51 protein-coding genes (1 of these 51 running past the window's edge) are annotated in these 57671 nt (G+C 61.8%); 37 read left to right on the top strand and 14 right to left on the bottom strand.

Features of this window, described 5'->3' with window-relative positions; genetic code table 11:
* The 3 genes in view from F4Y38_01290 to F4Y38_01280 are tightly spaced (at most 2 nt apart) and all read right to left on the bottom strand, a layout consistent with a single transcriptional unit that may run on beyond the window.
* Nucleotides 1–1136, bottom strand: the 5' portion of a protein-coding gene (locus F4Y38_01290; protein ID MXY47911.1) for a DUF4340 domain-containing protein. The gene continues 316 nt to the left of window position 1, outside the view; only the first 1136 of its 1452 coding nucleotides appear in the window; it begins with the start codon at nucleotides 1134–1136; its stop codon lies beyond the left edge, outside the window.
* 2 nt (nucleotides 1137–1138) lie between these two features.
* Nucleotides 1139–3898, bottom strand: a complete 2760-nt coding sequence (locus tag F4Y38_01285; protein ID MXY47910.1) for an ABC transporter — start codon at nucleotides 3896–3898, stop codon at nucleotides 1139–1141.
* Nucleotides 3895–4704: an ABC transporter ATP-binding protein gene (locus F4Y38_01280; protein MXY47909.1), complete on the bottom strand. Its 810-nt coding sequence runs from the start codon at nucleotides 4702–4704 to the stop codon at nucleotides 3895–3897. The genes F4Y38_01285 and F4Y38_01280 overlap by 4 nt, the downstream gene beginning before the upstream one ends.
* A 242-nt stretch (nucleotides 4705–4946) precedes the next feature.
* Here F4Y38_01280 and F4Y38_01275 point away from each other — a divergent pair, with 242 nt between their 5' ends.
* The 15 genes from F4Y38_01275 (at nucleotide 4947) to F4Y38_01205 (ending at nucleotide 19617) form a co-directional block, all read left to right on the top strand.
* Nucleotides 4947–5216: a hypothetical protein gene (locus F4Y38_01275; protein MXY47908.1), complete on the top strand. Its 270-nt coding sequence runs from the start codon at nucleotides 4947–4949 to the stop codon at nucleotides 5214–5216.
* Nucleotides 5217–5534: 318 nt separating this feature from the next.
* Nucleotides 5535–6188, top strand: a complete 654-nt coding sequence (locus F4Y38_01270) for a type 1 periplasmic binding fold superfamily protein (GenBank protein MXY47907.1) — start codon at nucleotides 5535–5537, stop codon at nucleotides 6186–6188.
* A 97-nt stretch (nucleotides 6189–6285) separates the two neighbouring features.
* Nucleotides 6286–8634, top strand: a complete 2349-nt coding sequence (locus F4Y38_01265; protein ID MXY47906.1) for a TonB-dependent receptor — start codon at nucleotides 6286–6288, stop codon at nucleotides 8632–8634.
* Between the two features lie 107 nt (nucleotides 8635–8741).
* On the top strand, nucleotides 8742–9011 hold the full coding sequence (locus tag F4Y38_01260; protein MXY47905.1) for a hypothetical protein: 270 nt from the start codon (nucleotides 8742–8744) through the stop codon (nucleotides 9009–9011).
* A 480-nt stretch (nucleotides 9012–9491) separates the two neighbouring features.
* Nucleotides 9492–10118, top strand: a complete 627-nt coding sequence (locus F4Y38_01255) for a type 1 periplasmic binding fold superfamily protein (GenBank protein ID MXY47904.1) — start codon at nucleotides 9492–9494, stop codon at nucleotides 10116–10118.
* Nucleotides 10119–10131: 13 nt separating this feature from the next.
* On the top strand, nucleotides 10132–12549 hold the full coding sequence (locus tag F4Y38_01250; protein ID MXY47903.1) for a TonB-dependent receptor: 2418 nt from the start codon (nucleotides 10132–10134) through the stop codon (nucleotides 12547–12549).
* Nucleotides 12550–12553: 4 nt separating this feature from the next.
* The gene (locus F4Y38_01245; GenBank protein ID MXY47902.1) at nucleotides 12554–14833 is read left to right on the top strand and encodes a carbohydrate binding family 9 domain-containing protein; all 2280 of its coding nucleotides are present in this window, start codon (nucleotides 12554–12556) and stop codon (nucleotides 14831–14833) included.
* A gap of 35 nt (nucleotides 14834–14868) precedes the next feature.
* Nucleotides 14869–15228, top strand: coding sequence for a DUF2237 domain-containing protein (locus tag F4Y38_01240; protein ID MXY47901.1), 360 nt, complete (start codon nucleotides 14869–14871; stop codon nucleotides 15226–15228).
* A gap of 165 nt (nucleotides 15229–15393) precedes the next feature.
* Complete coding sequence (rpmG, locus tag F4Y38_01235; protein ID MXY47900.1) at nucleotides 15394–15555, top strand: 50S ribosomal protein L33; 162 nt, start codon at nucleotides 15394–15396, stop codon at nucleotides 15553–15555.
* A 23-nt stretch (nucleotides 15556–15578) separates the two neighbouring features.
* The gene (gene rpmB / locus F4Y38_01230; GenBank protein MXY47899.1) at nucleotides 15579–15818 is read left to right on the top strand and encodes a 50S ribosomal protein L28; all 240 of its coding nucleotides are present in this window, start codon (nucleotides 15579–15581) and stop codon (nucleotides 15816–15818) included.
* Nucleotides 15819–15829: 11 nt separating this feature from the next.
* Nucleotides 15830–16345, top strand: coding sequence for a MogA/MoaB family molybdenum cofactor biosynthesis protein (locus tag F4Y38_01225; GenBank protein ID MXY47898.1), 516 nt, complete (start codon nucleotides 15830–15832; stop codon nucleotides 16343–16345).
* Nucleotides 16346–16537: 192 nt separating this feature from the next.
* Nucleotides 16538–17944, top strand: a complete 1407-nt coding sequence (locus F4Y38_01220; protein ID MXY47897.1) for a M28 family peptidase — start codon at nucleotides 16538–16540, stop codon at nucleotides 17942–17944.
* A gap of 145 nt (nucleotides 17945–18089) precedes the next feature.
* Nucleotides 18090–18530, top strand: a complete 441-nt coding sequence (locus tag F4Y38_01215) for a hypothetical protein (GenBank protein MXY47896.1) — start codon at nucleotides 18090–18092, stop codon at nucleotides 18528–18530.
* A gap of 67 nt (nucleotides 18531–18597) precedes the next feature.
* Complete coding sequence (locus F4Y38_01210) at nucleotides 18598–19170, top strand: HupE/UreJ family protein (protein MXY47895.1); 573 nt, start codon at nucleotides 18598–18600, stop codon at nucleotides 19168–19170.
* A gap of 24 nt (nucleotides 19171–19194) precedes the next feature.
* On the top strand, nucleotides 19195–19617 hold the full coding sequence (locus F4Y38_01205) for a SufE family protein (protein MXY47894.1): 423 nt from the start codon (nucleotides 19195–19197) through the stop codon (nucleotides 19615–19617).
* A 29-nt stretch (nucleotides 19618–19646) separates the two neighbouring features.
* Here the strand turns inward: F4Y38_01205 and F4Y38_01200 are convergent, their stop codons facing one another.
* Nucleotides 19647–20810: an aldo/keto reductase gene (locus tag F4Y38_01200; protein MXY47893.1), complete on the bottom strand. Its 1164-nt coding sequence runs from the start codon at nucleotides 20808–20810 to the stop codon at nucleotides 19647–19649.
* Nucleotides 20811–20831: 21 nt separating this feature from the next.
* On the opposite strand from F4Y38_01200, the gene F4Y38_01195 reads away from it, so the two are divergent.
* From F4Y38_01195 to F4Y38_01170, 6 genes are all read left to right on the top strand, one after another.
* The gene (locus F4Y38_01195) at nucleotides 20832–21479 is read left to right on the top strand and encodes a DUF1326 domain-containing protein (protein MXY47892.1); all 648 of its coding nucleotides are present in this window, start codon (nucleotides 20832–20834) and stop codon (nucleotides 21477–21479) included.
* A 74-nt stretch (nucleotides 21480–21553) separates the two neighbouring features.
* Entirely contained in the window at nucleotides 21554–22435 is an 882-nt protein-coding gene (locus F4Y38_01190) for a DMT family transporter (GenBank protein MXY47891.1), read from the top strand.
* 30 nt (nucleotides 22436–22465) lie between these two features.
* Nucleotides 22466–22993 carry a dCTP deaminase gene (locus tag F4Y38_01185; GenBank protein MXY47890.1) on the top strand — a complete coding sequence of 176 codons (528 nt, stop codon included), beginning with the start codon at nucleotides 22466–22468 and terminating at the stop codon, nucleotides 22991–22993.
* Between the two features lie 200 nt (nucleotides 22994–23193).
* Nucleotides 23194–24951, top strand: coding sequence for an SIS domain-containing protein (locus F4Y38_01180; protein ID MXY47889.1), 1758 nt, complete (start codon nucleotides 23194–23196; stop codon nucleotides 24949–24951).
* Nucleotides 24948–25856, top strand: a complete 909-nt coding sequence (locus F4Y38_01175; GenBank protein ID MXY47888.1) for an HAD hydrolase family protein — start codon at nucleotides 24948–24950, stop codon at nucleotides 25854–25856. The genes F4Y38_01180 and F4Y38_01175 overlap by 4 nt, the downstream gene beginning before the upstream one ends.
* Before the next feature lie 61 nt (nucleotides 25857–25917).
* Nucleotides 25918–27804: a bifunctional homocysteine S-methyltransferase/methylenetetrahydrofolate reductase gene (locus F4Y38_01170; protein MXY47887.1), complete on the top strand. Its 1887-nt coding sequence runs from the start codon at nucleotides 25918–25920 to the stop codon at nucleotides 27802–27804.
* Between the two features lie 82 nt (nucleotides 27805–27886).
* On the opposite strand, the gene F4Y38_01165 is transcribed toward F4Y38_01170, so the two are convergent.
* Entirely contained in the window at nucleotides 27887–28330 is a 444-nt protein-coding gene (locus tag F4Y38_01165; GenBank protein ID MXY47886.1) for a hypothetical protein, read from the bottom strand.
* Nucleotides 28331–28502: 172 nt separating this feature from the next.
* Nucleotides 28503–30518, bottom strand: a complete 2016-nt coding sequence (locus F4Y38_01160; GenBank protein MXY47885.1) for a DUF2339 domain-containing protein — start codon at nucleotides 30516–30518, stop codon at nucleotides 28503–28505.
* 382 nt (nucleotides 30519–30900) lie between these two features.
* Here F4Y38_01160 and F4Y38_01155 point away from each other — a divergent pair, with 382 nt between their 5' ends.
* The 8 genes from F4Y38_01155 (at nucleotide 30901) to F4Y38_01120 (ending at nucleotide 38170) form a co-directional block, all read left to right on the top strand.
* Nucleotides 30901–32001 carry a Gfo/Idh/MocA family oxidoreductase gene (locus F4Y38_01155; GenBank protein MXY47884.1) on the top strand — a complete coding sequence of 367 codons (1101 nt, stop codon included), beginning with the start codon at nucleotides 30901–30903 and terminating at the stop codon, nucleotides 31999–32001.
* The gene (locus F4Y38_01150) at nucleotides 31988–33082 is read left to right on the top strand and encodes an aldo/keto reductase (GenBank protein MXY47883.1); all 1095 of its coding nucleotides are present in this window, start codon (nucleotides 31988–31990) and stop codon (nucleotides 33080–33082) included. Before F4Y38_01155 ends, F4Y38_01150 begins: the two co-directional genes overlap by 14 nt.
* A 223-nt stretch (nucleotides 33083–33305) precedes the next feature.
* Complete coding sequence (locus F4Y38_01145) at nucleotides 33306–33629, top strand: L-rhamnose mutarotase (GenBank protein ID MXY47882.1); 324 nt, start codon at nucleotides 33306–33308, stop codon at nucleotides 33627–33629.
* Between the two features lie 63 nt (nucleotides 33630–33692).
* Nucleotides 33693–34586 (top strand): phytanoyl-CoA dioxygenase family protein, encoded by an 894-nt coding sequence (locus tag F4Y38_01140; protein ID MXY47881.1) that lies wholly within the window; start codon nucleotides 33693–33695, stop codon nucleotides 34584–34586.
* Nucleotides 34587–34800: 214 nt separating this feature from the next.
* Nucleotides 34801–35673: a 6-bladed beta-propeller gene (locus tag F4Y38_01135; GenBank protein ID MXY47880.1), complete on the top strand. Its 873-nt coding sequence runs from the start codon at nucleotides 34801–34803 to the stop codon at nucleotides 35671–35673.
* Nucleotides 35674–35689: 16 nt separating this feature from the next.
* A complete protein-coding gene (locus F4Y38_01130) occupies nucleotides 35690–36511 on the top strand; it encodes an amidohydrolase (GenBank protein ID MXY47879.1) in 822 nt (273 codons plus the stop codon).
* 55 nt (nucleotides 36512–36566) lie between these two features.
* Nucleotides 36567–37337, top strand: a complete 771-nt coding sequence (locus tag F4Y38_01125) for an NAD(P)-dependent oxidoreductase (protein ID MXY47878.1) — start codon at nucleotides 36567–36569, stop codon at nucleotides 37335–37337.
* A 113-nt stretch (nucleotides 37338–37450) separates the two neighbouring features.
* Complete coding sequence (locus F4Y38_01120) at nucleotides 37451–38170, top strand: NAD(P)-dependent oxidoreductase (GenBank protein MXY47877.1); 720 nt, start codon at nucleotides 37451–37453, stop codon at nucleotides 38168–38170.
* A gap of 7 nt (nucleotides 38171–38177) precedes the next feature.
* Here F4Y38_01120 and F4Y38_01115 read toward each other — a convergent pair whose 3' ends face one another.
* Nucleotides 38178–38381: a hypothetical protein gene (locus tag F4Y38_01115; GenBank protein MXY47876.1), complete on the bottom strand. Its 204-nt coding sequence runs from the start codon at nucleotides 38379–38381 to the stop codon at nucleotides 38178–38180.
* Nucleotides 38382–38397: 16 nt separating this feature from the next.
* Nucleotides 38398–38652 carry a hypothetical protein gene (locus F4Y38_01110; GenBank protein ID MXY47875.1) on the bottom strand — a complete coding sequence of 85 codons (255 nt, stop codon included), beginning with the start codon at nucleotides 38650–38652 and terminating at the stop codon, nucleotides 38398–38400.
* Between the two features lie 214 nt (nucleotides 38653–38866).
* Between F4Y38_01110 and F4Y38_01105 the strand changes: the two genes are divergently transcribed.
* The 3 genes from F4Y38_01105 to F4Y38_01095 all read left to right on the top strand — a co-directional run bounded on the left by F4Y38_01105 (nucleotide 38867) and on the right by F4Y38_01095 (nucleotide 43833).
* Nucleotides 38867–39937 (top strand): lactonase family protein, encoded by a 1071-nt coding sequence (locus F4Y38_01105; protein MXY47874.1) that lies wholly within the window; start codon nucleotides 38867–38869, stop codon nucleotides 39935–39937.
* Between the two features lie 9 nt (nucleotides 39938–39946).
* The gene (locus F4Y38_01100) at nucleotides 39947–42319 is read left to right on the top strand and encodes an AMP-binding protein (protein ID MXY47873.1); all 2373 of its coding nucleotides are present in this window, start codon (nucleotides 39947–39949) and stop codon (nucleotides 42317–42319) included.
* Nucleotides 42320–42579: 260 nt separating this feature from the next.
* The gene (locus tag F4Y38_01095; protein ID MXY47872.1) at nucleotides 42580–43833 is read left to right on the top strand and encodes a hypothetical protein; all 1254 of its coding nucleotides are present in this window, start codon (nucleotides 42580–42582) and stop codon (nucleotides 43831–43833) included.
* Between the two features lie 162 nt (nucleotides 43834–43995).
* On the opposite strand, the gene F4Y38_01090 is transcribed toward F4Y38_01095, so the two are convergent.
* The 3 genes from F4Y38_01090 to F4Y38_01080 all read right to left on the bottom strand — a co-directional run bounded on the left by F4Y38_01090 (nucleotide 43996) and on the right by F4Y38_01080 (nucleotide 47299).
* Nucleotides 43996–44646, bottom strand: coding sequence for a hypothetical protein (locus F4Y38_01090; protein MXY47871.1), 651 nt, complete (start codon nucleotides 44644–44646; stop codon nucleotides 43996–43998).
* 363 nt (nucleotides 44647–45009) lie between these two features.
* Nucleotides 45010–46401, bottom strand: coding sequence for an FAD-dependent oxidoreductase (locus tag F4Y38_01085; GenBank protein MXY47870.1), 1392 nt, complete (start codon nucleotides 46399–46401; stop codon nucleotides 45010–45012).
* A gap of 178 nt (nucleotides 46402–46579) precedes the next feature.
* Entirely contained in the window at nucleotides 46580–47299 is a 720-nt protein-coding gene (locus F4Y38_01080; GenBank protein ID MXY47869.1) for a collagen-like protein, read from the bottom strand.
* A 214-nt stretch (nucleotides 47300–47513) separates the two neighbouring features.
* On the opposite strand from F4Y38_01080, the gene F4Y38_01075 reads away from it, so the two are divergent.
* The gene (locus tag F4Y38_01075; GenBank protein MXY47868.1) at nucleotides 47514–49994 is read left to right on the top strand and encodes a response regulator; all 2481 of its coding nucleotides are present in this window, start codon (nucleotides 47514–47516) and stop codon (nucleotides 49992–49994) included.
* A 78-nt stretch (nucleotides 49995–50072) separates the two neighbouring features.
* On the opposite strand, the gene F4Y38_01070 is transcribed toward F4Y38_01075, so the two are convergent.
* A complete protein-coding gene (locus F4Y38_01070; protein ID MXY47867.1) occupies nucleotides 50073–50474 on the bottom strand; it encodes an OmpH family outer membrane protein in 402 nt (133 codons plus the stop codon).
* 350 nt (nucleotides 50475–50824) lie between these two features.
* Between F4Y38_01070 and F4Y38_01065 the strand changes: the two genes are divergently transcribed.
* Complete coding sequence (locus F4Y38_01065; GenBank protein MXY47866.1) at nucleotides 50825–51946, top strand: thiolase family protein; 1122 nt, start codon at nucleotides 50825–50827, stop codon at nucleotides 51944–51946.
* A gap of 128 nt (nucleotides 51947–52074) precedes the next feature.
* On the opposite strand, the gene F4Y38_01060 is transcribed toward F4Y38_01065, so the two are convergent.
* On the bottom strand, nucleotides 52075–52269 hold the full coding sequence (locus tag F4Y38_01060; GenBank protein MXY47865.1) for an integrase: 195 nt from the start codon (nucleotides 52267–52269) through the stop codon (nucleotides 52075–52077).
* Nucleotides 52270–52587: 318 nt separating this feature from the next.
* Between F4Y38_01060 and F4Y38_01055 the strand changes: the two genes are divergently transcribed.
* Entirely contained in the window at nucleotides 52588–53226 is a 639-nt protein-coding gene (locus F4Y38_01055) for an NYN domain-containing protein (protein ID MXY47864.1), read from the top strand.
* A 77-nt stretch (nucleotides 53227–53303) separates the two neighbouring features.
* Here F4Y38_01055 and F4Y38_01050 read toward each other — a convergent pair whose 3' ends face one another.
* Nucleotides 53304–55937, bottom strand: coding sequence for an LPS-assembly protein LptD (locus F4Y38_01050; protein ID MXY47863.1), 2634 nt, complete (start codon nucleotides 55935–55937; stop codon nucleotides 53304–53306).
* A 674-nt stretch (nucleotides 55938–56611) separates the two neighbouring features.
* Here F4Y38_01050 and F4Y38_01045 point away from each other — a divergent pair.
* Together F4Y38_01045 and F4Y38_01040 are read left to right on the top strand one after the other, a co-directional pair.
* Nucleotides 56612–57091: a hypothetical protein gene (locus F4Y38_01045; GenBank protein ID MXY47862.1), complete on the top strand. Its 480-nt coding sequence runs from the start codon at nucleotides 56612–56614 to the stop codon at nucleotides 57089–57091.
* 105 nt (nucleotides 57092–57196) lie between these two features.
* The coding region (locus F4Y38_01040) for a collagen-like protein (GenBank protein ID MXY47861.1) at nucleotides 57197–57671 on the top strand (475 nt) is incomplete at its 3' end.

The following is a 57671-nucleotide window of genomic DNA, read 5'->3' as shown; positions in this document are numbered from 1 at the left end:
CCAAAGCCGCCAGGACCGACCGAACCGCCCAGGCTTCCGGCGCCCGTGCCGCCCAGGTCGTCGGGGCTGCCCGAGCCGCCGGACCCACCCGCGCCGCCCAGGCCGGCCGTGACCTCATCTCCGGCGCCGTATACGATCTCCCCGAACCGCAGTGTGTAGAGGACGCCGTCCTCCGTGCGGACCTGGGTCTCGCCTTCGTTGGAGACCAGCTGGCCGTCCCCCGTGAAGTAGTAGCCCTTCTGCTGCAGCGAGGCCAGATCGCTGCGGGTGATGCTGATGCCTTCGTCGTTGTCGTCCAGGCTCCGGGATAGACCGGCGGGCTTGGGCCGGACGCCCACGATGGTCAACTCGTCCAGTGCCTTGAGCAGGTCTTCCATCTTCACCGCGTCGACCTTCTGCCCGGTCCGCATGCGGTTGACCGTCCAGTCGGGGTCCCCTTTCGAAAGCACGATCGTGTCGCGCTGGTCCAGCATGCGGGTTCCTTCGTCTATGGAGTAGTCTTTAAGAATCACCTGTTCGATCCGTGCCTGGTCCACTTCCAGCAGGTCTTTTTCGATCCAGTCGCCGAATCGGGAGGATACGTCCACGTCGAACCGCGCCGCGTAGGTCCGCTTCTGGCCGGGCACCCGGAGGTACCGGTACTGGCCTTCCCGGCCCGGGACGTTCCTGCCGACGATGAGGTCGGCGAGCAGGTTGTCGTTTCCATCCTTGATCGTAACCCGCTTGCCGCGTCCGGACAGGGAGGCGATCGACTCGTCCAGCGGGTCCACCACCCCCAGGGCTTCGTGGTCCGCGGCGATCTCGGCGACCACGTCGTCCTTGCGGACCTCGATGAGCCCGGCGGCCGTGCGGGCCAGGCGGTCCTTGTCGTCGGCGGGGTAGTTGTGATGGGAGGGAATGCGCCAGCGCGTGCCTTTGAACACCACGCTGAAGGCGTCGATGCCTCCGGTCGCTTCGTCGAAGTCGATGACTTCGAGGGAGACCGCGTCGTTCGGATCGACGAAGTCAGGAAAGAAAGCCTCGCCGCGGTCAGAGAACGCTTCCGGCGTCGGGTCGGCCGGAGCCGCGAGGAAAGCGGCGGCGGTTACCACGGCCGCCGCGGCGACGAAGGCCAGGGTCTTGCGTGTTTCGTCCATGGTCAACTCCTCAGCCGCCGCGCGGCGGCGGCCGCTTCGTTCTCGCGACGCCTGCGCCGGAGGAAGATGAATACGCCCAGCAGAAAGACCGGCACGGGCGGAAGCAGGGCGGCCAGGTTCTTGATGGTGTTCTGGATCAGACGGATCTGGCTTTCCATCATCTCCTTGCTTTCCTGAATTCGGGCTTCCTTATCAGCCTCGATATTGGTCTGCAGCGTCTCGAACCGCCGGTTCTCCACTTCCTCCAGGTTGCGTACCATGATCCGCCGGGTCTGTTCGTCCAGGTCGGTCCGCTGGCGGACCTCGTCCACGCGGGCCGTGAGCCGGCGGCGGGCCTGGTCCAACGCCGCCTGCGCCTCCTCCTCGGCGGCGTCCTCGTCCCTGACCCGCTGCTCCGTGTAGGCCATGGTCTGCCTTTCGACGGTCTCGAGCGTGCGGTATCGCACCCGCTTGCTGCGCAGGGCGATGAAGGACTCGTCACCGACCAGAACGTCCATGAGGTTGAGGAAGAAGGTGACGTTGTCGAAGCTCAGCCCGGCGGCGCCCATGCGGCGGATATCGAAGAACTGCTGCGAAGCGAAATCCACGTCGGCCACGACGGCCAGGTTGACCGGCGTATGTACTCCGGTTCCGGTCGCGTCGTCCCCGGCCACGCCTTCCCCGGCCGTGCCTTCTCCGGCCGCGCGCTCATCACCGCGCTCACCTGCCGTGCCGTCCGCGTTGCCCGTGACGTGGGCCGCCACCGTGTAGGCGTTCTGGGTTGCGCGCCGCGGGATATTGGTGAGCACCAGTTGCGAACCGCCGAAGAAGTTGCGCTGAACGAGCTGGGAATAGGCGGTCAGCCCCGACATGATACCGCTTTGCACCAGGGGCGTAAACGTAAAGTCCGCCGAACCGGTATGCTGCAGCCGGCCCGGGAAGATGAAGACGAGTTCCTGCAGCGAAGCGGTGCTGACGGCTTCCTGGTTGAAGGTGTCCGGATTCTCATTGCCCGGGGACGCGAAGACCACTTCCGGCGGGAGGTGGGCCATGCCGGGATGGGGGTTATACTGGTCCCATACGATCAGGCCGGGGGTCCATTCCACGCCGAACCCGCGCAGCAGGCCCTGGATATCGCCCTTCGGCACGGGAGCGGGCTGCTGGTTGCCGGCGAAGGGATTGGCGCTTGCGCCCTTCTGCTCGGAAGGGGAAAGGGCCAGGTTGAAGGAGGGCAGCGGGTCCGTCAGGAGCAACGTGGGGTTCCCCGATGCGATGTATTCCGTCAGCCGGTCCATTTCAGGCTGGGTCAGGGTGTTGGGCAGGGCGGCCAGAAGCACGTCCAGGTCGTCGGGATAGTCCTCCTGGGGCTGGACCTGCACCACGTCGTACTGCTTGCGCAGCTCTTCGGTCATGGCCCAGGGCTGTCGGCTTTGCATGGTGTTGAAATCGAATCCCCCGAAGAGCCGCACTTCCGTGGCGAGGATGCCGAGTTTCGCACGGTCCGCCCGGGCGGCCACGCGCAGGCTGCGCACCAGTTCGTACTCGACGGGGAGTCCGGTGTCCAGGAACCCGATCACCTGTTCCTCCGGGCCGCAGGTGACGGCGATCCCGGCGAAGACGTTCGTGAACCCCGACCGGGCGCTGCGCAGGTCCGGCAGCTCGCGGGGGGTGATTCCGAACCGGTCACGGGCCTCCCGGGCCTCGGGAGAGTACATCTCCGTGGCCTGGATCCGTACCTGGACCCGGCTGCCGCCCACGGCGTCCAGCTCCTTGAGCACGTCGATCAGGCTCGATCGGGTCTGTATGTAGGACTCCGGCACCTCCGGACTTACGAAGGCCTGGATGAACACGGGACGCTCCGGATCCAGCTCAGACAGCATCTGCACGGTCTCGTCGGAAAGCGAATGGAGTCCTTCGGCGGTTACGTCCAGGCGGACACCCGCCCGGCCCAGGATGACGTTCAGTCCGATTACCACCGCCACGAGGGCCGCCGCCCTCGCGCCGTGGTGGATCCCCATCCGGTATCCGCCGGCCTGCACGGGCCAGTGGCGCCGACCGATCAGCACCACGTTGAGATACAGCATCAGACCGGCGACGGAGACGAAGTGGACCAGTCCGGAGAAACTGACGACGCCGCGCGCGAAGTCGTCGAAGGCGGTAAATAACCCCAGGGGCGACAGCAGGCTCCGCAGTCCGTCGCTGATTCCGCCGGCGATGGGTCCGATGAGTACGAAGGCGGCGCAGAACAGCGCGCCGAGGATGAAGGCGATGGTGACGTGCGAGGTCAGCAGGGACGCCAGCATGCCGACGGAGATGAGGGCGGCGCCGGCGAGCCAGTATCCGAGGTAATTTCCGGCCATGAGCCCGAGGTCGGGACTGCCGAGAAACATCAGGACCAGCACGTGGGTCAGGGACAGCACGAGCGAGGCCGTATAGACGCCCACCACCGAGAGGTATTTGCCCAGGACGATTTCCAGGTCCGTCGCCGGGAGCGTAAGCAGCAGTTCATCCGTTCCCTGCCGGGTTTCCTCGGCCCAGACGCCCATGGTCAGCGCCGGGATGAAGAAGAGCAGCAGGTAGGGGAACACGGCGTTCAGCTGGTCGAGGTTCGCCAGGTTGTTCAGGAAGAACGGGACCTGCCAGAACGCGGCGGCCGCGCTGAGGAAGATGAACAGCGTTACGAAGACGTATCCCGTGGGATTGCTGAAGGCCAGGCGCAGGTCCCTGCGGACGATGGCCGCCACCAGCTGGACGTTGAGCCGGCTTGCCGGGCCGAGGTTCATTCGTCCTCCTCCCCGGTCGCGTCAGTCTCGTTTTGCGCGCCGGTCTCGTCATTGGCGTCCGCCTGGCCTCTGGCGTCCGCCTCCCCGTCGTGTCCGGTAAGGGCGTGGAAAGACGCTTCGAGCGATCCGCCACGACGCAGATCGTCAGGCGGGCCATCGAAGACTATCCTGCCCTCGTTGATCAGGAGAACGCGGTCGGCGATGAGGTCCACTTCCTGCAGGATGTGGGTGGAAAGCAGGATGGTCCTGGTCTGCCCGAGCAACCGGATATCCTGGCGGAAGTCCCGGATCTGGTTTGGATCGAGCCCGGCGGTCGGTTCGTCCATGATGAGCACATCGGGGTCGTGGAGCAAGGCCTGCGCCAGACCGACCCGCTGCTTGTTGCCCCGGGAAAGCTTGTCGATGGGCTTTTCGAGCGCTTCGTGGAGGCTGCACCGGTCGATGACGTAATCCAGGCGCTCGGACAGCCGGAGTCGATCGAGACCACGGGCTTCGCCGAAGAACCGCAGGAGTTCCAGCGGTGTCATGTTCTGGTACAGCGGACCGTTCTCCGGGAGGTATCCAAGACGCCTCGACATGGAGAGGCGGTCCCGTCTCACGTCGAGTCCGGCGATGGCCGCGGTGCCCGCGCTGGCGCCCAGGTAGCCGCTGAGGATCTTCATCGTCGTGGACTTGCCCGCGCCGTTCGGTCCGAGGAAGGCCACGATCTGGCCCTCGGGTATGGTAAAGGAGATGTCTTGCACGGCGACGAAGGAACCGTAGTACTTGCATAGGCCCTTCGCTTCAATCATGGTTTTCCCGGACACCCCTGTTCTCGCTCCTTTTCTTGCGCTTAAAAGCAGATGTCCGCGCATTTTTCGCGTTGCTTTTTTCGCGGCGTCGGATAATAACAAGGGGCCCTGTCCGTGTCAAGTCCGTATTGTGCGAAGGCGCGAAATCACTTGACAAATCGGCTGAATTGGCGCAATATTACGTGACTGAAACAAGCTAAAAATCCCGAAAGTTGCACCATATTGGATGGGTCCGTTTTCCGCGTGACGAGTCCGGCATGAAACTGCTTACGCTCTCCTTCGTCCTGGTATTCGCCTTTCTTTTCACCAGTCCGCCGCATCACTGTCATGGACTGGAATCGGACGCCGCGAATGCCGACCACTGCCAGGGGTGTCTTTTAGGTGCCGCATCCTCCGCGGTGCTAGAAGATTCGCCTGATTCGCCCCCGGACCACGCGATGGTCGGCTTCGTGGCCGGCGCGCCTGAAACCGGGTACCCCCAGACACGAAACGCGCAGCACCTCAACCGCGCACCGCCCCTTCCCTGACCTGACACTCCGCAGGCTCCGGCCGATCGCCAAATCCACTCGGCACGGTCCGCGACCATAACAAACTTTACCGATTCATTTCGTCCAGGCCGTTCACCGGCTCGGCATAGGATTTGAAGACGGTCCCGACGCTGGCCGCGCTGATCCCGGTCGAGGTAGCACTGATCATGGTCGAGGTAGCACCGATCATGGTCGCACCGGTCCTGACGCCGGCCCGGATCGAGACCGTTGGCAAGTGCATAATCGCAATAGCCGTTTGATTCAGACAGCAGCATCCATTCAACCCACGCTACGCAACACATTGAGGAGAAGCTCGATATGTTCAGGCATCACTGGAACGTACTATCCATACTGACCGCCGCGGTATTCGTCTCCGCAGCGTTGACCTTCGGCTGCGCCGATGATGACGACGCCAGTCCGACCGGTCCCGCCGATCCGGAAGAACATGAGGAAGACGACCATGACGACGACCACGACCACGGACCGGGCGAAGAAGAACTCATCACGACGCTCGCGCTCACCATTACGCCCAGTGGCGGAGGATCGCCGATCATCGTGCGGTTCCGTGACCTCGACGGCGAAGGCGGCAACGCGCCGGTCGTGGACGTGCTGGCCGTAACCGCCGGAACGGATTACAACGGTATGGTCCAGGTATTGAACGAGACCGAAACTCCGCCGGAGAACATCACCGAGGAGGTGGAGGAGGAAGCAGAGGCCCACCAGTTCTTCTTTAAAACCCTCGGGGGATTCTCAGCGGCCACCGTGGAATATGCGGACAAGGAATCCGACTACGTGTCGAATTCGGGAGCGGATCATCCCGTTGGACTCGCGTTCACCCTTTCTGTGCCGGACAATGCGCAGAACGGCCAGTTCCAAATCATTCTGAGTCACTACGATGAATCACCCAAGGACGGCGTAAACCGGAGCGACGAGACCGACATCGACGTGACCTTCGAAGTCCTCGTGCGTTAATACGTCTGGTAGCATTTAACACGTTAAGTAGTCTTAATGCAGTGTGAGTTGCTTGCAGAGTGATCTGTTCGCGGAATCGCGCGCCTGAGGGTTTCCCATGAATGTAATGAAAACCCTGAGCGTCATCCTGGCGATAGCCGTGTCCTGCCTGGTCCTTCCGGTCGAAGCGCATGCCGCCACGGTGAGCGGCAAGGTGCTGAACGAGACTGGAGAGCCACTGCCGGCGGTGACCGTAATCCTGCCCGATCTCGAGATCGGAGCGTTCTCCGACCAGGAAGGCCGGTTTCGCTTGGAGAACGTGCCGGAGGGCAGGCACACGATCGAGTTCCGGTTCGTCGGTTACCGAACGATCCGAAGCGAGGTGGTCGTCTCCGAAACCGAGCCGAAGGTGCTTGAAGTCAGCATGCAGCCTGAGGCGCTGCTCGGCGGGGAGGTCACCGTCACCGGCGACCGGGACCTGGCGGGCGAACTCACCGGGTCCAGCCAGTCCGTCCTCGTCCTCCCCCTCTCCGACCTGGAAGAGCGGCGGGGACAGACGGTGGGCGAGACACTGGAATCCCTGCCAGGCGTAACCTCCCTGACTACGGGGCCGGCCGTATCGAAACCTGTGCTGCGAGGCGTCCACAGTGCCCGCGTGCTGGTGCTCAACGCCGGCATCACCCAGGAAGGACAGCAGTGGGGCGGAGACCACGCCCCGGAGATCGATCCCTTTTCCCCGGCCCGCATCGAGGTGCTCAAGGGCGCCGCCGGCGTGCAATACGGCGCCGGCGCCATCGGCGGCGTCATCCGCATCGAACCGCCGGAACTGCCCACGAGGCCGGGCATGGGCGGCCGGATCAACACGAATCTTTTCTCCAACAACCGGCAAGGCGCGGGTTCATTGCTCCTTCAGGGCGCCCTGCGGCAGCTGGGGGGACTCAAGTGGCGGGTCCAGGGCAGCCTGCGCCGGGCGGGCGACGCCCACGCGCCGGTCCACGTCATACGGAATTCCGGGTTCGACGAGCGGGACTATTCGATGGCGCTGGGCTATACATCGGACCGCGTGGACACCGAAGCCTACTTCAGCCATTTCGGTACCTGGATCGGGATCTTCAAAGGGGCCCACATCGGCAACACCACGGACCTGCGAAGGTCCATCGAGCGCGGCGAGCCGACCATCGTGGGCACCTTCACCTACGAAATCGATAATCCGCGCCAGCGGGTGGACCACGATCTCCTTTCCGTTCGATCCCTTGTACGTTTTGAAGGGAAGGGCAATCTCGAACTCCGGTACGGACAACAATACAACCGGCGGGAGGAATGGGACTCCCACGCCAGGAGCGGCGGGGTGGCCAGACCCGGCTTCTCCCAGGGGCTGCAGACCCACAGCGGCGACGCGATCTTCCAGCACCGCAACTTCGGAAACTGGTACGGAAAAGTCGGCGTCAGCGGCATGCGCCAGGAGAACAAGCGCTTCAGTACCGGTTTCCTGATTCCCGACTTTCTGGCCTACAGTGCCGGCGTGTTCGCCCTGGAGTCCTGGACGAAGGGAAAAACGACGGTGGAGACCGGACTGCGTTACGACTACCGGTGGATGGAGATCTACTCGAACACGGGTCGCCGCGCCACCGAGATCGTGGATGGCGGCGTTTTCACCTACAGCAACATGACCGGTGTGCTCGGCCTGATCTACGAGTTGACACCGGATGTGGCCATCGCCGCCAACGTCGGCCGGGCCTGGCGGCCTCCAGGGGTGAACGAACTGTACAGCCACGGCGTCCACCACGGCACGGCGCAGTTCGAGATCGGGGACAAGGAACTGGGCACGGAATCGAGCCTGAACACGGACCTGACCTTGCGGTACCAGGGGGACCGGGGCCGTGGCGAGCTGGGGCTTTTCCGTTCCCAATACAGCAACTACATCTCGCTGTTGCCGGCGGACGATCTCGTCTTAACCATAAGGGGCGCATTTCCCAAATTCACCTACGTCCAGTCCGACGCGGTGATCCAGGGATTCGACGGGTACCTGGAGTACGAACTGACACCGCACATCGACACCCATCTGTCCGCCTCGTTCGTTCGTGGGCGGAACACGGCGGAACGCCAGCCCCTGTACCAGATGCCGGCCACCCGGTTCATCGCCGGCTTGAGTTTCCACCTGCCCACCGGCGGGCGGCTCCTCGACGCCGGCATTGGTTTCGAAGGCCGTTTCGTCTTGAGGCAGGACAACTTTCCCGAAGGCATCGACTATGCGGACCCGCCGGCCGGCTACGAGCTCTTCGACCTGGACCTGCACGCTGAAATAGCCGTGGCCGACCAGCCCGTGCGCGTGCAATTCGGCGTTCGCAACCTGTTCAACCAGCGGTACCGGGACTACCTGAGCCGTTTCAGGTACTACATCGACAATCCGGGCCGCAACGTCACTTTCGGCATGTCCATACCCTTCGGACAGGCCATGTCAGAATAGAAACCGATTGACAAGCCAGCGCTCACCGTTTTAATTCGCGCGACTGCTATTTCGTTGAAACAGTTCCATTTCTTTGATAGATCAAGCCACCTGGTGACGGGTCTCCCATGAAACTCCTCACGCTATCCTTCGCCGTCGCGTTTGCCGTGTATTTCGCGCATCCCCCGCACGACTGCGATGAGCCGGAGACCGAAGCCGGGCATGTGGAACACTGCCAGTTCTGCCTTGGCGCCGCCGCGTTCACCGCGGTGCTTGAGCATGCATCTCCTACCCTCCCGGACTACGATATCGTCGGCTTTGCGGCCGGTGTATCGCAGCCCGGACACCCTCGAATTCAGGTTAAGCAGCACAGAAACCGCGCACCGCCCCTTCCCTGACCTGCCAGCCCGGATGCTCCGGACGAACGCCTGAATCCATCAGGCGTGGACCGTGAACTGTGCCGGACATCCCTGGCTTGTAAATCCAGACCTCCAGGTCTTCCAGATCGTTCAGACCAGTCGGTCCGTTCAGACCGTTCGGGCCGTTCGGGCCGTTCACCCGCATCGGTCAGCACCGATATCCGTAACGGAACCTGCAGTCTCGGTGCGGGTAATTCGGACCGGCGCAGATCCGCCGATCGCGGAACCCGCTCACGCGCTTCGCCGTGCGGGCAGCTCCGGGATCAGCCGGGTCGATGCACGCGCACGATGGCCGTAGGGGTCTTTTATCAAAGTCGAGAGATTGGGACATCGAGATGCCGAGTTCCAGGCATTGAAGGTTCAGTTTACGATCGAAGAAGCAGCTCACGTACTTGACGCAACTCAGCAAAGGAAGAGAAGCCGAAAATGTTGAAATTCCGATGGAACTTACTGTCCGTCATGACCGCCGCGATGTTGGCTGCCGCGCTGACGTTTTCCTGCGCAGACGACAATGACTCCAATCCAATGGGTCCGGACGAGCCGGACGCACATGACGACGACCACGACGATCACGACGACGATCACGGCCACGGACCGGGTGAAGTAGAGCTCATCACGACGCTCAAGATCACGCTTACGCCCCAGGGCGGCGGATCTCCGCTTACCGTGCAGTTCCAGGACCTCGACGGTGAAGGCGGCAACGCACCGGTCGTGGACAGAATCGTCGTGGACGCGGGTACAGTTTACGACGGCATGATACAGGAGTTGAACGAGCTGGAAAGCCCGCCGGAGGATATCACCGAAGAGATCAGGGAGGAAGCCGAAGTCCACCAGCTGTTCTTTGAAACCCTCGGGGGATTTGCACCGGCCACCATCGCCTACGCGGACAAGGAATCCGACTACGTGACGAACACGGGTGCTGATCATCCCGTCGGACTCAAGTTTACGCTTACGGTCCCGTCTAACGCGCGGAACGGTCAGTTCCGGGTCTCTCAGAGTCATTACGATGCCAGTCCCAAGGACGGCGTGACGCCGAGTGACGAGACGGATATCGAAGTGACCTTTGAAGTGGAAGTGCGGTCATAGGACGGATACGGCCGTGTCCAAATCGCAGCCCGGACACGGCCGCGGTCCGTTCCCCGTCAATGCGAGCCTGGAGTATTTCCTGATGAAAGCAACGAATATACTGTGTGTCATCCTGGCGATCGCCGTGTCCTGCCACGTGCTTCCGGCAGCGGCACGGACCGCCACGGTGAGCGGCAAGGTGCTCAGCGAGCGCGGCGAACCGTTGCCGGCGGTGACCGTAGTTTTGCCCGCGCTCGAAATCGGTACATTTACGGACGAAGAAGGCGTATTCCGTCTCCAAAACGTACCACAGGGCCGCCACACGATCGAATTCCGGATTATCGGCTACCGGACGGTCCAAAGCGAGATACACGTTACCGAAAACAGGTCTCCCGTGCTCGAAGTCAGCATGGAGCCGGAGATCCTGATGGGTGATGAGGTCACCGTCACGGGCGACCGGGACCTGGCGGGTGAACTCTCCGGCTCCAGCCAGTCCGTCCTCGTCCTGCCCCCGTCCGCCCTGGAGGAACGCCGGGGCCAGACCCTGGGCGAGACACTGGAGTCTCTGCCGGGCGTATCCACGCTGACCACGGGCCCGGCCATTTCAAAACCCGTGGTGCGCGGAGTGCACAGCGCCCGGGTGCTGGTACTCAACGCCGGTGTTACCCAGGAGGGGCAGCAGTGGGGCGGGGACCACGCACCGGAGATTGATCCCTTTGCTCCTGCCCGCATCGAGGTACTCAAGGGTGCCGCCGGCGTGCAGTACGGCGCTGGTGCCATCGGGGGCGTAATCCGTATCGAACCGCCGGAGCTGCCCGTAGATCCTGGGGTGGGCGGCCGGTTCAACACCAATCTCTTTTCCAACAACAAGCAGGGGGCGGCTTCCCTCCTCCTGCAGGGAGCGCTCCACCGCCTGCCAGGACTCAAGTGGCGGGTGCAGGGGAGTCTTCGCCGGGCGGGCGACGCCCGGGCGCCGAAGCACGTCATACGGAATTCCGGATTCGACGAACGAAACTACTCCGTGGCACTCGGTTATACGACGGACCGCGTGGACACGGAGGCTTATTTCAGTCATTTCGGAACCTGGCTGGGGATTTACAAGGGCGCGCACATCGGCAACACCACGGACCTGAAACGGGCCATCGAGCGGGGCGACCCATTGTTCACGGGCGAATTCACCTACGAAATCGGCAATCCGCGACAGCGGGTGGACCACGATCTTCTGTCCGTTCGGTCGCTGGTACGATTCGAGGGGGTGGGCAATCTCGAACTGCGGTACGGACAGCAGTACAACCGGCGCGAGGAGTGGGACGCCACCCGGAGCGGCGCCGCGCCGACCAGGCCCGGGTTCGACTTGGGATTGCAGACCCACAGCGGCGAAGTGATCTTCCACCACCGGAACTTCGGTAACTGGTACGGAAAGATCGGCGTCAGCGGCATGCGCCAGCGAAACGAGCGGTTCAGCACGGGGTTCCTCATTCCCGACTTCCAGGCCTACAGTTCCGGCGTGTTCGCCCTGGAATCCTGGACGAAAGGCAAGACCACGGTAGAAACAGGCCTGCGGTACGACTACCGCTGGGCGGAGGTCTACTCGAACGAAGGCCGGCGCGCCACCGAGATTGTCGAGGGAGGGATCTTCACCTACCGCAACGTGACCGGAGTTGTCGGCCTGATCCGCGAGTTGACCCCGGCCCTGGCCGTCGCCGCCAACGTCGGGAGGGCCTGGCGTCCACCCGGGGTGAACGAGTTGTACAGCTATGGCGTTCATCATGGCACGGCACAGTTCGAGATCGGAGACAGGGAACTGGACACGGAATCGAGTCTGAACACGGATCTCACACTGCGGTACCGGGGGGACCGGGGCCGCGGCGAACTGGGGTTCTTCAGATCGAGTTACCGCAACTTCATCTCGCTGCTGCCGGGGGGCGAACTTGTGTTGACAATTCGGGGCGCGTTCCCCAAATTTACCTATGTCCAGTCTGACGCGGTGATCCAGGGATTGGACGGGTACCTGGAGTACGACGTGACTCGATACATGGGCACGTATCTTTCCGCTTCGCTCGTTCGTGGACGAGACACATCGGAGAACCAACCCCTGTACCAGATGCCACCCACCCGGTTGATCGCCGGCCTGGAATTCCGCCTGCCTACCGCGGGGCGTATGCTGGATGCCGGAATAGGTTTCGAAGGCCGCTTCGTCCTGCGGCAGGAGGATTTTCCCGAAGGCATCGACTTTGCGGACCCGCCAGCCGGCTACAACCTCTTCGACGTGATGCTGCACGCGGAGCTGGCCGTGGCCGACCAACCGGTCCGCATGCAGTTCGGCGTGCACAATCTGTTCAACAAGCGTTACCGTGACTACCTGAGCCGGTTCCGCTATTTTACCGACGATCCAGGTCGGAACATTACAGTCAGCCTGTCCGTGCCGTTCGGGCAACCCATGGAGGAATAGCAAGATGTACCGTATTTGTACATCCCCGCACACATTGGCCCACTTCTGCTTCGCGGTCTTGCTGACCGCCCTTCTGGCTATGCAGACCATGCTGACCGCCGGCCCCGCGTCGGCGCAGGAGCGGGAGATCGTCCCGCTGCGCATCCTGGAAGCGTTGCACATGGACGGCGTCCTGGACGAAGGCGTATGGCAGAACGCCCTGGCCGCCAGCGGCTTCACCCAGCAACGCCCAGACGAGGGCCAGCCGGCGTCCGAGCGGACCGAGGTGCGGGTCCTCTACGACGAGCAGACGATGTACATCGGCGTCTGGGCCTACGACTCGGACCCCTCTCAGATCATCGCCACCCAGATGGCGCGGGACGGCGACCTGGCGGATGACGACTACTTCCAGATCATCCTGGACACGTTCATGGACCGGCAGAACGGCATTCTATTCGCCACCAATCCCGACGGTGCCCGCTATGACGCCCAGGTGCGCAACGAGGGCCGGTCCGAGGGCCGCTTCAACACCAACGTCCTGACGGATTGGAACGGCGTGTGGGACGTGTATACCTCCCGGAACGAAGAGGGGTGGTACGCCGAGATGGCCATTCCCTGGAGCACGCTGCGCTTCGAGACCGGGGACGACGTAGATTTCGGGATCAACCTGGAGCGCCAGATCCGCCGCCGCAACGAGCAGTCTTTCTGGGCGCCCGTCATCCGCCCCTTCAACATCGCCCAGGTGTCGGTGGCCGGCACACTGTCGGGCATGAACCTCACGCGGCACGACCACCGTTACCTGCAGATTACGCCGTACTCCCTGGGCGGGGCCACGTGGACCTACGATCCCGGTCCATCGACGCGGGACGAGGACTTCGACGGCGGGGTGGACGTGAAGTACGGCCTGACCAACAACCTGTCCCTCGACCTGACCTACAACACGGACTTCTCCCAGGTGGAGGTGGACGACGCGCAGGTCAACCTTACACAGTTCAACCTGTTCTTCCCCGAAAAACGCGCCTTCTTCCTGGAGAACGGCGGACTGTTCCGCTTCGGCGTGGCCCGGGAGACGGAACTGTTCTACAGCCGCAACGTCGGCCTGGCGCGCGATAATACCGGCGCGCTGCGACAGGTGCCGATCACCGGCGGCGGCCGCCTGACGGGCAAGGCCGGACGCACGAACCTGGGCCTGCTGCTCATGCGCACGGGCGACGAGCGGTTCGGCGAGACCAAGCTCGAGGACAACATCTACGCCGTGGCGCGGATCAGCCAGGACGTGGGCGAGAAATCCAACGTGGGATTCATCGTCACCAACCAGCGGGTCGGCGGCGGCGACTACAACCGGGCGGCCGGCGGCGACTTCAACCTGGCCATCGGTCCCAAGCTTGCCGTCAGCGGGTTCCTGGCCGGAACCACCTACCAGGCAGGCGAGGAAAGCGAATCGGGCTTCGCGGGACGGCTGTGGTCGCGCTGGAACGGTCCGCTCTGGCAATTCGAAGGCCTGTACATGGGCGTGTCCGAGTTCTTCAATCCCGGCATGGGCTTCTTCAGCCGCCGGAGCCTGGCCCGGAATTTTGGCGGATTCCACGAGGTCTCGGCCCGTGCGTTCTTCACGCCCGAACCCACGAACAGCATCGTCCGACGGTACTTTCCCCATATCGTACTCTCGGCGACCTTCGGCGACGACGGCACGCAGCTGACCCGGCGGGAGCACTACCACTGGGAGCTGTTCTTCACTGGCGGCGAACAGGCGGGCATCACTTTGGACCGCGCTTTCCGCCGGATCAGCGAAAACACGCGCCCGATTCTGGGCGTCAAGCTCCCCGTGGGGAACTACACGGACGCGTCTACGCGCATGCACTACACGACGAACCTGAGCAAGCCCGTATTCGGCGATTTCCAGCTCATCCTCGGCCAGTACATCAACGGGAACCGGCGTTCGCTGAATCTCGAAGGCGGACTGCGCGCCGGTTCGAAATTCACCATCGGACCCCGGTACGAGCTCAACGACGTGACGCTCACTGACGCCGTTAGCGCGGAGCGGGATATCACGGCCCATCTGTTCGGCGTCCGGACCAGCTATTCGTTCTCGCCCGACGTATCCCTCAACGCGCTGGTCCAATGGGATACGAACCAGGACCGGTTCGTGTCGAATTTCCGGTTCAACTACATCATCAGCCCGGGCAGCAACGTCTACGTGGTGTACAACGAGCGGCGCGACAACGGGGACGCTACAGAAGCCCTGCTCGGCGACCCGCTGGATCGTACGCTGATCGTCAAGCTGGCCTACCTGTTCGACCTTTGATCAATCCTTCCGGCGGGAGGACTCGCGACCATCTCATGAACGTACTCGGCGGACCACTCACGGGCTGTTCGATGGATCCCCTGACCGGGTTCTATCGCGACGGCGCGTGCAACACCGGATCCGGCGACGCCGGCGTCCACACCGTGTGCGCGGTGATGACCGAGGAGTTCCTGGTCTTTTCGAAGGCGGCGGGAAACGACCTCAGCACGCCCGTACCCGCCTTCGGCTTCCAGGGCTTGAAACCCGGCGACCGCTGGTGCGTCTGCGTGAACCGGTGGAAAGAAGCCTACGACGCGGGCGTGGCCCCGCCGGTGGTGCTGAGTGCCACCCACGCCATGTCCCTGGAATTCGTGTCGCTGGAAGAGCTGCAAGCCTGTGCCATGGACGAGGCGTAGACAGGCAACCAGCCATCACGGACGAACCGCGCCAGCCATCACGAACGACCAAAGCATGGCCGGTTTTGTTTTATTTCCTTGATTTCGGCGGACGCGCCCCTTAAATTTGAACGCCTGATTGGTAGAACCGGCATTTGAAAGATGGGCTCGCCTTAGGAGTACAGCATGGCCAAGAGCAAGAACCGTGAACTGGTGAAACTCAAGAGCACGGAAAGCGCGCACTGCTACTATACGAAGAAGAACCGGCGTAATACGACCGCCCGCGTCGAACTCAAGAAGTACGATCCCACGCTGCGGCGGCACGTCATGTACCGGGAAACGCGGTAAAGTCGTTCCTGGAGGCTGACCTCATGTCCAGAAAATGCAAGTTGACCGGAAAAGGGCCCCTGGTCGGCTTCAACATATCTCACGCTCATAACAAGACCAAGCGGCGTCAATATCCCAATCTCCAGTTGAAGCGTATCTACGTGCCCGAACTCGGCCGCACGGTGCGCATCAAGATGTCCGTCAGCGCCTTGCGGACGGTCACGAAGATTGGACTGATGCCGTTCCTGAAGAAGCAGGGACTGCGGCTGCAGGACGTGCTGTAGCATCCGGCCTCATGTCGTCCAAGAGCACTTCATCCCACAAGTCCCAGGCGGCCGAGCTCGGACCCCTGGCCGTTGCCGTGGTAACCGTCAGCGATTCCCGCACGCCGGAAACGGACGTCAACGGGAATTACCTCCGGACACGCATCGAGGAAGCGGGCCACCGGGTCGCCGGCTATCACCTGATCCAGGATGAACCGGACCAGGTCGAAGCCGCTCTGGAGGCGAGTACCGGCGATGACGTCCAGATTGTCATATTCAACGGGGGCACCGGCATCTCGAAGAGAGACCGGACCTTCGACGTGCTGAACCGCAAATTGGAAAAGCCACTGACCGGTTTCGGCGAGCTATTCCGCATGCTCAGTTACGAGCAGGTCGGTTCCGCGGCCATGTTGTCCCGCGCCACCGCTGGCGTGTACCGCAACACGGTGGTCATCTCCACGCCCGGCTCCCCGGCCGCGGTGGAACTGGCCTGGGAGAAACTGATCGCGCCGGAGATTGCCCACCTCGGCTGGGAATTGACGCGGTAGTCGTCTGCACTGAACGCTTCGAATCAATCAGTTCGTATCAATCAATTTAAATCAAGCAAGGCCGCCCGGCCATGGGTGGGGGCGGTTCCTTTCCATATCAACACGGAGGTCTTCATGCTGTCCGCTTTTGCCGGATCACTGCCGGGTCCCGCGCGCTGCGTCAGCCCGCGTGGCTTCAGGACCCGCATCCCAATGCTCACTTTGTCCTTTTCACTGGCCCTTACGCTGGCGCTTTCGACGGCCTTTCCCCGCGAGGCACGCGGGCAGACCGATGACGAGAAAACGGTCACCGCGATCTTCAGCGAACGGCTGACTACGGGAGAGATGTACCACCTCCTGGAAGACCTGAGCAAGAACATCGGACCGCGCCTCAGCGGTTCGGAAGGCGCGGAACGCGCCGTGGCATGGGCAAAAGAGGTGATGGAAGGCTACGGCTTCGACCGGGTCTACCTGCAGGAAGTCATGGTGCCCCACTGGGAACGGGGCGAACCGGAGCAGGTGCGGATCGTCAACGTCAACGAAGGCATGATCGAGCTGAACGCCCTGGCCATCGGGGGATCGGTGCCGACCGCTCCTGTGGGACTCACGGCGCCCGTCGTGGTGGTCCACTCCCTGGAAGAAGTGGAAGAAATCGGCCGCGAGGCCGTTGAAGGGAAGATCGTCTTCTACAACCGGCGCTTCGACCAGACGGTGATCTCCACGGGTCCCGGCTACGGCGGAGCGGTGGACCAGCGAACCGCCGGTCCGTCCCAGGCGGCCAGGTTCGGCGCCGTGGGCGTGGTGATCCGGTCGGCCGGTTCGGACTTCGGCGACGCGCCTCACACCGGCGGGTTGCGCTACCTCGAAGATGTGGAGCGCATCCCCGCGGCGGCCCTGGGCTACCAGTCCGCCGACCGCCTGGAACGGGCGCTCGAGGAGCAGCCCGAAGCCATGCTCTACATGCGCCTGGACAGCAGGTGGCACCCCGACGCCCTTTCGCACAACGTGATCGGCGAGATCCGGGGCAGCGAACGGCCGGACGAGATCATCCTGGTGGGCGGTCATCTAGACTCGTGGGACGTGTCTGAGGGCGCCCACGACGACGGCGCGGGCGTGGTCCACTCCATCGGCGTGCTGCGGACCTTCCAGAAGCTGGGCATCCGGCCGCGCCACACCATCCGGGCCGTCCTGTTCATGAACGAAGAAAACGGTCTTCGCGGCGGTCTCAAGTACGCCGAGGTGGCGAAGGAAACGGGCGAGAATCACCTGATCGCCCTCGAAAGCGACGCGGGCGGTTTCAGTCCGCGGGGATTCGGCGTGTCCGCGGACGATGACGTCATCGAACGCTTCCGGTCGTGGCTGCCCCTGTTTCCCCAGAACACGATCTCCTACATCAACATGGGCGGCGGCGGCGCCGATATCGGTCCGCTCCGCAGGGAGACGGGTACCCCGACCATCGGGTTCAACCCCGACTCGCAAAGGGCGTTCGACTACCATCACGCGCCCACCGACGTTTTCGAAGCCGTGAACCGCCGGGAGCTGGAACTGGGCGGCGCGTCCATCGCCACGTTGATCTACCTGATCGACAAGTACGGCCTGAGGGACGATATGGCCCAGTAGGATGGTGGCGATGAAGACGCTCGGGGTCCTTCTCTGCCTGTTATTCCTTTCAGCGGCCGTTCCGGTTCCGGCCGAGGTTCCGCCGGGTCCGGCCGTTGTCCCGGGTCCGGCCGCTGTCCCGGGTCCGGCCGCGGCACCAGCCCACGTGTTCTACGTGAGCATAGCGCGGGTCAAGTGGAACGCCGACGATGCGCGCCTCGACATATCCGTGCGGATCTTCACGGACGACCTGGAAGAGGCCATCGTGGCGAAAGGCGGCCCCCGGCTCAGGCTCTGGACCGGCCAGGCCCACGCCGACCGCGACCGGCACGTGTCGGAGTATCTGGCCTCCCGGCTGGCCTTTCGAGTCAACGGCGTAGACCGGCAGCTGACCTACGCCGGCATGGAGGACGCCCTTGACGCCACGGCCTGCCTGGTGCAGATTACGAGTGTGGACCGCGTGGAGACGATCGAGGTCGAGAACAGGATCCTGATCGAAATGTTCGATACGCAGGCCAACGTGATGCGGTTCGAAATCGGCGGCGAGAAGAAATACGTCAACCTGAGCAAGAAAACCGTCACGGGGACGGTTCGTTTCGGGGCATGACGATGAGGATCGGCCGCGTTGAGGTCGGGGTTTTCGTCTTCGGCGCCGGCTGAATATCAGGCGGAAGATGTCCGAATTCCAGGTATATCTGCAACTCGGTTTCGACCATATTTCGGACCTGAACGCCTACGACCACATCGTCTTCATCATCGCGCTCTGCGCCGCCTATCCACTGAACCGGTGGCGTTCGGTGCTCTTGCTGGTCACGGCCTTCACGGTCGGGCACTCGATCACCCTGGCGCTGGCTACGCTCCGCCTCATCCTGGTCCCGACGGACCTGGTCGAGACGCTCATCCCCGTGACGATCCTGGCGACCTGCCTGTTGAACGTATACAGGCCGTTCGAGGGGAAAATCGGCAGGAAGACGAGCTACGGACTGGCCCTCTTCTTCGGCCTGATCCACGGCCTGGGGTTCTCGAACTACCTGAGGGCGCTGCTCGGCATGGAAGAATCGATCGTCGTACCGCTCCTGTCCTTCAACATAGGACTGGAACTGGGCCAGTTGATGATCGTGGCGATATTCGTGGCCGTGGCCTTCGTGATCCTGCGGATCCTGGGAACGCCGCACCGGCATTGGAACCTCTTCGTATCGGGTGCGGCCGCAGGCGTTTCGGCCATGCTGTTGATCGGGGCGAATTGAAGTGGAGGACGCACGATCGTGACGATGGACACGACCATAGAAGATGTGCTGGAAGACTTCGAATACCTGGATGACTGGGAAGAGCGGTACCAGGAGATCATCGACCTGGGAAAGAAGCTTCCTCCTCTGGACGATGCCTACAAGACCGATGCGTACAAGGTCAAGGGTTGCGTGAGCCAGGTCTGGCTCGTACCCCACGTGGCCGAGACCCTGCCGCCGACCATCACCTTCGACGCCGACAGTGACGCCCACATCGTCCGCGGCCTTGTGGCCATCCTGCTCATGGTCTATTCAGGGAAGACGCCCCGCCAGATCCTGGATGCCGACATCGAAGGCATCTTCAGCCGGCTGGACCTGGCGTCCCACCTCAGTCCGAGCCGGAGCAACGGCTTCCGGTCCATGGTCAAGAAGATCCGCTCGATCGCAGGCGGCGCGCTGGCCAACTAGGGACGCCCGCGCGCCCGCCCGATCCGGACCTAATCACCCATGCCGGCAACGATCTCGTCGACCTGCGCGCGGTGATCTTCGGACAGCTCCCAACCCACCGCTTCGATGTTCTGTTCAACTTGGTCCGGCCGTGTCGCGCCGCACAGGACCGACGTGATGCCCGGCTGCCGGGCTGTCCAGTGGATCACGAGCTGGGCGATGGACTTGCCGTATTCGTCCGCGATCGGCTTCAGCCGGTCGAGCACGTCGAGGGTGCGTTCGAGCTCCTCCCCCCGGAACCGGACGTCCTCGTTGCGGTTGTCGCCTTCGGGAAATTGGTGGCCCCGTCCGTATTTCCCGGTCAGCAGCCCCTTGTACAGCGGCCAGTAGGAGATCACGGCGATGTTGTTGTCGCGGCAGTAGGGCAGGATCTCCGCCTCGATGTCCCGCTTGAGCAGGTTGTACGGCGGCTGGTCCGAGTGGAGCGGCGCGTGGCGGGCGAATTCCCTCATCTGCGTCACGTCGTAATTGCTCACGCCGATGGCGCGGATCTTGCCCTGATCCTTCAGTTCGGCGAGCGTGGCGGCCGTCTCCTCGAAGGGCGTGTTCTCGTCCGGCGCGTGCACCTGGTACAGGTCGATGTAGTCGGTATTCAGCCTGCGGAGGCTCTCCTCGACCTGTTCGAGTATACGCTTCCTCGAGCTGTCGCGGAGCAGCGTCGTGCCGTCCCAGTACAGGCCGCATTTCGTCGCCAGGACGATCTGGTCGCGCCTGCCCGCGATGGCCCGTCCCACCAGCCGTTCCGATTCGCCGCTTCGTCCGTACATGTACGCGGTGTCGATGAGGGTGATGCCGCCGTCCATGGCCGCATCAAGGGCCGCCAGGGACGCGTTGTCGTCTATACCGGTCCACCCGACACCGGCCATGGGCCAGCAGCCCATGCCGATGGCCGATACCGTCAGGCCCGATTCACCGAGCGCTCTGTATTCCATGTTCGATTCCTCGATCGATTTGCGATTGACTTGATGGGCGGGAAGGACATATATTGAATATACAGCGATGTTTCCGGTACGGTAGAATATACCGCGTTGTTTTTTCGCGCCCAAACATAATTGACCCGAATTCGGGGCGGCGATCCGATTTGAACCTGCGACGCCTGAGTCTTCCTCACGAATAGCGTGGCCGGATGCGCTGACCCCCAACCAAAGGCCCATAACGCAAAACAGGGAGGCAATATGTTGAAGACCGGTTTCGCACTCATGGCCGCGATCGTCCTGGCGGCATCTCCGGCCCTGGCCGGCTCTCCGTCCATTGCCGGCGATTACGTGGAAGTTCGCTCCAACCACATCCTGGGCGGAGGCTGTACCTACTCGGCGGAAGCGGGAGGCGATGCCAACCAGGCCGTGGTGGCCTGGCACATCCGTGAAGGCGCGCTGGCCGATCTTTCCGTCGTCGCCGTCATACTCGGAAAGGGCAACCTGCAACTCGGTCATCACGCCCGCGAGACCGTGCTGTTGATCGACAGCCGGGCCACGCCGAGCCAGCGCCAGGACCTGAAGAGCGCATTCACCGCCCGTTACGGTGAGTTGTTCGGCACGGTTAAGACGGTAAAGCCCACGGACATCTCCTTCCGCCACGACGGCGGGGACGCCTTCGCCGTTACGGTGGACGGCCAGGTGCGCGTGGCCACCCGGACCATGCTGGCGACCGACCACGAGCCCAACTGTGACCGCATGGTGTGGTACGATCCCTTCACGAAGGACGCGTCGGCCGCGCTGGTCCAGACCGCCGCCCACGCGTACAGCGGTTCGGATCTGATCGCGACGTGGAGCATTCCGAACAAGCGCAGCGCCTACGTGGGCACTTTCGCCTTCACGCCGTAAGCGGCACCAAAGAGCGGCACCCGCGGCGATCATGAATCCAGAAGCCGGCGAGGCGGTATCCGTTCGCCGGCTTCTTGCTATCTACGGACGGAGAACAGACTACGGCGCTCGGACTCCTTCTGCTGATCACGGCGACCGTCGTGACGTCGTGCTTCGGCCTGATCCTGAAGTCCGCCCATCACAACGGACACAATGCCCTGGCGGTGGGCAGCCTCAACTATGGCGCGGGCGCCGTGATCTCCGGCCTGCTGATGCTCGCGGACCCGGGCTGGGTCTGGCATTGGACCACCGTGTGGATCGGCGCGGCCAGCGGATTCTTCTATTTCGTCGCCTTCCGCTTTCTGATCCAGGCGCTCCTGCAGGGCGGGGTCGCCGTGACCCTGGCCATCGTCCGCCTGTCCGTCCTCATCCCCATCCTCTGTTCCATCGTCATCTGGTACGAGATCCCCAGCCTTATGCAGACCGCGGGCATCGTTACAGTCTGCATCGCCCTGCCGCTCCTGACGCTCGGCGTGGGCAGACAGGCCGCGTTGTCCCTGCGCGGCGTCGCCTGGCTGGTCGGCGCCCTATTCATCACGACGGGATTCTGCCACCTTTCCCCCAAAGTCTTCAGCGAACTCGCGCCCCAGAGCCAGATGCCACTCTACCTCTTCACCCTCTTCGCCGTATCCGGAATCATGGGGCTTTTCTACCTCTGGAACAAACCGATCCGGGCGCGCATGCCCGAGGTGCGGTGGAGCGTCCTCCTGGGCGCGGTCAACGTCGGGGGAACCTGGCTTTTGGTCCTCTCCCTCAAGTACCTCCCCGGCACCATCGTCTTTCCTTTCGTCAGCGCGGTCGGCCTTGTCATCACCACGCTCGTCGCTATATTGTACTGGAAAGAGCAGGTGCGCGGACTGGCTTACGTCGGCATCGGCCTGACCCTGGTCGCCGTCGTCCTGGTAAACAGCGGCTGAGTCACCTAACACCCAAGAGGGAATATCGTAGTGATCCTGTCGGGAAAAATGATTCATGAGCGCATTGGTAAAGACATTTTCATTGAGCCATTCGATCCCTCCAGGCTCAATCCAAACAGTTACAATCTTTCACTTGCCGATGAACTCATGATTTACGAAGATGACGTGCTTGATATGAAGAAGAAACACCGCACGGGATCCATTCAGATTCCGGACGAAGGGTACGAGCTGCGCCCCCATACGCTGTATCTTGGCCGGACAGTGGAATTCACCAGGACGGACAAGTACGTTCCCATGCTCGAGGGGCGGTCATCGGTGGGTAGATTGGGGCTTTTCGTGCACGTAACCGCTGGTTTCGGCGACGTGGGATTTGCCGGCTACTGGACTTTAGAGATGTTCTGTGTCCGGCCCATCAGGATCTATCCGAACGTGGAAATTTGCCAGGTTTACTATCACACGCTGGATGGCGATTTCGAGACCTATGAAAGCGGGAAGTACCAGAATAACGAGGGCATTCAACCCAGTCGTTTGTATCTCGATTTTCTAGACAGCAAGTAACCAAAGCATGCACATAACAAAAGCTTGCCCATAGCGCAGGCATGTCCATCACAAAAACATATGTTGATTCTTATTTTAATCAATGTTGACAATGTTATTTTTCGCGTTTTAAGAGGTACCGGCCGCTGAGGCACCGGTCGCCAAGGTACCGGCCGCCAAGGTACCGCCCGCACGAGTGATTCCTCCAAAGGTGAAAATCCGTGATCCAGGACATCGACCGCACACGCACGGTAGTGGGGATCGGAAGCAACGTCATGGACGTGATCTACCGGGTGAACCGGATCGCGGGACCTGAGGAGAAAACCTATATCCTGCCGGATGGAACGGGCTCGGTCGTCACCGAGATCACGGGCGGGGTGACGCTGAACCACCTGGCATGGACGGCCCAGATGGGGGTCCCCGCCGGGCTCTTCGGATTCCAGGGAGACGACCGGTACGGCGCGATGATCCGGGAGGAGATGGATCGCCATGGTATCGACCGGTCGGCCATTCGGGTCATCGAGGGCCGCGCATCGGGTTTTTCGGTGGTGAACGTGGCCGAAGACGCGGACCGGGCGATCTACATGGCCCGCGGCCTGACGGCGGAGACTACGGCAGCACACGTGGAGACCTATTTCGCCGATTACATACGTTCGGCCGCCATGGTGACGACGGAGATTTCCCAACTCCCGCTGGACGCCGTCATCGCGGTACTGCGCATTGCCCGCGAGGCCGGCGTGCCCACCGTGCTGGACGTGGATGTCCCCCCGGACTTCGCCATCGACGTAGCGGGACTCGGTTCCGCTGAAGATTTCGAAGAGGCCCTTCATCTCGCCGACGTCGTGAAACCCGCCAAGGCCGCCGCACTGCAGATTGCGGAAGCCGACACTTCCGAAGAAAGGGCCGAGGGTATTTTCAACCGGTACGGCGCCCGCCTGGTGGCCATCACCGAAGGGGCGCAGGGCTCGGTCGTCACCGACGGGAAGCAGACGGTCCGCGAACCGGCGAAACCTGTTGATGCCCGGGATACCACCGGCGCCGGGGATGCCTTCCTGGGCGGGCTGATCTCGGGACTCTTCCACGGACTTTCTTTACGGGATACCGTATCGCTCGCCAATGCCTGCGGCGCCGTGTGTTGCCGCATCCCAGGGGCCTTCCCGCAACTGGGATCGAGCCGGGATGACGTGATGGCCCTGTACGATGGCGCTGGCATCCCTGCCCGGAACGCGCTCGAAACCGTGGCCGCCGCGGAAAGAACAACGGTGAAAGTCGAAGCAACCGGCGCGGCCGGACTGAAGGCCGCGGCGTCCCCCGGCGCGGCGTCCCCCGGCGCGGCGTCCCCTGGCGCGGCGTCCCCCGGCGCGGCGTCCCCCGGCGCGGCCGGACTGAAGGCCGTACAGCGGACCGCCGAAGCGCTTTCCACGCTGCATGAAGGCTTGTCCCACACTTACTTCGACGAAGCCATCGTAATCATTCGGAATGCGGAAGCCGACGGCGGGCGCGTACACGTCACCGGCGTGGGGAAGTCCCGCCATATCGGCCGCAAGCTGGCGGCCACGCTGCAGAGTACCGGCACGAAGGCGTATTTCCTCGATCCGGCCGACTGCAATCACGGAGACAGTGGCCAGGTTGCGCAAGGGGACGCGGTCATCGCCATTTCACACAGCGGAGGGACAGCGGAGCTGATGGCCGCCGTGCAAACCCTCACCGCAAACGGCGCGACGATCATTGCGATCACGGGAGACCCTTCATCCAGTCTGGCCCGGTCGAGCGCGGCGATCCTGCACGTGCCCGTGGCGAGTGAGGCCGGCCCCCTCGGACTCGCGCCGACGGCGAGCACGTCCTGTCAGCTCGCCGTGGCCGACGGTCTCGCCATGGCCCTGAAGGCCGGTCGCGGATTTACCCGGGAGGACTTCGCCCGGTACCATCCCGGAGGCAGTCTCGGAAAACGACTGAAGGATAAGAAAGGAACGCCATGACCGCGGAAGTACCGAAAGCCAGTGACGAAACCCACTTAATAAAGCTGATCGCCTTCGACCAGGACGACACGGCGCTGTTGCCCGACGGGAAACCCTCCTCCGAGGGGCTGAGCGCCATCGAAGCCGCCCTCGACCAGGGCTTGGTCGTGAGTTCCGTGAGTGGCCGCAACATCGACCGCAGCTGCGAGCCTTTCAGCGATGCGCGGCCGCTGTTCGACCGGCTCTACGTCATCGCCAACAACGGTGGGATCATTCTCGGGCCAGTCCGCCAGGGGCAGAGGCCCTTGCTCTTCGAAAAGCGCATTCAACGAGACGTCTTCCTTAACCTGCTGGATTTCATCGAGGAAAACGGATTCAATTTCGTATACAGCTGGCTGCGCGTGACGGAGAGCGGTCCCCTGGACAGCGTGATTACCAACGAATACACCCCTTCCATCGCATCCATCGAGGAACAGAGCCGCGCCGCCGTCGACCGCGACGACGACCTAATGGAGAGACTGAGACAGGGCGACTATCCCCCGCCGCCCAAGATGCTGATCCTGCCCGGCTTGGGCCGGCGCGAGGCGGTCCTGGCGGAGTTGAAGGCCCGTTTCGCATCCCGCCTCTATCTCGTCAAGACGAATCCGGACCGGATCGAAGCCATGCACGCCGACGTCAACAAGAAGGTCGCCGTCGAGTTCGTCGCGCGCGAGCACGGGTTATCCATGGATCACGTGATGGCCGTCGGGGACGGCGACAACGACCTGCCCATGCTGTTCAACGCGGGCCTGGGCGTGATCATGGAAAACGCGCAGGACACGGTCAAGGAAGCGGGCCGGGCGCAGGGCCTGGTCATCGCCCCGCCGAACCACGAGAACGGCTTTGCCTGGGCGATACGTCGGTACGCGCTGAACAACGGCCGCTGAACGGGAAGCGTCGATACCTACTGAACGGTGGCCCGTGTGCGGCGCTAACGGATTGCCTCCCATGAACATATCCCTCCTCGACCATCTCCGGTCCTCTCTACTGGTGGCGGATGGCGCCATCGGAACCATGCTGTACGCCCGCGGCGTGCCCATGGAAGTCTGTTTCGATGAAATAAACCTGAGCCGGCCCGATCTGATCCGGAAAATCCACGAGGAATACGTGGACGCGGGGGCCCGGTTGATCGAAACCAATACCTTCGGGGCTAATGCCCTGTCCCTGTCGAAGTACAGCCTGGAAGACCAGGCGGAAACCCTGAACGCCCGAGGCGTCGAGATCGCGCGGGAGGCGGTAAGCAACCGGGCCTACGTGGCCGGTGCCGTCGGACCGGCCCGGGGTCTGCCCCACCGGGAATACACCGAAGCTGACTACAGGCGGGTATATGCGGAACAGATCGCCGCCCTTGCCGGCGGCGGCGCGGACGCGATCATCCTGGAGACCTTTCTCCGGCTCGATGACCTCAAGGCGGCGCTCGCGGTCAGCAAGGAGATATGCGGCCTGCCGACGATCTGCCAGCTCGCTGTGGACCAGTACGGACAGACGGACGACGGGTTCGAGGTCGCGGAGGCCTTCGACCAGTTGCGCGCGGCCGGCGCCGACGTGGTGGGGGTCAACTGCCGCAGCGGCCCCAAGGGCCTGCTGGACGCGCTCGCGCCCGTCCCCCTCGCAGAGGACCTGGTGCTCTCGGCTTTCCCGAATGCCGGTTCTCCCGTCTACGTGGACGGCCGGTTCATCTACGAGGCGACGCCGGAGTACTTCGCCACAAGCGCGCTCCGGCTTCGCGACCAGGGCGTGCGGCTGATCGGCGGGTGCTGCGGTACCATGCCCGAGCACGTGCAAGCCATGGCCCGGGCCCTGGAAGGCCAGGAAATCGTCACGCGCAAGAAGGTCCTGCCGATTGACGTCCGGGTTCCGGCGCGTCCGGCGCGTCCGGCGCGTCCGGCCCGCCCTGCCCGTCCCGTACCCGCTCAGCCGGCGGTTGAACCGTCGATCGTTGAACTGGTCAAGGAACGGGTGACCGTCATCGTCGAGCTCGACCCGCCCCGGGACCTGGATCACGGACCCATCGTCCGGGGCGCAAAGGCCCTGAAGAAGGCGGGCGCCGACGCCCTCACCATGGCCGACAATTCCCTCGCCGTCACGCGGATCAGCAACATGGCCATCGGGCAGATCGTCAAGGAGGAAGCCGGCATCAGGCCGCTGTTGCACATCACCTGCCGGGACCGGAACCTGGCCAGCCTGCAGTCCCAGGTACTGGGGTTGCACGCCCTGGGCATCGACCACGTCCTCGCAGTCACGGGCGATCCCGTGAAATTCGGCGATCAGCCTGGGGCAAGCAATGTCTACGACGTTTCGTCCTTTGAGTTGATCCGGCTGATCAAGCAGATGAACGAGGGCGTGGGGTTTTCGGGCCGCAGCCTGAACGGGAGGACCGCGTTTACCGTTGCGGCCGCCTTCGACCCCAACGCACCCAACCTGGAAAGAAGGATCAGGAGGCTGGAAAGGAAGGTCGAAGCCGGCGCCGACATGATCATGACGCAGCCCCTCTTCGACCGCCGACAGGCGAAGCAACTCCACGAGGCGACCCGGGATGCCGGCGTACCCATTCTGCCGGGCGTCATGCCGCTGGTCAGCGACGGCAACACGGAGTTCCTCCACAACGAGGTGCCCGGATTCGTCGTGCCCGGCGACGTGCGCGCCCGCATGGCCCGCGTGGGCCGTGGACGCAAGGCCCGACGGGAGGGCGTCGCCATCGCCCGGGAACTCATCGAGTCCGTCCTGACCTACTTCAACGGCCTCTACCTGATCACGCCCTTCAACCGTTATCCCATGACGGTTGAACTGACGAAGTTCGCCCTGCAGGCCACGACGCGCAAAGAGCATGGGTGAGCATCACTAGACCCGCAAGCCGGTCGACCTGCGGACCGTTCTGTGTGCGGATTACTTGGCCCGTGGATCGTTCGGACCAGCACTAACCGCCGTAAAGCAGGCCGGCGATAATCGACCCGGCAATCACGAGCAATAATACCATCAACTTGTTGTTCGCCGATGTCACGAAATGCTCGATCTTGAGTTCCTGTGATTTGAATTTCTGCTCAACCAGATCGAATCTCCCCTCGGTTTTAGTATCCAGTTCCACAATCATTTGTTCTAGTGTTGCGAACTGAACCCCGTTCCTGGCGTCCATAGCGGTCAGCTTTTCATCGAGGACTCCAATCCTGCCATCGATCGCGGCGAACCTGCCTTCGTTCCTGGCGTCCATCTCGGCCAGCTTTTCTACAACGACCCCAAACTTGCCATCGATCGCCTCGAATCGAGTTGCTAACATATCCTCCAGTGAATGGAAAAGTGAGTTCACCTCCGTCACCGTGGCGAACACCTCAGCCGGCGATTCCTTTACCTTGTCGTCTCCCATGATTCCCCCGGTGAATAGATGGATGTGCTTGTGAATGGACCAATTCGATATGGTCTAACGAAATAGTCGGAGGTCTTCTGTAACCTCTCGCACGTTTTTTAATTCGGATTGGTCGATTCAGGCTGGGATGGTCGAATCAGCAAAGCGTACCGGGTCAGCGTAGCGTTCCCTATCAGGAAGCCGGCCGGTTCCGGTAGTAGAGGTAGGAGACGGCGATGAGTATGGCGCTCAGGCCGAGGAAGGCGACGATACGGTAGAGGGTGTCCAGGAACATGAGGTCGAAGACGAAGACTTTCACCACGGTGCAGCCGAGATAGACGATGGCCGCCGCGCGCAGGGCGGGGATGTCCTGCCACCTTCCAAGCGCCATGACCAGCGCCGCGCCAAACAGCCATGCGCCCGAGACGGCGAGTTGCCGCAGGTTATGCAACTGCTCCGGCGAACCGCCTTCCATCGTGACGATCAGGTATCTAAAATAACTGAGGACTTCCACCGTACCCCAGACCAGGAGGAGGAAGGTCCAGGCCAGGTGGAAGACAGTGTAATGCCTGCGGTCGCTCTTCGATTCTGTGCTGCCCCGCAGCATGCCGGCACAGGCAAGCAGCGCTCCGCCCACGACCCAGTACGCGGCGGTGCGCGACGAAAATACGGGCACGTATGCGGAAACCAGGTTGGAAACGTAGGCGCCGCCAAAGAGAAAGATCCCGGCGAACGACAGCGCCAACAGGGCCGTCCCGGCGTGTCGGACGGCACGATTTTCGCGGTATGCGCCGTACCCGAACAGGGTCAGCGCTTCAAAGGCCCAGATGACGACGATGACGTAAGGGGTGAAAAAGCTCAGCGGGGCGCGAACCGCCAGCAATATGGCCGCGGTCGCATGCACGGCGGCCGCGGACCGGTCGTCTGTATTGCGCGTGATCCAGGCGGTCAGCGCGAAGTACGCCAGTGAAAGGACGGCTGTGGCGATTCCTTCTGAATAGGGCAGGTAGTGCTGCGGAGTCAGCGACTGGATACCTACGAAGTCCCATATGCCTTCCGTGTGCCGCGAAAGGCGCATGAGCATCACGTAGAAACCCAATGCGTTGACGGTAACTGCGATCCATCGCCACCTGCGCCTTCCCGAATCGCCCGCCGCGGACCGGTAGAGACTCAACCAGGCGAACAGCGCCCACCACAGCACCAGGAAGGCCAGGGCCGTTGCGAATCCCTCGGGCAGATCGGCCCGGAACGACCAGGTCAGGTACGTGGCATAGGTCGCCGCGATGCCCAGCGGCTCGAGCACTCTCCAGTGGCGCCGGCTGAGCAGCACCGCGATCAGGCCCGCGTCGAGCAGGGTGATGTAGACGAAGAGGCCGAGGGTGTTCAACTGGGCGGTAACGAGCAGGAACGGCGTCAGGAATCCGCCCGCCCATCCGAGCAGGGCAATGGCCCGCGCGTCGTAGCGCAGGGAAAGCAGCAGGGCCGCGGCCGTCACCAGGGCCATCAGCAGAAAGGCGGCGGGTTGCGGAACGAGGCGGTAGAAGTCGTAGGCGGCGTAAATCGATAGGTAGAGGATCCCCACGCCCGCACCGGTCAGGCCCTGCGCGAATACGGACATGCCGCGCCGGTGAAACCGGTGGCCGCCGGCGGTCAGCAGCAGGCCGGCCGCTCCGCCCAGGACCACGCGCGCGGTCTCGTTCAACCAGTTGTTGTCGAAGGCGTATTTCAGGAAAAAACCCACGCCGAGGACGAGGGCGAGAGCACCCACGCGATTCAGAAGCTTGCCGCCGATCAGGGTCTCCCACTCTTCGCGGGTGCGGGGACGAAGCATGTGGGACAACCGGCTGGTTCCGTCGCCGGCCCGCACCTGGCCTGGAACTTCGGTGGGCGGTTGTGCGGCCCGTGCCCGATCGGGAACGTCCGTGAATGGTTGTGCGGCCCGCACCTGGCCTGGAACGCTCGTGGCCGGATGTGTGGGTCCTGCGGTCTCCGGTTCCTGCGCGTCGTCTGATTTAGATGCAGCGTCCTGTCCCTGCTCATCGTCCGACCCCGGCGCACCACTACTGGACATCTCCGCAACCGGGTCTGTTACGTCCTTCAAATAACGCCGGATGGTGTCCTCGAGATGCTTTACGCGCCCCGAGAGAGACAGGTAGGTCCCGATGAGGATGAGAAGTAGGATGACGTTGATTACTATCAGCAGTTCCATCGTACTGAATCTTATGCTATTTCCGGGTGCCGTGTCAAGTCATGTCCACCGGGGTCGGATGCGATGCGCGGCGCCGTCACCGGGATCGTCGACACCTCTCCGCGGCGCCACTTGCGTGATCGTCGACAGCTCTCCGCAGCGCTGTCTTCGGGATCGTTGACACGGCCCATACCGCCGTCTATATTCCGATATTCGATTTCGACAATATGAGGTCCGGCGCTGCCGGGCGCCGGGCTTCGTCGCAACTGGTCGTCACATCGTCTACACGCATCGTCGTCTACGCGCATCGTCGTCTACGCGCATCGTCGTCTACACGCATCGTCGTCTACACGCATCGTCGCAACGCGTATACACGCAAAATCCGTCCTGGGAGGAGTCTTAGATGTCCACGGTCTATCGTGTCGGCATAATCGGGTGCGGCAGCATCTCGCACCTGCACATGAAGGGATACCTGGGAGAAGAACGGTTCGAGGTGGTAGCGCTTTCGGATCCGGTGGCCGAGGCCAGGCAGGATTTCGGCGACCGGTACGATATCGGAAAACGTTATGCCGACGCCCGGGAGATGCTGGACGAGGAGGGGCTGGACGTCGTCAGCATCTGCACGTGGCACAAGCTTCACGCCCCCCTGACCATCGCCGCCTGCGCGCGCCGGCCCAAGGCCATTCTCTGCGAGAAGCCCATGGCCGTCAACATGGGTGAATGCGACGAGATGATGATCGCGGCCCGCCGGAACGACGTCAAGCTGGCCATCGCCCACCAGCGCCGGTTCAACCCGGTGTGGACCGACGCCCGGAACCTGATCGCCGAAGGCGCCATCGGCGACGTGCGGCACGTCCACTGCAGCGGCAGCCAGGGCCTGCTCAACGACTGCTCTCACATGTTCGATTTCATGCGCTACGTCATGAGCGATCCCGCGCCCGAGTGGGTGCTTGGGAACATCGAGCGCAAGACCGACCGGTACGAGCGCGACATCCGGATCGAGGACCGCAGCGCGGGCATCGTGGGCTTCGACAACGGGGCCGTGGGGCAGCTTCTGCAGGAGCTCCATCCTGAACGGCGGCAGGGCGGCTATCTCTATGGCACGGACGGCATGATGGACGTCAATGAACAGCGCGTCCTGCTCATCAACTCGAAGACCGGCGGCTGGGAAGGGCGGCCGTCGACCGGTGAGGACCCGAGCGTGGGCCAGGCCGTGGAACTGGCGGACTGGATCGAGGGCAATTCCGAACACCGGGGCGAGGCGTCCAATGGCCGGGCCGCCGTGGAGATCATCATGGGCATCTACGAGTCGGCCCGCCTCCACGAGGTCGTCCAGATGCCCGTGCGCACCCACAGTTCGCCCATCGAGGAAATGATCGAGGCGGGCGACCTGCCCGTGGAGCGCCCTGGCCGTTACGATATCCGGGCCTTCCTGCTGCGCGGGGAATCCATGCAGGGCGAGATGCCGGATGAGATGCAGGGCGAGCCAGATGAAGCAGGATGACCAGCACCAGGCCAGTGCGGCGAGACCCAGTCGTGCGGAAGCGGAGATCGGCCGCACAGGGCTTAAGGTCACCCGCCTGGGACTCGGCGGCGCGCCCCTGGCGGGGTTGTACCAGGGGGTTACCGATGAAGCCGCCGCCCGGGTCGTAGACACCTACCTCGGCCACGGCCTGGGGTTCTTCGACACGGCCCCGCTCTACGGCAGCGGCGTGAGCGAGACCCGCCTGGGAGCCGCGCTTTCAAATCGCGGACGCGTTCGCAACGCCCCGGTGCGCGTTCGCAACGCCCCCGCGCACAACGCCCCTGCGCGCGAATCCTTCGTCCTCGCCACCAAGGTGGGGCGACTCCTCGTGCCCGACCCGGAGCGCGACCAGGATGTCTGGTCCAATGATCTTCCGCCTGTCGGTCCCGTCTTCGACTACACCTACGACGGCACGCTGCGCTCCCTGGACGAAAGCCTCGCCCGCCTCGGACTCGACCGGGTCGATATCCTTCACATACACGATCCGGACAATCACTACGAAGAAGCGATGGAGGGCAGCTACCGGGCGCTCATCCGGCTTCGGGAAGAAGGAGTCATCCGGGCGGTCGGTGTCGGCATGAACCAGGCGAAGATGCTCGCCCGTTTCGCCGCCGAAGGCGATTTCGACTGCTTTCTATGCGCGGGCAGGTACACCCTGGTGGATCATACGGCGCTCAAGTGGCTTCTGCCCCTTTGCGAGGAAAGAAACATCAGTATCATCATTGGCGGTCCGTACAATAGCGGCATCCTGGCGCAGGGCGCAGTGGACGGGGCGAAATTCGACTACCGCAAGGCGCCTTCGCATATCGTGGAAAGGGTACGGCGCATCGAAGCGGTCTGCGGCCGCCACGGCACACCTCTCAAGGCGGCTGCCCTGCAGTTTCCCCTGGCCCATCCGGCAGTGGCCGCCGTCATTCCAGGCGCGCGGTCGCCGGAGGAAGTGGACGAGAACGTGCGGATGTACGAGGTCGAGATTCCCGCGGATTTCTGGTCAGAATTGCGGGAGGATGGATTGATTCCCGATGAGGCACCGACGCCAGCGGCGCCGGCTTCGGTGTGATACTTACGGGGGACGGCGCATATGTCTCAAAACACAGAAAATAGCATTGTCAATGTTGATTAAAATAACCATCAACATATAAATCTGTTTTGGATACATCCGCCCAGCGGCCCGACATCCGCCCAGCGGCTCGACATCCGCCCAGCGGCCCGACATCCGCCCGGCGGCCCACTAGCAGCAGCCTACTCGCGGCAGCCATCAAAGGGAGACTACAATGGCCACAATCCAGCGCTACGGCATGGTCCTCAAGGTCAAGCCGGACCGGATCGAGGAATACAAGGAGTATCACGTCGAGATCTGGCCAGGCGTGGCGAAGATGATTACGGAATGCAACATCACCAACTACTCCATCTACTTAAAGGACGGCTTCCTCTTCTCCTATTTCGAATATACCGGTGACGACTTCGAAGCGGACATGGCGAAGATGGCCGCCGATCCTACGACCCAGGAGTGGTGGGACATCATGAAGCCCATGCAGGAACCGCTGCCGACGCGGAAGGAAGGCGAATGGTGGGCAGATATGGAAGAGGTGTTTCACCAGGATTGACATCGATGATCGGATTGTTTAGGCTTACATGAGACTATCAATCTTCATGGAAGGAGAACGCCCATGGCCCTCAACGAAGCGCAACTGGCGGAGTTCCACGACCGCGGCCTGGTAGTCGTCGAGGACGTGTTGACCGACGCGGACCTGGAACCCGTGATCGACACCATGTCAGAATTCGTCGACCGGCGGGCACGGGACCTTCAGGCCGAGGGCAAGATCACCGACCTGTACGATGACGAATCCTTCCTGACGCGCTATGCCCGGCTGTTCGCACAGAGTGTGGAGATCGGCCGCGGCATGGATATCTACGATCTGCGGGCGAAGCCGGTCTTCGACTTCCTCCGGAACGACAACCTGCTCAACGCCGTGGAGTCCCTGGTCGGGCCCGAAATCACCTGCTCGCCCATCCAGCATCTGCGGGCCAAGCCGCCGTCGCGGCTGGACGCCAGTCCGTCGTACAACGTGCCCTGGCACCAGGACTCGGGGGTGAGTTGGGCGGAATCGGACCGGACTCTGGCGCTGACCTGCTGGCTGCCCCTGGTGGACGCCACGGTGGAACGGGGATGCCTGGAGGTGATCCCGAACGTGATCCACACCGGCCATCTCGACCACGTGTCGGATGCGGGCACGCGCATCAAGCCGGACCTCATGCCCGAGACTGAGGCGGAACCGGCCGAAGTGCGTAAGGGCGGGGTCGTCTTCCTGAGCCAGTATACGCCTCACCGATCCACGCCGAACCTGACCGAATGGGACGTGCGCTGGAGCCTGGACCTGCGGTACGTGGCCTATGGCGCGCCGACGGGCCGGCCCTTCTTCCCCGACTTCTGCGTGCGGAGCCGATCGAATCCGGAGCGCGTACTGACTGACCATCAGGCCTGGGCGGACAGCTGGGTCGCGGCCCTCGAGGAGCAGCGCCGCAATCCCAAGCAGGCCCACCGGGTTGCGCAGGCGCCTTAAGGAGAACCATCATGCTTTGAGGCTCGCCCCTCGGCACCAGGTTTGGCGCCATGGTATTCAGTCTGGTCGTCCCCGGATTGGGGCAGTTGTACCAGGGCCGCAGGCCGGCCGCGGTCATCCATTTCGTCCTCGCAGTCATGCTGTGGATGCTGGGTTACGGCTGGATCGTCCATCTGTATTCCGGCATCGAGGCGGCGTTTCAAAAGAAAGAGGCATGCACATGAGTTTCGGCAGCGGCGCGTACACCTACGAGGTGCAGGAAAACTGGCACAGCCTGCCGGAGGGCTGGTCCTTCGGTTGGATTACGGGCGTGGCGTGCGATTCCCAGGACCGGGTGTACGTGTACTCACGGAGCGAGCATCCCCTGGTCGTTTTCGACCGCGACGGCCAATTCATCAAGACGATCGGCGACGGCATACTCAAGGACGCCCACGGTATCTACATCGACGGCGAGGACAACCTCTACCTCACCGACTGGCTGGATCACTGTGTCCGCAAGTTCGACCCCGAAGGAAACCAGGTGAGGGTGATCGGTATGCCCGGCGTTCCCGGCGCGACGGACGGCGAACCCTTCCGGAAACCCACCGATGCCGTCGTCGCACCGAGCGGCGACATCTACGTGTCCGACGGTTACGAGAATGCCCGGATCCACCGTTACGACGCCGAGGGCCGCCACATCCACTCCTGGGGAAGTTGGGGCTCGGGTCCGGGGCAGTTCGAACTCAGCCATTGCGTCCGCATAGACCGCCATGAACGGCTTTGGGCGTGTGATCGCACCAACGAACGCATCCAGCTCTTCGACCTGGAAGGAAACTACCTCGAGGAACGCGCCGTTCCCGGCAAGCCCGACACCACCTTCTTCGATCCGGTAGAAGATATCGTCTACGTGGCCGAACTCGACCAGCAGGTGGGTATATACACCCTGGACGGCGACCTCGTCAGCAACTGGGGAGGCGGGCAGCGCAGCGACCGGCCCGGGGAGTTCGCCGGATGTCCCCACGGCATCTGGATGGACTCCCGCGGCGACCTCTACGTCGGCGAAGTCCAGGCCGACGCCCGGTTGCAGAAGTTCGTACGGAACCGTTGATCACAATACGAGATCCATGCGCATCATCGACCCCCATACCCACGTCTGGGTCAACGATCCCGCCTTCCCCTGGCCCGCGGAGAACGACGCCCCGCCCGCCGAGGACCGGACGGCGGAGATGCTCCTGGCCCTGATGGACCGGCACGGTGTGGAAAAGACCGTCCTGGTGCAGTACATCGGCTACCGTTGGGACAATGCATACGTTTCCCACGTCCTGCGCACGTACCCGGACCGGTTCGCCGGGGTTTGCCGCGTCAATCCCGAAGACCCCGCCGCGCCGGACCACCTCGGCCACTGGGTGGAGGAGCACGGTTTCCAGGGCGTGCGGCTGAGCCCCGCCGAAGGGCCGGCGGGCGACTGGTTCCGCGGTCCCCTGATGCCACCCATCTTCCGGCGCGCCGAGGAACTCGAGGTCCCCCTGCTCATGCTGACGCGGCCCGGCCGGCTGCCCGATCTGGCCGGCCTGCTGGACCGGTTTCCCGATCTCGACGTCGTCGTGGACCACATGGCCGACGCGCGGCCGGACCGTCCGGACGAAATCCAGACCGTCCTCGACCTGGCCCGGTACCCGCGAGTCTACGTGAAGATCAGCCATACCTGGTCCATTTCGAATCAGGACTATCCCTGGTCGGACACCCACGCCATGGTCAAGGCCGTGTACCAGGCCTTCGGCGGCCAGCGCATCATGTGGGGCACCGACTGGCCGGTCTGCCTCGCGAACGCTGCGTACGGCCAGACCCTGACGGTCGTCCGCGACGAGATGAAGTTCATCGCGGCGGAGGACATGCCCCGCGTACTGGGCGGGACGGCCCTGGACCTGTGGACCTTTAAAGATTAGTCGGACCTAAATTAGGAAAACTCGCAGAAAAAGTTAGAGTCATAAAGGAGCAACCATGAAAATTCTGATTACCGGCGCCGCGAGCCGGCTGGGACAGGCGGTGGCCGAAGCGCTAAAGGACCACAGGCTCCGCCTCGTGGACGAATCGCCCGTCGAAGCGCCAGCCGCGACCGGGGACGAAACGCGCGGCGAATCGGCCGGCGATGCCGCCCAGGGCAGCCTGCTGGACCAGGACTTCGCCTGGCGGGCGGTCCGCGGCATGGACGCCGTCGTCCACACGGGCGAGCCGCCGCAGGACCTGCCGGAATCCGAGGTGGAGCGCGAGAAGCACCTTCTGGAGTTGGCCACGCGGGGCACGCACCAGCTCTTCAAGGCCGGCGTGGAGGCGGGGGTCAAGCGTTTCGTCTACGGAGGGACACTCGACCTCTTCCGGCCCTATCCCGACGACGTGTACATCAGCGAACTCTGGAAGCCCCTGCCCGAGCCCGACATGCCGGCCATGTCCCGCTACCTGGGCGAGCACACCGCCCGGGAATTCGCCAGGGACTACATGGTGACGGTCACTGGACTCAGGCTGGGTACCCTCGTCAGCGAAGAGGAAGTGGCCGGCCAGGCGCCCGATCTGCTGTGGCTGGACTACCGGGACGCCGCCCAGGCCTTCCGCCTCGCCCTGGAGCGCGACGCTTCGGACCAGGTCTGGTGGACCAGCCGGTACGCCTTGTACCACATCTGCGCCGACCTGGAGAATCCGAAGTACCTCATCAACCAGGCCCGCACTCTCGGCTACGCGCCGGTCCACAACTTCGCCGCGAACTGGCGGGACTAAAGGGGAGGCATGATGTTCAGTCCTGAATTCGCCACGAACCACGGACCCCGGCGCGCAACGGATGGGCGCGCAACGGATGGGCGCGCAACGGATGCCGTATCGAGGGGCCTTCCATGAAGAAAGTCCTGCTACTCGGCGCTTCCGGGCTCATCGCGCCGCACATCACCCCCGCGCTCGAGCAGGACTACGACCTGCGGCTGGCCGACGTCAAGGACCACCCGGACGGAAAGCCTGTCCTGAACGTGGACGTGCGGGACTACGGCCAGGTCCGCGAGGCCATGGAGGGCGTGGACGCGGTCATGAACTTCACGGTCCTGCGCCACGACGACACGCTGAGCTTCCAGGTCAATACCATCGGGGCCTGGAACGTGATGAAGGCGGCCGCCGACGCCGGGATCCGAAAGGTGATCCACACCGGTCCGGCCCAGACCCTCCTGGCCTACGTACACGACACCGACATCCCCGTCGACGCGCCCGACGCGCCTTCCACCGACTACTACTTCATCACCAAGCACATGAGCAACGAGATCGTCCGGAGTTTCGCCCGGCACCACGAGATCCACACGGTCTGCTTCCTGTTCCAGGGCCTGGCGCCCCGGCCGACCGAGCATACCGGCAAGAACTCAACACGAGAATTCCTGATCATCCACGACGACCTCGCCGTGGCCTGCCGCCAGGGCCTCGAACTCCCCTCGGTGCCCGGTTTCTACCAGGCCTTCAACCTGCACAGCCATTACGGACCGGGTAGATACAGCCTGGAGAAGGCCGAACGCATCATGGGGTACGCGCCGCAGGAGGAGTGGTGGCAGTGGCAGCGGAGGCCGGCGGGGTAGCGTAAGGTCAGTCTACCTGGGGAGAAGGTCTGTTGGAGGGTCTTGGATGCTTCCAGCCTCGCCAGATCTTGTCCCGATAGCCGCTTCTGAGCTTGATATCGATCTCAATGCCCATGGTCAGGATATCTTCGTCATGCAGTGTTTCCAGCAGAGTGTTTTTTATGTGTTCAACGACCTTGGGGGTCAGAACCCGGCCTTTCTTCGAGGTCATGGCGTACTCCCTTCGATCAGTCCAGTAGCAGTTTGATCGTAATGGTGATGAGCAAACCAAAATTCGCAATAATACAGGCAATCAAAGTTTTTCTCCACCAACGGGCATCGCTTTTCATCTCCTTCAACTGTTCGGCGTTGTATTCTATGAGTTCACGCATGCTGTCTTCCGAAGTTTCAAGACCGGACAGACGGCTTTTGACGCTCTGGTCCTTGAAGTACACTTCCTCCATCAATTCTTCCGTGTCTCTGTGGGTTTTGTGGTTATTCATCTTGGGATTTGCTCCTATCGGTGTGTGTGCATGACATCGTCAAGGTATTTAAATATGTTCAATTGTGTAGAACGATCTGTCATATTGAATGAGTAGGAAATCCGTTAATCAATCTCGCGGTTTTTTTAAAAATAACAGGAAGCATGTAACAATTCCGATCGGGATAGTTCACCTTTAGATCGGATACATTCAGCCAACCAAGGAGAATCACCCCATGTCCAGCAACGCCCGGACCATTCGCGTATTCGTCGGCACCTACACCCAGACCACCAGCAAGGGCATCTATGTCTATGACGTCGATACCGCCAGCGGCGTCATGGAATACGTCAGCCACGTGGGCGGCATCACGAACCCGTCCTTCCTGTGCCTGACGCCGGACGCCCGCTTCCTCTACGCCGTCGGCGAGACGGGCGATCCCCATGGCGGCGTCTTCGCCTATGCCGTGGACGGGTCCGGCACACTCACGCCCTTGAACAGCCAGTCGTCCGGGGGCGCCGGTCCGTGCTCCATCGACGTGCACCGAAGCGGCAAGGCCGTGCTTGCGGCCAACTACGGCGGCGGGTCGGTATCCTCCTTTCCCGTGAACGACGACGGTTCCCTGGGCGAGGCGGCGTCGGTCATCCAGCACACCGGCTCGAGCGTCGACCAGAGCCGCCAGCAGGAACCCCACGCCCACATGATCCGCCACGACCTGGACTACAACTTCGTCTTCTCGCCGGATCTGGGCACCGACAAGGTGATGATCTACAGTCTCGATCCGGACACGGCCGTGCTGACGCCCCACGGGGAGGCGTCGGTGCCGCCCGGATCCGGACCCCGGCACATCGAGTTCCATCCCAACCGTAAGTTCGCCTACGTCATCAACGAGATGGGCAATACGATCACAACCTTCGCCTACGACGGGTCGGCCGGCACGCTCTCGGCGATCGAAACGGTGACGACGCTGCCCGAAGGCTACGACGAGGTGAGCCACACGGCGGACATCCACATCACCGACGACGGCCGGTACCTCTACGGCTCCAACCGGGGCCACGACAGCCTCGCCATGTACGCCGTGGACGGGGATTCGGGCCGCCTGTCGCTGCTCGGCATCGTGCCCACGGGCGGCGAGAACCCGCGGAACTTCGGGATCGATCCGACCGGCAGCTTTGTCCTCTGCGGAAACCAGAGCTCGGATACGGTCACCTACCACCGCCTCGACCCGGACACGGGCCTGCTCCATCTCTCGGGCGTCGTGGCCGAAATCCCCATGGCGGTGTGCCTGAAGATGGTCGTGTTGGACTGACATCTCCCCATGTGCGCGAAACGTCGAAACGCCGAGTCTGGGGCGCCGGACTCCAACCGGCCGGACCCCACCCGCCTGGACCCCGCACGTCGGGACCCCGCACGTCAGGATCCCGCCCTGCAGGACCAGGCCTGGCGGGACTTCGTCGACCGTTCGCTGCGCGAGTCCCTGCCCTTCGAGGACCACCTGGCGGCCTTCAGGCGCATATTCGATGGACGCCGCCCGGAGGATGGGCCGCCTGTGGTCTGGACGCCGGACGAGGAGACCTTCCGTCGGTCGAACCTCCGGGCAAGCATGTCCGCAGTGGGTTTCGACCGCTACGAAGAATTGCATGCCTGGTCCGTCCGCGACCGCCCCGCTTTCTGGACCCACACCCTCGAGCGGCTTGGCATCGTATTCACGAGACCGCCGGACGCCATCCTCGATCTGGACGAAGACGTCAGCGGATTGCGCGGCGGAGTCCGCGATTCGCACGGAGGCGTCCAAGACCCCCGGTCGATACCGCGCGGCGGTGTCCGCGACCCACGTTGGCTGCCGGGTGCGGAACTCAACATCGTCGATAGTTGCTTCATGGCCGATCCCGATCGTCCCGCAGTCGTAACGCCGGGATTGGTAGGCCCCACTAGCCCGGACGACCAGAACAACCCAGTCGCCCCGGATGACCCGGTAGGCCCCGAAGACCCGAACGACCCCGATGGTCCGGCGCTCCGCACGACGACCTACGGCGAACTCGAACGTCTCGTCAACCGCGTAGCCAACGGCCTGAGTGACCGGGACCTGGCGCCCGGACAGGCCATCGCGCTGTACATGCCCCTGAACCTGGAATGCGTGGTTGCCTACCTGGCCATCATCCGCGCGGGTTCACGGGTCGTATCCATCGCCGACAGCTTTCCGCCGACGGAGATTCGGCGTCGCATGGCCATCGCCGGCGCGAGTTGCGCGGTCACCATGGACCGGTACGTCCACTCGGGCAAAATCATACCGCTTTACGACACGGTGGTCGAGGCTGGCGTATCCACGATCATCGTCGTGCCGTCGGCCGGTGACGGCCGGTCCAGCGGCGTCGCCTCAACCGCACCAACCGCACCACCGTTCCGCCCGAGCGACATCGCCTGGTCCGACCTCCTGGCCGGCGACGACACCTTCATATCCGTGACCGGCGACCCCTATCGCACGACCAACATCCTGTTTTCTTCGGGGACCACCGGCGAACCCAAGGCCATACCGTGGAACCACCTGACCCCCATCAAGAGCGCCATGGACGGATACTACCACCAGGACATCCATGGCGACGACGTGACGACCTGGCCGACCAACATCGGCTGGATGATGGGGCCGTGGCTCATCTACGCCAGCCTGGTCAACGGAGCGTGCATGGCCCTGTATCCGGACGCGGCCAATACCCCCGAATACCTGCGCTTCATCCGGCGTGCCGGGGTAACTGTGCAGGGCGTCATCCCCTCGCTGGTGCGGACCTGGCGGCGCGGCGGCATGGCCGAAGGGCGGCAGGATGGCGAGGCCGCAGGGAGCCACGGCGGCATGGAAGAAGGGAGCCACGGCGGCATCGCCGAAGGCATCGACTGGCCGTCCGTCCGCGTATTCAGCTCCACGGGCGAGCCCGCCAGCCGGACCGACTACCTGTGGCTCATGAGCCGTACCGGGTACCGGGCGCCCGTGATTGAATACCTCGGCGGCACCGAGATCGGGGGCGGCCACCTGGCCTGCACGGTCCTCCAGCCCTGCTCGCCCGCGGCATTCACCACGGCGAACCTGGGTGTGGATTTCGTTGTCCTGGACGAGACCGGTACGGAGGTCGAGGAGGGCGGTACCGGCGAGCTCTTCCTCGTGCCACCCGCCCTGGGCATGTCGCAGCGGTTGCTTAACGGTGATCACGACGAAGTGTACTACGAAGGCTGTCCGGCCGGCCTCCGGGGCGAGGTCCTGCGCAGGCACGGGGACAACACGCAGCGGCTTCACCACGGCTACTACCGGGCCCAGGGACGGGCCGACGACGGGATGAATCTGGGCGGCATCATGGCCAGCCCATTGGAACTCGAACGAATCACCGACGGACACCCCGCCGTCTACGAAAGCGCGGCCGTGGCGGTGCAGCCCGAGGGGGAAGGGGCGGAAAGGCTGGTGGTCTTCATCGTTCCTGAAGCGGGCAGCGGCGCTCCTGGTTCACCCACTGATCCAGAAAACAGCGCCGATCCCAAACTCGACCCCGATGCGCTCAAGTCGGAACTCCAGGCCCTGGTTTCCACCGGACTGAATCCTCTGTTCAAAATCTACCGGGTAGTTATCGTGGACGAGCTTCCCCATACCGCTTCAGGCAAACTGGTCCGCCGCATACTGAGAGACCGGATAAGACCCGGCAGTTAAGTTCCTGTCGCTCCGCGCCGCGCTTCGGGTCAGAATCTTAGCCTGATTCTCGAACTAATTGCGAGATCGCGTGATATTTCTTTGTATTATTCCTTCATTTACCGGTTATTTCACACAACTACTAGAAGGAATAGACACGACCCTGGAAACATCCTCGATAAAGCAGGTATCGTCCTTCTGTCTTCGGTTTGCCCATCCCTATCCAAAACATCAAGTGGGAATTCAGCACTGTCCCCGATATCTCATCCGAAAGGGTTTTCATGACACTCACGCGATTTAGACTCGTATGCGTTGTGTTTCTGCCGGCAACCCTGTTTGTGCATTCCTCCTGCGGCAAGGACAGTCCCACGAGTCCGCCGTCACCGCCACCGCCTCCCGCCCCGGTACCCACCAGCATCGAAATCACCCCGTCGTCCGCTACGTTGAACGCCATCGATCAGACCGTTCAGTTGGCCCCGGAGGTACTTGACGAGAATGGTGCTGAGATCGCCGATGCTTCGGTTACGTGGACGAGTGGCGCCGTGGACGTTGCGACGGTCAGCGATCAAGGCCTGGTCACGGCGGTCAACAACGGGTCCGCGGTGATCACAGCACAGTCGGGCAGTCTTTCGGCATCGGCGAGTATCACCGTCTCGCAGGTGCCGGTCCGTATCGTATTCGCGGACCAGCTCATGCAGACGGACACGGGCCAGTGGATAGCGGAAGCCACGGTCCAGGATAGAAACGGACATCCGGTGGCCGGAGCGGAAGTGACATGGTCGAGCAGCGATGAATCCGTAGTGACCATCAACGATAAAGGAGTGGTAACCGAGGTCTCGAGCGGGAGAGCTGAGATCACAGCCCGATCGGGAGACCTGTCAGCCTCGATTGGTTATCATGTCTCAGAAAGGGTTGCACTGGGCAGGTTGTATAGGGCGACAAATGGTCCGGATTGGACGGACAATACGAACTGGTTGACTGATGCACCAACGGAGGAATGGTACGGTGTTGTTGCGCTCGACCTTCCGTTTCTGGGACCGGGACCGGTTGGGATACTGAACCTGAACAACAACAACCTGGGTGGCTCGCTTCCGATGGATGTGGGACAACTGTGGACTCTTGAAGAACTGAATCTGGGATCCAATCGGATATCGGGCGAGATTCCCGCTACGATAGGAAAGCTGGAATATCTCGGCAAACTGAACCTGAGCGACAACCAGTTGTCGGGAGAAATACCCGCCGAGTTGGGACGACTTGAAGAACTGGAGGTTCTGGCACTCGACAAGAACCAGTTGACCGGTGAGCTTCCGGCCGAACTGGGTAACCTTGCCAACCTCCGGGAATTACACCTTCAGGAAAATGAATCATTGACCGGACCTCTGCCTGACTCGTTTACGAATCTCGACCTGCGCATCCTGAACCTGGGTGGAACGGACCTATGCGTACCGGCCAGCCCTGAGTTCCAGACCTGGATTGAAGAGATTGAAGACGTTACCGCCGTCACGTGCCCTGATCCGGAAACAGAGGCTCCCTGACGGCAAGGTACTTTATGGAACGATGCGCAACTAAACATCGTTCCCCGCTCAATCAAGTTGCACATTTCCCGTTTCTGCCTCATCAACGAACAACGCCCCGGCGCATCATGACCGGGGCGTTTATTCTAGAGGTGACGACACAAAAACGTGTTCTGTTACATATCACTCGCCGTCTGGAACGACCACTCTTATAGGCAACCGGTTGTATTGCGTGGCTTCAGCGGTCCTGGCCTTGTGGGCCAAACTGTAGTAGTGTAAACATCCTCCACCGTTATCACCGGGGAGATTGATATAGATTTCCGTACCTTCGGATGGGTCTTCCTCATCATCGTTGATTATCCACGTAATCCTGCGCTCGGTGGTCGTTTCCGGATCGCCGTATCGCCGTTTCAGTTCGACCACGAGCGTGTCCGCCCTTGCCGTGGTCATCGTTCTGTCAAACCAGTAATGACCGGCAACCAACGCATCCGAAACCACGTCATACTCCACAGACACGGCGTATCTGTCGCCGTCTGGCAGAGCAAAGGCATCCGTAGTCCATCCCGACTCAATAAGCGACAGGCCTACTCCTTCATTTACCCGAAATATCACACCGGGATCGTTGGACGATATCTGTTCCTTCGAATCCCCCCAATTGTTCCACCTGAAATCATAATGTGTATGTATATCTTGTGTTACAGCCGAAGTAGAATCATGGCTGGCCACCGCCAGAGAACGTCCCGCCTGATGGTTTTCCGACACGGAAGCCACCGGTGAGTTTTCACCCGCGCACCCGTATGCCACTACAACCAATATCATGGTAAGAAATCGCATGTTAAATCCTTTCTACAAAATGAAGGATGGGTAGACGATCAGTGATCCGAAATCTTAGTTAAGTATCTTTCATTTACACCTCCAATCGGTTGGATCGAATACAAAAAAGGCCCGCGTTGATCTTGACCGCCGGGCCTTTTTAGATGTGTTCTTACCAAATAACCGAGGTTTCAGGCGACCAAGACTATAGGCCGTCCTTTATGCTTATCTCCATATCCTTGAACCGGGGTTCTACTTTGGGTAAGTGCATATTCAGATTCATGACCTGGTATGTGTCACTGTCTTCGAAACAACGAATTTCGATCACGGTTCAAGGCGCCGGCCCCTCGGGACCGCGCCGGTTCGCGCTCACCTTGCGCCTGGTCAAGGCACCAACCATGCCGGTACACTCGGGGTGCCTACCAGACGGCTCATCATCTGCCGCCGCGAGATGGCCACTCTCGCGCTGGCGCGCCGCTCCCAGGTCACCGAATCATCGATCTCCGAGGCCGCCCGCAGGCCCGACTCGAAGGCGCCCTGCATCCACCCCCGGTTTCCCGAGGCGTGCTCGCCGGCGAAGTGAATGGGGCCCTCGGGCGATGCCAATTCTGGGTTTTCCGAGAACGGTGGATTGTAACTGGCGAAGGCCGCCCCGATCCAGGGCTGATGCTCCCACGCGAAGTAAGTTCCGTGTTCGGCAACCTCGCGCGTGCCGGGGAACAGGCCTTCATAGCGGCCAATGAAGTCGGGCACGATAGCTCCGGGATCCATCGCCGCGATACCGCGCGCCATACCTCCGAACATGTAGGACATCAGAATACCCCGCGGTCCCTCCTGGTTCCAGGTGGGATGCCAGATCTCCTGGTAACCCGCCAGATACGACAACCCCCATCCGTTCAAGTCGTCTTCCTCCCAGATTCGTTGCGCATACTGGACGTAAACCCGGGTGACGTCCTGGTAGGAGAGGGCTTCGAAGGCCGCCAGCTTCGGTGCTGAGAGGGCCGGGACGAACTCGATCTTGTCGATGACGGGGAGGGGGACCGTGCAGATTAAGTGGCTGCCCTTCAATTCCTCCCCGCCGTTTCCGAAGGTGGCCACCACCCCGTTCTCATCCCGGACCACTTTCGTCACCGGCGAGCCGGTCTGCACACGGTCTCCAAGTTCATCGGCGAAGGCCATCGGCAAGGCATCGGTCCCGGCCGGAATCTTGAGCCACGTTTCCCGCCCACGGAGGAACTCGTCCGGTTTCAGCCGACGGCGGACCTCCTCCCTGGAAAGGATGAGGTACTCACCTTCCTGTGTGTAGAAGGGTGATGTCTCGATGCCGAAGTGGTCGATGTAACCGAGCGTCAGATCATGGCTGGGCGGGATACGCGCTGGACCGGTTTCGGCGATGAGCCCGTCGTCGAAGGGATCGCGAAGCGTCTGTGCGCGGCCCCCTATCGCGTTTGATGCTTCCAGCACCCGGACATCGTGCCCCGCCCTGACGAGTTCGTACGCTGCGACCAGCCCGGACAGACCGGCGCCCACCACGATCACGTCGACCCGATCTTCAGGTTGCTTTGGCTCGGGCTGCCAGTCGGGCTGCCACGGATCGGTCGGCCACGGATCGGACTGCGGCGGAATGGTCCGCGGCGACGTGGGAGGGTCACTGACGTTCGGACCCATGGCGTTGTCCGAGCAGGCGGTGCTCAGGACTATAGGAACCAGGACGCCGCCTCCCCGGGCGAGAAAGTTCCGGCGGCTGAGCATTGTCTTTTTCTTGTTGGCATTCATCGTTATTCGTCCTCATGCTGGCGTACATTCATGTATGGTGATCGACGGGCGTTGGACGGTAGAAGTTCCGCCTACGAGACACGGACCGGCCGGACTGTGCATAAGCACTTAGCCCAAAATACGGGCATCATCAACGCCTATGCGCATTGCTTGCTCAAATTGGGATTCTACCGTTTGCTTAATCTGCTGGAGTCAACTCGTCTCTATCTTCCTCGGGTCTTATGTCGACATGCACAACTGAACGTCTGTTTATGCCGAACGACCAATCAACTTCTTGGATATGCGTGAAGATTTGCGTTACATCGATACGATCTTCATGGGTTATGGTTTGCCCAGGTTCCACCGTCCCGGTCGTGTCGACCAGTGTGAGAACATTTATTTGCAGTACGGAAGATTCACTGCGAAAGACAATCGCAAACTCAATTTCAGCATCATCCAACGTGATGTTTGTGATATTCGTGAAAGTCAAACTCACGGTGGCGAACGTTAATTCTTCTTCATCCATCGCGTCATCCGTCTCGTAATCAATCACAAGATCAGACACCGAAAAAACAGGATCGAAGTACAATAAACCAGGGTCGCCCTGTTCACCCTGCGGTCCCTGTTCACCCGGTGATCCTTGCTCACCCTGCGGACCACGATCGCCCTGTGGTCCCTGTTCACCCTGTATTCCCTGTTCACCCGTTGATCCTTGCTCACCCTGCGGACCATGTTCGCCCTGTGGTCCCTGTTCACCCGTTGATCCTTGCTCACCCTGCGGACCACGATCGCCCTGTGGTCCTTGTAATCCTGTTGCTCCTGTCGGTCCCCGGTCTCCTGCTGGTCCCGGTGGCCCTACCGGTCCTTCGCACGACAACAACAGAACTGCACTCACGGCTGTTAAAATCAAGCGACACATTGGTTACGCCCTCCTTAAGGTTTGAATTCTGACACCGATCCATTACTCGAAATCTGCTACTCACCAGATTCGAATCTGGGGTAACTGGCGCATACCTGACAATATACCGATTTATGAGTGGCTTTTGTGTGTGAAATGACAAATATTAAATGTTATTTACGCGAAATTACGCACGTAAGTGTCCACTTGTCTCCATGGCCGTGCCTATGTGGCCATGCGATGTAGTGACAGCCAGGCGCGACCAGTGGGCCGCATGAATCAGAACCACTCGGTGAACAGAGGTGAATTGAAAGGACAAACGATGCATAGTATGGATGAACTCAGGCGGGAGAACGATGCGTTACGCAATAGCATCTCTACATTGAACTCGGCAAGCCTGCGTATCAGCGCAAGTTTGGACCTTGAAACCGTCTTGCAGGAAGTCGTGGAAAGCGCCCGTGCGCTGACCCGGGCCCGCTTCGGTGTCATCGTCACGATGGGCCAGGCGGGTCAGCCCATCGACTTTCTCACATCCGGCCTCACGGACGATCAGCGACGGAAACTAATGGACTGGTCGGATGGTAACAGATTATTCGAACACTTCCGTGACCTCCCAGGTGCGCTGAGACTGCCGGACGTGCAGGACTATGTGCGCTCGCTGGGTTTCTCCCCGGAATTGCTGCCGTTCAGGACTTTTCAGTGTATGCCGATGCGGTACGGCGACCTGCACGTCGGCAGCTTTTTTCTCACGGATAAGGAGAACGGAGAGCGCTTCACGGACGAGGACGAGGAGTGCCTCGTGTTGTTCGCGTCGCAGGCTGCTACAGCGATCGTCAATGCCCGCGCATTTCGTGCGGAGCAGCGCGCAAGGGCCGACCTGGAAGCCCTGGTAGAGACCTCACCGGTGGGTGTGGTGGTCTTTGACGCGGGGACCGGCCGGCCGAAATGGTTGAACCGGGAGGCGAGACGGATCGTTGAGGTCCTGCTCACGCCGGGTAGCCCGCCAGAGGCGTTGCTGGAACAGGTCACCTTGAAGCGCGCCGACGGGCGCGAGATTGCGCTGGACCAGTTACCTTTATCACAGGCGCTGATCCACGCCGAGAATGTACGGGCCGAGGAAATGGTGCTCTCCGTACCCGACGGACGTTCCGTCACGACCCTGGTCAACTGCACGCCCATACAGTCGGAGAAAGGCGAGGTCCTGACCGTAGTCGTCACGATGCAGGACCTTGCGCCGGTTCAGGAAATGGAACGGTTGCGGACCGCGTTCATCAGCATGGTAAGTCATGAACTGCGGGCACCCCTCACCTCGATCAAGGGCTCGGCAGCCACCCTGATGGAGGAATCACATGGACTCGATCCCGCGGAGACGCGCGAGTTTTCCCGCATCATCATGGAGCAAGCGGACCATATGCGCAGGTTGATCAGCGACCTGCTGGACGCCGGCCGCATTGACACGGGTACGCTGTCGGTGGCGCCCGAGGCAACTGATGTCTCATTCCTGGTCGATCGGGCGCGAAGCACATTCCAGAGCGGGGGCAGTACGCACACCTTCACAATCGATCTCCCACATAACCTGCCCAGGGTCATGGCCGATCGCTCGCGCATCGTACAGGTGCTCAACAACCTGCTCGTCAATGCGGCGCGGCATGCTCCGGGGTCCTCCAACATCCTCGTTTCCGCCGTGCACGATGGTCAACATGTGGAGGTTACGGTTCGCGATGAAGGCAGCGGCGTAGCGCCGGAGATGCTGCCTCACCTGTTTCAGAAGCATATCGGACCGGTCGACCGCGACCGTTCTTCCAATACGGCCGGCATGCGGCTGGGACTTGCCATCTGCAAGGGACTCGTCGAGGCCCACGGAGGACGTATCTGGGCGGAAAGCGCGGGCATAGGTCAGGGTACGAGCATTATGTTTATCATCCCGGTTGCGCAGGAGACCGCGACCGCCGGTCCCGGATCGGATCGGACGGAAGCACCGGACAAAGACGGAGTCATCGAGCCGACGCGCATCCTCGTGGTCGACGACGATCCGCAGATGCTGCGATACATCCGGGACGCCCTCACGGAATCCGGCTTCGACACGGTTGTAACCGGTGACCATACCGAGCTGTCGAGCATTATCAGGGCCGAAGAACCTGAACTGGTCCTGCTGGATCTGCTCTTGCCCGATGCAGACGGCATAGAGTTGATGGGAAGCGTGCCCGAACTCTCCGAATTACCGGTCATCTTCATCTCGGCCTATGGACGGGACGAAACCATCGCTAAGGCGCTGGAAACCGGAGCGGACGATTACCTGGTCAAACCCTTTTCGTCTACGGAACTGGTGGCAAGGATCCGGACGTCGTTGCGAAGGAGGGCCGATCCCGAACCGTTTATTCTGGGTGACCTGGCCATAAACTACGACCTGCGACGGGTAAGCGTAGCGGACGTTCAGGTCGAACTTACCGCCAAGGAGTATGAGTTGCTGCGCGTGCTCTCCCTGAATGCCGGGCGGGTGTCGACCTTTGACGCCCTGATCCACCAGGTATGGGGCGAGTACGGCTACGCCAACCACAAACTGGTGCGCAGCCTGATCAAATCGCTCCGGCGCAAGATCGGCGACGACGCTCGCGCTCCGGACTACATCCTCAACGTACGCGGGGTCGGGTACCGCATGGCTCGGCCCGACGACCACAAGGCGGTGTCTCAAGTACCGGAGGTTCTTTCAAATTAGGTCGCCGTGCTTGGTTGTTCTCCCATCGGCATGCGCCGCTATCTGTAGATCCTCCAGACACTCACACCCGCCCCTGCCTCAAAGCCCTGAATTCCCCTCTATACGTCCAAGCCTTGCGTTCATGTCGTGAATGTCCGCCCTGATATCAGCGTGTTCTTCCCGCATCTCCTCACTGACCGCTTTGAATTCCTCCTGCGTTTCGCTCCTGAACGAGCGTATTTCAGCTCTGACCGACTTGAATTCCTCCTGCATTTCAGCCCTGACCGCCTTGAACTCCTCCTGCATTTCCGCCCTGACCGCCTTGAACTCCTCCTGCATTTCAGCTCTGAACGACCGCATTTCCTCCCTGGACGACCTGAATTCCTCCCGCATTTCGATGCGCAGTTCACTGGTGGATTGCCCCATCAATGAAATGACGGCGATGACAAGAATACCGACGGCAGCCAGCGCCTGGACAAATACGATCAGTTTCTGGTACATTTCGTTCCCCGCTTTCGTTTCCTGTTCATGACTGATTACTGTTGAAGACTTTGGACCGCATCCGGCTCATCGCATTCTGTCCATTGCAGCCCATTCAACCTCTCATATTCGTAACTGTCGGAGCCCATTCCGTAATCCTTGGACTTTTTTGTGTTCAGTCGAGGCTTCACTAGTCGTGGTTCCGCACGGGTTACCGCGCGCAGCAACCTTTTATCGGTCGATAGCGTCGTTAATTGGGATTTGCCTGAACCGCTGCATCCGGTGTTTATTGGCTAAGGTCACTTTATGCACCCCAGGCACCCCAGGCAATCAATGACGCCTGGCCACTCCGAACCCGAAAGGCACCCCCCATGACCCCCAAGCGCGTCGCCATCGTCGCGGGCGGCCGTACGCCCTTCATCAAGTCCGGCAAGACCTTTGCCGAAATCGATTCCCTGGCCATGGCCGTCCACGCCACGGGCGGCATGCTGGAACGGAGCGGGATCGACCCGGAGCTCATCGAATCCGTCGTCTTCGGGACGATGACGCCCGACCCGCTGAAGCCCAACCTGGCCCGGGAGCTCGTCTTCGAGGCGGGACTGCCGATCAACGCCGAGGCCCATACCGTGGCCTCCTACTGCATCACCGGGCTTCGGGCGGTCACGGTCGTCGCCGACGCCATCGCCGGCGGCCGCATCGACGTGGGCCTGGCCGGCGGGGTCGATTCGCTGACGCGCGCCTCCATGGACCTCTTCCGCGAGCCGTCCACGGGCCTGACCATGGGCGAGCACATGGAGCTGACCTGCAAGGAATGGGACATCCCGCGCGAGCGGCAGGACGAGGTGGCCCTGGCCAGCCACCGCAACGCCGTGGCCGCGCGCGAGAAGCTCGCCGGGGAAATTCACCCGCTGCTGGGCGAGGAAGCCGATTCCGGGCCGCGAGCCGACACGTCACTCGAGGCCCTGGCCGCGCTGAAGCCCGTCTTCGACCCGGAGCACGGCACGCTCACGGCGGGCAACTCGTCGCCCGTGACGGACGGGGCCGCGGCGGTGCTGCTGATGAGCGAGGAGAAAGCCGCCGAATGCGGCCGGCAGCCGCTGGCGTACATCGGGGGCATGGCCTACGCGGCCCACGACCCGTCGGAGGGGCTGCTGATGGCGCCGGCCATCTCGGTGCCCCGGCTCCTGGCCAGCCGGAACCTTTCCATGGCCGACATGGACCTAGTTGAGATCCACGAGGCCTTCGCAGCCCAGGCCCTGGTCAGCGCGGCCGCGTGGGAACGGGGCTGGAAGGGCGCGCCGACGGGCGAAGTCGACTGGACCCGCGTGAACGTCAACGGCAGCTCGATCGCCGTGGGCCATCCCTGGGCGGCCACCGGCACGCGCATCCTCACGACCCTGGCCAACGAGATGCAGCGGCGCGACGCCCGCTACGGCCTGGTCAGCATCTGCGCCGCGGGCGCCATGGCCGGCGCGTTCCTGCTGGAGCGGTAGGGGTCCAGCCGGTCGAGCCTGAAATCCCTGAGTCGATTCCCATTACCGCTTCCACTGCTCGAACCGCTGCCTTCTCCAGCGGGTTCGCCTGTTAACTCGCGTTTGGGCAAAGTCATTGGAACACCTCTCTACTCAAGCAACGACTTGATCAGCGGAACGACGACGCACGCCAGCACGAACCCGAGTGTCCACTTGATCAGTTTGATGTCGCTCTGCATGGAGGACAGTCTCCGTTCGAAGTCCGCGATTTCTTCGGCGGCTTCGCTGGCGGCGGCTTCAGGCGCACCCGCGGCTACGAGTGCGACATAAGTTTTGGAAAGCATGACAGGCATGGTATGATCCATCCTATTCCATATTATGAGTCATCTTTCTATGCGCAGGTACACTCAACGCGTCCTGCCCGGCCCTTAATAGAAATGGTCGGAAGCCGGGAAGAGTTTCTCGTATGGATGTTGTTTTTTGTGGGACTAGCAATCGATAGTAAACGACGAACAGGTAAAGTGTCTGTTTCGATTGGCAAATCTCCGGGATAGTCGCAGCCAATAATCGTTGACAATTCGCCAACACTTACGTTAATAGACGCATTCGAATCTCATGAGGATTTCGAAAACAAACACAATCTGCATTGAGGAATAAAGTGAATGGCTAGTGACGTTTTTATTTACTGGGACAATTCCAACATCTTTCACAGTGCGCAGGAAGTCGCATCGGAACGTAATGGTGAGTCTGATTCGTACTACCGATTACGGATAGATTTCAGAAACCTGTACAAACTGGCGTCTGCAGATAGGCCAGTAAAGAAGGCAATAGCCGCTGGGTCCATACCACCAGCCATGACAGCCTTGTGGAACGTGTTAGAAGGCCAGGGAATAAAAGTTGATTTGTTCCAACGCGGAGGAGACAACCCTTCCGAGCAGGAAGTTCCCGATGAACGCCTTCAACTTGCCATGTTACGTGATGTATTGGACAACAGGGATAACCCCGGTACGATCGTTTTACTGACAGGCGATGGCCGTGGTTACGATGAGGGGCGGGGGTTTTTCCGTACTATCGAAGACATAGACTCGTTGGATATGGGATGGGATATTGAATTGTTATCCTGGGAACATACATGTCACCAACGAATGAAGGATTGGGTAGAAGAACACGGAACTTTTATTTCATTGGACGATTACTACGAATCCGTAACTTTCCTTGAACGCAACGATGATGATCCCTACAATTTAAAGTTGCGTGACAGGGCATCAAAACTTGACTTGACTGCCCGTCCATTGCGATAACCTATCCCACGATTACAAACACATATCCTCTATAAATCTGCCCGGTTCAGAACCACCCACCTCAGCACCCGCCCGGCTTAGAAGAAGTTGTTCTGCCCGTCATCCCCGTCACCGCTCCGCCGCTGCTGCTCGAACTTCACGTCCGGATGGGCAATGAGGTTGATCCGGAAGTAGAACCCCTTGTTGATGCCGTTGGGCACCCAACGGAAGGTAAACTCCCAGCAGTGCAGGGGCCGGTAGAGGTCCACGCTGTGGGCGACGATCTTCTTGCGGCGGTAGTCGTAGTTGATGGAGTGCTGCACGCGCCACTTGTCGGTGACGCGGTTGTTCAGCCTGAGCAGGTCCGTGACGTCGTTGATGGCGAACCGGTTCGTGGCCCGGATCTCGTGGGAGCTTGTGGTGAATCCCTTTTCGTCATCGGGATTGGAGCGCCGGATCGAGTAGCGGTGGGAGAGCCGGACCGTCCAGGGGCCCTTGACCTGGGCGAACCGCTGGTTGAACCGGTCGTCGCCGTATCCGCCGTACCCGCCGTAGCTGTCTCCGAACCCGCTGCCCGACCCGAACCCGCCTCCTCCGAAGCTGCTGCCCCCGAAGCTGCTGCCCCCGAAGCTGCTCCCTCCGAACCCACCGCCGGAAAAACCGCTGTCATACCCCCCGTACGCGCCGCCGAACTGGTTTTCCCCGAATTCGTCGCCGAACTGGTCCCTGCGCGGCCCCACGAGGTTGAGGGACGCGCTGAGCGTCAGGCGGTCCAGCCAGGGCCGCCTGAATTCGTCGGTTTCGGGATCGTAGAAATCGTGGTTCAGCGACAGGTTCACGTTAAACCGGCGGCTCGGGATGCGTACGGTGGTCCTCAGGTCCGCGAACTTCCGGTCCTCGGCCTGGAAGTTGTAGGAGGTCGACGACTTGACGTACACCAGGTTGTACTTCTTCTCGCGGCCCTCGTGTTCGGTCCGGGCCTGCAGGATGTTGTTCACGGAGAAACGTATCGTCTTCCGGACGCGCGTGCCTCCCGTCCCCCCGGTCTGGGAGAAGTTGACGTCGGGCGTGACCACGTGCCGAATGGCGTTCAGGCGGCCGATTTTCGGCTGGAAGAGCCCGTAGAGCGTCGTGTTGACCGACATGCCCACCGTGTGGTCTTCCTTCTGTTCCCAACCGCCCTCGGAATCCGGACCGGTGTCCTGCTCCCAGGTCCTGGTGTACCGGGCCTGCGGCCGGATCTTCAGCCAGCCCCTGATCTTCTGCGGCGCGCTCAGGGTAAAGGCGTTGGAGAAGGTCCGGATCGTGTCGTGCCGGTAGAGGGATCGGGTACCCGGACCGGTGTAGGTCGTGTCCGGTCCGGTCCGCACGTTCTTCCTGCGGTTCCGCAGCGTGTTGTTGAACCCGAACATGATGGTATGGAACCAGCGATCCTCGATCTCCGTGCGGGGCCGGCTGAAGTCGGGCATGCTGCCCCGCCGCGTCTGCCTGCGGGGCGGCTTGAAGATCGCCTTCGTCCCGAAGCGGAACCGGAGCGTGGTGGTGGGCCGGCTCGGCCGGCCGGTCGTGCTGGACGTCGACGTGCTCAGATTGAGGCTGTTCCGTCCGAACTTCTTGTCGACCGCGAAGGTGGAGCGCGTCGTGGACCGCAGGAGTCCGGGGTCCGTCCCCCGCGTCGTCGAATGCAGGTACCGCAGCGACTTGGCGAAGTTGCCCTGCCCGCGGATCGTCAGCCCGGGGAGCACTTCCTGCCGGTGCCGGGCGGCCACGTCCCAGCCGGTCGTCTCCCCGTCGAAACCTCTCCGCCACGAGCCCTGCACCGAGCCCCGGATCCGGCGGTCCTGCCGGTACTGGAACCGCTGTCTCAGCAGGAACCCCGTCTTGGCCTCGATGTCCGCGGTGGCCTTCAGGTCGAAGAACTCGTTCGGCGCCCAGTAGTAGCCCAGGTTGCGCAGGTACCGGCCCTCCTCCACGCCGCTGCCGTAGTTCGGCACCGTGAACCCGGACTGCCGGCCCTGCTTCACCGAGAAGACGTAGACGGGCAGATAGACCACCGGGATTCCCATGATGTAGCCCGTCACGTTCCGGACCACCGCCTTGTCGCCGGGGACGACCTTCCCCTCGCCGATCCTGAGGTAGTAGTGCAGGTGGTTCGGATTGTCGCAGGTGGTGTAGGAGCCATCGTGCAGCTCGAAGGACCGGTCGGGGTTGAGCGTAATGAGGTCGCCGTCGAAGAATCCCTGCTCGTACTGGGTGCGGCCCTTCCAGATCTGCCCTTCGCCGGTATTCATGTCGTACTGCATGCGGTCCCCGACCACGACGTTCATTTCGTCCTGCAGCCGGGGATAGGTATTGGTTTCGGGATCGATGTCCGGCGCGGGGGGCAGGAAGTCCGCGGTCAGCAGATGGGTGGAGGTGTTGAATCTCAAGCGCCCGGCCGTCAGCTCCACTTCGCCGTACGTCAGCTCGGCGCTCCCGATAAGCGCCATCGTGGTGTCGGCGAATATGAACTCGATGCGGTTCGCGTTGTAATCCAGCGCCGGCAGGCCGGTCGTATCGGCCTCGGCGCGCGCCCCGCTCCCCCGGCCGCCGGAAGGGAACTGCGCGAGGGCCGTATCGGGGAGGCAGAGGAGCAGCAGGCTGAGCAGCAGGCAGCGTGCAAGACACGGCGCCACACCGGGCGCCAGTCGCGGCGGCAGACCCGGCGGCGGGCAGCGCGTCAAACCGGGCATCAACGAGCCCTGCAGAAACCCCGCTGCACCCGTCAACCCGCCATTAACTTGACTTTTATGACAATTTATGTAAATAATATACCCCACGTTATAGCGGAATTGTATTGACCCGGTCGCGCGTGCGATCTATATACTTGGTGCCGACTTGGTGCCTACCGGTTCCTGTACTTCGGTCCGTAATCTAAGGATAAAGGGTATCCGGCGAAAGCGTTTCGTCTCAGAAGGAATCACTGCTTCAGGGCAAAGTCGACGACAGTAGCCATGTTAAAATGAGAAGGAACGGGGCAGACCAGCAGGTCACAAAATGCATCCCGGTTGAAGTACAGGTAAGTGGTGAAAACGGCGTAAAGCCCGGTAGAATAAGAAATTTTGAAGAAAATGTGTTGACAGTCTGTAAGGCCGGCACTATACTTGCAATTAGTATGAATATTCGGTAAAGATATCCAAAGTAAGAAACTTGAGATTCTGTCTGTAAAGGATGGCGATCTATCAGTCTCCGTCCAGGTCGGCTTCGAAACAGGTTCTTTGAAAACTTATACGGTCAGTTGAGGTTATGGTTGCAACAGGAACGTAAAGAATTGTGTTGCAACGCAGTAAAAAGATTCATTTTTTCCTTGCATTATCGAAGTGAATCATATTATATGGGTTCAAAACCCGTACTTTCGTGAGGAGATATGGCAAGAATCGTATTTCTCTTGATTGCCACGCTTGCATGTGGCGATGCATACGCCCAGTTGGATCTGAACCTGGGCGTGTCCGGCAGCCGGTCCTATCATTGTCTGGCGGATTTCACCGATTCGGGCATAGGGTACGGCGTTCGGGTCGAAATGGCGGGAGATTTGAACGACCGGTTTCAGTTCATCGGAAACTTGTCGTATGACCGGCACAACAGTGAGTACTCGTCCCTCCCGGTCATGGCCGGGTTGAGGGTGTCCACCACATCGGATGACGACATGTTCTGTTACGTCCAGGCCACGGCGGGAAGTGCGTACCGGGTCATGGGCGAAGGAGACAATGAGACAGCCTGGGTGGCGAACGCCGGTATCGGCACGGTATGGAACAGGCTGGGCGCGATTGTGGAGTACAACGTTTCACGCGACAAGTGGAGTTGGGCATCTTTTCATACATTCATTCGGTTACCACTTGGATTTTAGTGTCCATGCCACGATGAGGGCATATGGGAAAGGAGCGCATATAGATTGATTACTTATGTACAAGAGCAGATAGTAAAATGCAGTTCTCATCTACGGGAGATACAGATGCATTACTTCATAGTAGTACTGATTGCGTTCGCTCTCAGTATTTATGGATGCGAAGGTAAGACCGGTCCGGCAGGTCCGACTGGCGCGACGGGCGTCTCTGGCCCGACAGGCCAGGCAGGCCCGCAGGGTTCGACTGGCCCTCAGGGTCCGCAAGGCCCTCAGGGTGAAAAGGGCGATACCGGTGCGCAAGGCCCTCAGGGTGAAAAGGGCGACACGGGTGAAACTGGCCCGACAGGTCCCCAGGGTGAGCAAGGCCCGCAGGGTGAGAAGGGTGATACCGGTGAAACTGGCCCGATGGGTCCGGCAGGTGCTGATGGCGCCCAGGGTCCGCAGGGCGAAACTGGCCCGATGGGTCCGCAGGGTGAGCAGGGTATCCAAGGCGAGCAGGGTGAGCAGGGTATCCAAGGCGAGCAGGGCGAGCAGGGTATCCAAGGCGAGCAGGGCGAGCAGGGTATCCAAGGCGAGCAGGGCG

The organism is Gemmatimonadota bacterium (assembly GCA_009838645.1).
In the GTDB taxonomy this organism is placed as follows: Bacteria; JAAXHH01; JAAXHH01; order JAAXHH01; family JAAXHH01; genus JAAXHH01.
Note: the sequence above shows the minus strand (reverse complement) of the source record. Positions and strands in the feature narration are given on the sequence as shown.

Excerpts from the sequence above, each read along its gene's own strand:
- F4Y38_01285 (MXY47910.1), bottom strand. The coding sequence starts at position 3,898 with ATGAACCTCGGCCCGGCAAGCCGGCTCAACGTCCAGCTGGTGGCGGCC.
- F4Y38_01275 (MXY47908.1), top strand. The coding sequence starts at position 4,947 with ATGAAACTGCTTACGCTCTCCTTCGTCCTGGTATTCGCCTTTCTTTTC.
- F4Y38_01270 (MXY47907.1), top strand. The coding sequence starts at position 5,535 with ATGTTCAGGCATCACTGGAACGTACTATCCATACTGACCGCCGCGGTA.
- F4Y38_01265 (MXY47906.1), top strand. The coding sequence starts at position 6,286 with ATGAATGTAATGAAAACCCTGAGCGTCATCCTGGCGATAGCCGTGTCC.
- F4Y38_01260 (MXY47905.1), top strand. The coding sequence starts at position 8,742 with ATGAAACTCCTCACGCTATCCTTCGCCGTCGCGTTTGCCGTGTATTTC.
- F4Y38_01255 (MXY47904.1), top strand. The coding sequence starts at position 9,492 with ATGACCGCCGCGATGTTGGCTGCCGCGCTGACGTTTTCCTGCGCAGAC.
- F4Y38_01245 (MXY47902.1), top strand. The coding sequence starts at position 12,554 with ATGTACCGTATTTGTACATCCCCGCACACATTGGCCCACTTCTGCTTC.
- F4Y38_01240 (MXY47901.1), top strand. The coding sequence starts at position 14,869 with ATGAACGTACTCGGCGGACCACTCACGGGCTGTTCGATGGATCCCCTG.
- rpmG (MXY47900.1), top strand. The coding sequence starts at position 15,394 with ATGGCCAAGAGCAAGAACCGTGAACTGGTGAAACTCAAGAGCACGGAA.
- rpmB (MXY47899.1), top strand. The coding sequence starts at position 15,579 with ATGTCCAGAAAATGCAAGTTGACCGGAAAAGGGCCCCTGGTCGGCTTC.
- F4Y38_01225 (MXY47898.1), top strand. The coding sequence starts at position 15,830 with ATGTCGTCCAAGAGCACTTCATCCCACAAGTCCCAGGCGGCCGAGCTC.
- F4Y38_01220 (MXY47897.1), top strand. The coding sequence starts at position 16,538 with ATGCTCACTTTGTCCTTTTCACTGGCCCTTACGCTGGCGCTTTCGACG.
- F4Y38_01210 (MXY47895.1), top strand. The coding sequence starts at position 18,598 with ATGTCCGAATTCCAGGTATATCTGCAACTCGGTTTCGACCATATTTCG.
- F4Y38_01205 (MXY47894.1), top strand. The coding sequence starts at position 19,195 with ATGGACACGACCATAGAAGATGTGCTGGAAGACTTCGAATACCTGGAT.
- F4Y38_01200 (MXY47893.1), bottom strand. The coding sequence starts at position 20,810 with ATGGGCCTTTGGTTGGGGGTCAGCGCATCCGGCCACGCTATTCGTGAG.
- F4Y38_01195 (MXY47892.1), top strand. The coding sequence starts at position 20,832 with ATGTTGAAGACCGGTTTCGCACTCATGGCCGCGATCGTCCTGGCGGCA.
- F4Y38_01175 (MXY47888.1), top strand. The coding sequence starts at position 24,948 with ATGACCGCGGAAGTACCGAAAGCCAGTGACGAAACCCACTTAATAAAG.
- F4Y38_01170 (MXY47887.1), top strand. The coding sequence starts at position 25,918 with ATGAACATATCCCTCCTCGACCATCTCCGGTCCTCTCTACTGGTGGCG.
- F4Y38_01165 (MXY47886.1), bottom strand. The coding sequence starts at position 28,330 with ATGGGAGACGACAAGGTAAAGGAATCGCCGGCTGAGGTGTTCGCCACG.
- F4Y38_01160 (MXY47885.1), bottom strand. The coding sequence starts at position 30,518 with ATGGAACTGCTGATAGTAATCAACGTCATCCTACTTCTCATCCTCATC.
- F4Y38_01155 (MXY47884.1), top strand. The coding sequence starts at position 30,901 with ATGTCCACGGTCTATCGTGTCGGCATAATCGGGTGCGGCAGCATCTCG.
- F4Y38_01150 (MXY47883.1), top strand. The coding sequence starts at position 31,988 with ATGAAGCAGGATGACCAGCACCAGGCCAGTGCGGCGAGACCCAGTCGT.
- F4Y38_01140 (MXY47881.1), top strand. The coding sequence starts at position 33,693 with ATGGCCCTCAACGAAGCGCAACTGGCGGAGTTCCACGACCGCGGCCTG.
- F4Y38_01135 (MXY47880.1), top strand. The coding sequence starts at position 34,801 with ATGCACATGAGTTTCGGCAGCGGCGCGTACACCTACGAGGTGCAGGAA.
- F4Y38_01130 (MXY47879.1), top strand. The coding sequence starts at position 35,690 with ATGCGCATCATCGACCCCCATACCCACGTCTGGGTCAACGATCCCGCC.
- F4Y38_01125 (MXY47878.1), top strand. The coding sequence starts at position 36,567 with ATGAAAATTCTGATTACCGGCGCCGCGAGCCGGCTGGGACAGGCGGTG.
- F4Y38_01120 (MXY47877.1), top strand. The coding sequence starts at position 37,451 with ATGAAGAAAGTCCTGCTACTCGGCGCTTCCGGGCTCATCGCGCCGCAC.
- F4Y38_01115 (MXY47876.1), bottom strand. The coding sequence starts at position 38,381 with ATGACCTCGAAGAAAGGCCGGGTTCTGACCCCCAAGGTCGTTGAACAC.
- F4Y38_01110 (MXY47875.1), bottom strand. The coding sequence starts at position 38,652 with ATGAATAACCACAAAACCCACAGAGACACGGAAGAATTGATGGAGGAA.
- F4Y38_01105 (MXY47874.1), top strand. The coding sequence starts at position 38,867 with ATGTCCAGCAACGCCCGGACCATTCGCGTATTCGTCGGCACCTACACC.
- F4Y38_01100 (MXY47873.1), top strand. The coding sequence starts at position 39,947 with ATGTGCGCGAAACGTCGAAACGCCGAGTCTGGGGCGCCGGACTCCAAC.
- F4Y38_01095 (MXY47872.1), top strand. The coding sequence starts at position 42,580 with ATGACACTCACGCGATTTAGACTCGTATGCGTTGTGTTTCTGCCGGCA.
- F4Y38_01090 (MXY47871.1), bottom strand. The coding sequence starts at position 44,646 with ATGCGATTTCTTACCATGATATTGGTTGTAGTGGCATACGGGTGCGCG.
- F4Y38_01085 (MXY47870.1), bottom strand. The coding sequence starts at position 46,401 with ATGAATGCCAACAAGAAAAAGACAATGCTCAGCCGCCGGAACTTTCTC.
- F4Y38_01080 (MXY47869.1), bottom strand. The coding sequence starts at position 47,299 with ATGTGTCGCTTGATTTTAACAGCCGTGAGTGCAGTTCTGTTGTTGTCG.
- F4Y38_01075 (MXY47868.1), top strand. The coding sequence starts at position 47,514 with ATGCGATGTAGTGACAGCCAGGCGCGACCAGTGGGCCGCATGAATCAG.
- F4Y38_01070 (MXY47867.1), bottom strand. The coding sequence starts at position 50,474 with ATGTACCAGAAACTGATCGTATTTGTCCAGGCGCTGGCTGCCGTCGGT.
- F4Y38_01065 (MXY47866.1), top strand. The coding sequence starts at position 50,825 with ATGACCCCCAAGCGCGTCGCCATCGTCGCGGGCGGCCGTACGCCCTTC.
- F4Y38_01060 (MXY47865.1), bottom strand. The coding sequence starts at position 52,269 with ATGCTTTCCAAAACTTATGTCGCACTCGTAGCCGCGGGTGCGCCTGAA.
- F4Y38_01055 (MXY47864.1), top strand. The coding sequence starts at position 52,588 with ATGGCTAGTGACGTTTTTATTTACTGGGACAATTCCAACATCTTTCAC.
- F4Y38_01050 (MXY47863.1), bottom strand. The coding sequence starts at position 55,937 with ATGCCCGGTTTGACGCGCTGCCCGCCGCCGGGTCTGCCGCCGCGACTG.
- F4Y38_01045 (MXY47862.1), top strand. The coding sequence starts at position 56,612 with ATGGCAAGAATCGTATTTCTCTTGATTGCCACGCTTGCATGTGGCGAT.